The sequence below is a fragment of the Proteus genomosp. 6 genome, assembly GCF_040139785.1.
Lineage (GTDB): Bacteria > Pseudomonadota > Gammaproteobacteria > Enterobacterales > Enterobacteriaceae > Proteus.
In genome coordinates this window covers 1-57,671 of the sequence record NZ_JBEEVJ010000005.1, presented here as the reverse complement: position 1 = coordinate 57,671, position 57,671 = coordinate 1, and the positions used below count along the sequence as shown (strand labels likewise).

The 57,671-nt window shown below is 37.3% G+C and carries 48 protein-coding genes and 1 tRNA gene (1 of these 49 running past the window's edge); 22 read left to right on the top strand and 27 right to left on the bottom strand.

Annotated features, from left to right (window positions below; all coding sequences use genetic code 11):
* From oppB to nirB, 6 genes are all read right to left on the bottom strand, one after another.
* A protein-coding gene (gene oppB, locus ABN212_RS07875) for an oligopeptide ABC transporter permease OppB (protein ID WP_349443088.1) crosses the window boundary here: on the bottom strand, positions 1–106 show its 5' portion. It extends 815 nt beyond the left edge of the window; the window shows 106 of its 921 coding nt (coding positions 1–106); its start codon is at positions 104–106; the stop codon falls past the left edge of the window.
* 79 nt (positions 107–185) lie between these two features.
* Positions 186–1,823: an oligopeptide ABC transporter substrate-binding protein OppA gene (gene oppA, locus ABN212_RS07870; RefSeq protein ID WP_109372137.1), complete on the bottom strand. Its 1,638-nt coding sequence runs from the start codon at positions 1,821–1,823 to the stop codon at positions 186–188.
* 271 nt (positions 1,824–2,094) lie between these two features.
* Positions 2,095–3,732: an ABC transporter substrate-binding protein gene (locus ABN212_RS07865; protein WP_198632185.1), complete on the bottom strand. Its 1,638-nt coding sequence runs from the start codon at positions 3,730–3,732 to the stop codon at positions 2,095–2,097.
* A 651-nt stretch (positions 3,733–4,383) separates the two neighbouring features.
* Entirely contained in the window at positions 4,384–5,766 is a 1,383-nt protein-coding gene (gene cysG / locus ABN212_RS07860; protein WP_349443087.1) for a siroheme synthase CysG, read from the bottom strand.
* Between the two features lie 14 nt (positions 5,767–5,780).
* Positions 5,781–6,125, bottom strand: coding sequence for a nitrite reductase small subunit NirD (gene nirD / locus ABN212_RS07855; protein WP_349443086.1), 345 nt, complete (start codon positions 6,123–6,125; stop codon positions 5,781–5,783).
* The gene (nirB, locus tag ABN212_RS07850) at positions 6,122–8,668 is read right to left on the bottom strand and encodes a nitrite reductase large subunit NirB (RefSeq protein WP_198619933.1); all 2,547 of its coding nucleotides are present in this window, start codon (positions 8,666–8,668) and stop codon (positions 6,122–6,124) included. The genes nirD and nirB overlap by 4 nt, the downstream gene beginning before the upstream one ends.
* A 328-nt stretch (positions 8,669–8,996) precedes the next feature.
* Between nirB and ABN212_RS07845 the strand changes: the two genes are divergently transcribed.
* The 5 genes from ABN212_RS07845 to ABN212_RS07825 all read left to right on the top strand — a co-directional run bounded on the left by ABN212_RS07845 (position 8,997) and on the right by ABN212_RS07825 (position 14,044).
* Positions 8,997–10,562, top strand: a complete 1,566-nt coding sequence (locus ABN212_RS07845) for an ABC transporter substrate-binding protein (protein WP_349443085.1) — start codon at positions 8,997–8,999, stop codon at positions 10,560–10,562.
* A gap of 76 nt (positions 10,563–10,638) precedes the next feature.
* Positions 10,639–11,682 (top strand): ABC transporter permease, encoded by a 1,044-nt coding sequence (locus ABN212_RS07840; protein ID WP_196532557.1) that lies wholly within the window; start codon positions 10,639–10,641, stop codon positions 11,680–11,682.
* Positions 11,682–12,512: an ABC transporter permease gene (locus ABN212_RS07835; protein ID WP_100160281.1), complete on the top strand. Its 831-nt coding sequence runs from the start codon at positions 11,682–11,684 to the stop codon at positions 12,510–12,512. Before ABN212_RS07840 ends, ABN212_RS07835 begins: the two co-directional genes overlap by 1 nt.
* Positions 12,505–13,341: an ABC transporter ATP-binding protein gene (locus ABN212_RS07830; RefSeq protein ID WP_198619931.1), complete on the top strand. Its 837-nt coding sequence runs from the start codon at positions 12,505–12,507 to the stop codon at positions 13,339–13,341. The genes ABN212_RS07835 and ABN212_RS07830 overlap by 8 nt, the downstream gene beginning before the upstream one ends.
* Positions 13,328–14,044, top strand: coding sequence for an ABC transporter ATP-binding protein (locus ABN212_RS07825; protein WP_349443134.1), 717 nt, complete (start codon positions 13,328–13,330; stop codon positions 14,042–14,044). The genes ABN212_RS07830 and ABN212_RS07825 overlap by 14 nt, the downstream gene beginning before the upstream one ends.
* 84 nt (positions 14,045–14,128) lie before the next feature.
* Here ABN212_RS07825 and ABN212_RS07820 read toward each other — a convergent pair whose 3' ends face one another.
* A complete protein-coding gene (locus ABN212_RS07820; RefSeq protein WP_109372118.1) occupies positions 14,129–14,773 on the bottom strand; it encodes a YchE family NAAT transporter in 645 nt (214 codons plus the stop codon).
* Between the two features lie 514 nt (positions 14,774–15,287).
* On the opposite strand from ABN212_RS07820, the gene adhE reads away from it, so the two are divergent.
* A complete protein-coding gene (gene adhE, locus ABN212_RS07815) occupies positions 15,288–17,954 on the top strand; it encodes a bifunctional acetaldehyde-CoA/alcohol dehydrogenase (RefSeq protein ID WP_109372116.1) in 2,667 nt (888 codons plus the stop codon).
* A gap of 1,199 nt (positions 17,955–19,153) precedes the next feature.
* Here adhE and ABN212_RS07810 read toward each other — a convergent pair.
* Positions 19,154–19,750, bottom strand: a complete 597-nt coding sequence (locus ABN212_RS07810; RefSeq protein WP_023581977.1) for a thymidine kinase — start codon at positions 19,748–19,750, stop codon at positions 19,154–19,156.
* Positions 19,751–20,259: 509 nt separating this feature from the next.
* On the opposite strand from ABN212_RS07810, the gene hns reads away from it, so the two are divergent.
* Positions 20,260–20,664: a histone-like nucleoid-structuring protein H-NS gene (hns, locus tag ABN212_RS07805; RefSeq protein WP_088495367.1), complete on the top strand. Its 405-nt coding sequence runs from the start codon at positions 20,260–20,262 to the stop codon at positions 20,662–20,664.
* Positions 20,665–20,895: 231 nt separating this feature from the next.
* Here the strand turns inward: hns and ABN212_RS07800 are convergent, their stop codons facing one another.
* The 3 genes from ABN212_RS07800 to rssB form a co-directional block, all read right to left on the bottom strand.
* A complete protein-coding gene (locus ABN212_RS07800) occupies positions 20,896–21,903 on the bottom strand; it encodes an NAD-dependent epimerase (RefSeq protein ID WP_198619930.1) in 1,008 nt (335 codons plus the stop codon).
* A gap of 266 nt (positions 21,904–22,169) precedes the next feature.
* Positions 22,170–23,078 carry a UTP--glucose-1-phosphate uridylyltransferase GalU gene (galU, locus tag ABN212_RS07795; RefSeq protein ID WP_198619929.1) on the bottom strand — a complete coding sequence of 303 codons (909 nt, stop codon included), beginning with the start codon at positions 23,076–23,078 and terminating at the stop codon, positions 22,170–22,172.
* Positions 23,079–23,448: 370 nt separating this feature from the next.
* The gene (gene rssB, locus ABN212_RS07790; RefSeq protein WP_349443084.1) at positions 23,449–24,276 is read right to left on the bottom strand and encodes a two-component system response regulator RssB; all 828 of its coding nucleotides are present in this window, start codon (positions 24,274–24,276) and stop codon (positions 23,449–23,451) included.
* A gap of 149 nt (positions 24,277–24,425) precedes the next feature.
* On the opposite strand from rssB, the gene ABN212_RS07785 reads away from it, so the two are divergent.
* The 3 genes from ABN212_RS07785 (at position 24,426) to ABN212_RS07775 (ending at position 26,126) form a co-directional block, all read left to right on the top strand.
* Positions 24,426–24,899 carry a YchJ family protein gene (locus ABN212_RS07785; RefSeq protein WP_198619927.1) on the top strand — a complete coding sequence of 158 codons (474 nt, stop codon included), beginning with the start codon at positions 24,426–24,428 and terminating at the stop codon, positions 24,897–24,899.
* A gap of 38 nt (positions 24,900–24,937) precedes the next feature.
* The gene (purU, locus tag ABN212_RS07780; RefSeq protein ID WP_069368973.1) at positions 24,938–25,786 is read left to right on the top strand and encodes a formyltetrahydrofolate deformylase; all 849 of its coding nucleotides are present in this window, start codon (positions 24,938–24,940) and stop codon (positions 25,784–25,786) included.
* A 255-nt stretch (positions 25,787–26,041) separates the two neighbouring features.
* Positions 26,042–26,126: transfer RNA gene (locus tag ABN212_RS07775), tRNA-Tyr, on the top strand.
* 32 nt (positions 26,127–26,158) lie between these two features.
* On the opposite strand, the gene ABN212_RS07770 is transcribed toward ABN212_RS07775, so the two are convergent.
* The gene (locus ABN212_RS07770) at positions 26,159–27,022 is read right to left on the bottom strand and encodes a LysR family transcriptional regulator (protein WP_198619926.1); all 864 of its coding nucleotides are present in this window, start codon (positions 27,020–27,022) and stop codon (positions 26,159–26,161) included.
* A gap of 448 nt (positions 27,023–27,470) precedes the next feature.
* Here ABN212_RS07770 and xthA point away from each other — a divergent pair, with 448 nt between their 5' ends.
* Complete coding sequence (gene xthA / locus ABN212_RS07765) at positions 27,471–28,277, top strand: exodeoxyribonuclease III (protein WP_198632186.1); 807 nt, start codon at positions 27,471–27,473, stop codon at positions 28,275–28,277.
* A 68-nt stretch (positions 28,278–28,345) separates the two neighbouring features.
* Here xthA and ABN212_RS07760 read toward each other — a convergent pair whose 3' ends face one another.
* Genes ABN212_RS07760 through ABN212_RS07750 form a run of 3 tightly spaced genes read right to left on the bottom strand, consistent with a single transcriptional unit; the run spans position 28,346 to position 31,922 of the window.
* On the bottom strand, positions 28,346–30,307 hold the full coding sequence (locus ABN212_RS07760; protein WP_198619924.1) for a DNA topoisomerase III: 1,962 nt from the start codon (positions 30,305–30,307) through the stop codon (positions 28,346–28,348).
* Positions 30,308–30,311: 4 nt separating this feature from the next.
* Entirely contained in the window at positions 30,312–31,355 is a 1,044-nt protein-coding gene (gene selD / locus ABN212_RS07755) for a selenide, water dikinase SelD (protein ID WP_198619923.1), read from the bottom strand.
* Between the two features lie 15 nt (positions 31,356–31,370).
* Positions 31,371–31,922: an NAD(P)H nitroreductase gene (locus ABN212_RS07750; protein ID WP_023581966.1), complete on the bottom strand. Its 552-nt coding sequence runs from the start codon at positions 31,920–31,922 to the stop codon at positions 31,371–31,373.
* Positions 31,923–32,467: 545 nt separating this feature from the next.
* Here ABN212_RS07750 and sppA point away from each other — a divergent pair.
* The 3 genes from sppA to pncA all read left to right on the top strand — a co-directional run bounded on the left by sppA (position 32,468) and on the right by pncA (position 36,258).
* Positions 32,468–34,324 carry a signal peptide peptidase SppA gene (gene sppA, locus ABN212_RS07745; protein ID WP_349443083.1) on the top strand — a complete coding sequence of 619 codons (1,857 nt, stop codon included), beginning with the start codon at positions 32,468–32,470 and terminating at the stop codon, positions 34,322–34,324.
* A 244-nt stretch (positions 34,325–34,568) separates the two neighbouring features.
* Positions 34,569–35,591: an asparaginase gene (gene ansA / locus ABN212_RS07740; RefSeq protein WP_109372094.1), complete on the top strand. Its 1,023-nt coding sequence runs from the start codon at positions 34,569–34,571 to the stop codon at positions 35,589–35,591.
* A gap of 22 nt (positions 35,592–35,613) precedes the next feature.
* Entirely contained in the window at positions 35,614–36,258 is a 645-nt protein-coding gene (gene pncA, locus ABN212_RS07735) for a bifunctional nicotinamidase/pyrazinamidase (protein ID WP_198630157.1), read from the top strand.
* Between the two features lie 107 nt (positions 36,259–36,365).
* On the opposite strand, the gene ABN212_RS07730 is transcribed toward pncA, so the two are convergent.
* Together ABN212_RS07730 and msrB are read right to left on the bottom strand one after the other, a co-directional pair.
* The gene (locus ABN212_RS07730) at positions 36,366–36,647 is read right to left on the bottom strand and encodes a YeaC family protein (protein ID WP_100160296.1); all 282 of its coding nucleotides are present in this window, start codon (positions 36,645–36,647) and stop codon (positions 36,366–36,368) included.
* Positions 36,648–36,728: 81 nt separating this feature from the next.
* Entirely contained in the window at positions 36,729–37,166 is a 438-nt protein-coding gene (gene msrB, locus ABN212_RS07725; protein ID WP_196532548.1) for a peptide-methionine (R)-S-oxide reductase MsrB, read from the bottom strand.
* Between the two features lie 343 nt (positions 37,167–37,509).
* Here msrB and gapA point away from each other — a divergent pair, with 343 nt between their 5' ends.
* Positions 37,510–38,505, top strand: a complete 996-nt coding sequence (gene gapA, locus ABN212_RS07720) for a glyceraldehyde-3-phosphate dehydrogenase (RefSeq protein ID WP_109372088.1) — start codon at positions 37,510–37,512, stop codon at positions 38,503–38,505.
* A 114-nt stretch (positions 38,506–38,619) separates the two neighbouring features.
* On the top strand, positions 38,620–39,504 hold the full coding sequence (locus tag ABN212_RS07715; RefSeq protein WP_198632187.1) for a D-hexose-6-phosphate mutarotase: 885 nt from the start codon (positions 38,620–38,622) through the stop codon (positions 39,502–39,504).
* A 101-nt stretch (positions 39,505–39,605) separates the two neighbouring features.
* Here the strand turns inward: ABN212_RS07715 and ABN212_RS07710 are convergent, their stop codons facing one another.
* From ABN212_RS07710 to fadR, 5 genes are all read right to left on the bottom strand, one after another.
* Positions 39,606–40,358 (bottom strand): MipA/OmpV family protein, encoded by a 753-nt coding sequence (locus ABN212_RS07710; RefSeq protein WP_198619918.1) that lies wholly within the window; start codon positions 40,356–40,358, stop codon positions 39,606–39,608.
* Between the two features lie 101 nt (positions 40,359–40,459).
* The gene (hypF, locus tag ABN212_RS07705; protein ID WP_349443082.1) at positions 40,460–42,763 is read right to left on the bottom strand and encodes a carbamoyltransferase HypF; all 2,304 of its coding nucleotides are present in this window, start codon (positions 42,761–42,763) and stop codon (positions 40,460–40,462) included.
* A 49-nt stretch (positions 42,764–42,812) separates the two neighbouring features.
* A complete protein-coding gene (alr, locus tag ABN212_RS07700) occupies positions 42,813–43,925 on the bottom strand; it encodes an alanine racemase (protein WP_198619916.1) in 1,113 nt (370 codons plus the stop codon).
* Between the two features lie 13 nt (positions 43,926–43,938).
* The gene (locus ABN212_RS07695) at positions 43,939–45,243 is read right to left on the bottom strand and encodes a D-amino acid dehydrogenase (RefSeq protein ID WP_198632188.1); all 1,305 of its coding nucleotides are present in this window, start codon (positions 45,241–45,243) and stop codon (positions 43,939–43,941) included.
* Positions 45,244–45,717: 474 nt separating this feature from the next.
* Positions 45,718–46,437, bottom strand: a complete 720-nt coding sequence (gene fadR / locus ABN212_RS07690) for a fatty acid metabolism transcriptional regulator FadR (RefSeq protein WP_109373572.1) — start codon at positions 46,435–46,437, stop codon at positions 45,718–45,720.
* A gap of 233 nt (positions 46,438–46,670) precedes the next feature.
* Here fadR and nhaB point away from each other — a divergent pair, with 233 nt between their 5' ends.
* Together nhaB and dsbB are read left to right on the top strand one after the other, a co-directional pair.
* Positions 46,671–48,215 (top strand): sodium/proton antiporter NhaB, encoded by a 1,545-nt coding sequence (gene nhaB / locus ABN212_RS07685; RefSeq protein ID WP_349443081.1) that lies wholly within the window; start codon positions 46,671–46,673, stop codon positions 48,213–48,215.
* A 178-nt stretch (positions 48,216–48,393) separates the two neighbouring features.
* On the top strand, positions 48,394–48,918 hold the full coding sequence (gene dsbB, locus ABN212_RS07680) for a disulfide bond formation protein DsbB (protein ID WP_109373574.1): 525 nt from the start codon (positions 48,394–48,396) through the stop codon (positions 48,916–48,918).
* Positions 48,919–49,002: 84 nt separating this feature from the next.
* Here the strand turns inward: dsbB and ABN212_RS07675 are convergent, their stop codons facing one another.
* The 5 genes from ABN212_RS07675 to ABN212_RS07655 form a co-directional block, all read right to left on the bottom strand.
* On the bottom strand, positions 49,003–49,311 hold the full coding sequence (locus ABN212_RS07675) for a putative hemolysin (protein WP_198619915.1): 309 nt from the start codon (positions 49,309–49,311) through the stop codon (positions 49,003–49,005).
* Between the two features lie 33 nt (positions 49,312–49,344).
* Positions 49,345–49,677 (bottom strand): SMR family transporter, encoded by a 333-nt coding sequence (locus ABN212_RS07670; protein WP_023581949.1) that lies wholly within the window; start codon positions 49,675–49,677, stop codon positions 49,345–49,347.
* 134 nt (positions 49,678–49,811) lie between these two features.
* The gene (locus ABN212_RS07665) at positions 49,812–51,041 is read right to left on the bottom strand and encodes a sugar transporter (protein WP_349443080.1); all 1,230 of its coding nucleotides are present in this window, start codon (positions 51,039–51,041) and stop codon (positions 49,812–49,814) included.
* A gap of 465 nt (positions 51,042–51,506) precedes the next feature.
* Complete coding sequence (locus ABN212_RS07660) at positions 51,507–51,926, bottom strand: hypothetical protein (RefSeq protein WP_198619913.1); 420 nt, start codon at positions 51,924–51,926, stop codon at positions 51,507–51,509.
* Between the two features lie 226 nt (positions 51,927–52,152).
* The gene (locus ABN212_RS07655; protein WP_349443079.1) at positions 52,153–52,938 is read right to left on the bottom strand and encodes a class I SAM-dependent methyltransferase; all 786 of its coding nucleotides are present in this window, start codon (positions 52,936–52,938) and stop codon (positions 52,153–52,155) included.
* A 289-nt stretch (positions 52,939–53,227) separates the two neighbouring features.
* On the opposite strand from ABN212_RS07655, the gene copM reads away from it, so the two are divergent.
* From copM to ABN212_RS07635, 4 genes are all read left to right on the top strand, one after another.
* Positions 53,228–53,599 carry a CopM family metallochaperone gene (copM, locus tag ABN212_RS07650; RefSeq protein ID WP_109373579.1) on the top strand — a complete coding sequence of 124 codons (372 nt, stop codon included), beginning with the start codon at positions 53,228–53,230 and terminating at the stop codon, positions 53,597–53,599.
* Between the two features lie 167 nt (positions 53,600–53,766).
* A complete protein-coding gene (locus ABN212_RS07645; RefSeq protein ID WP_198619912.1) occupies positions 53,767–54,678 on the top strand; it encodes an AraC family transcriptional regulator in 912 nt (303 codons plus the stop codon).
* A gap of 228 nt (positions 54,679–54,906) precedes the next feature.
* Positions 54,907–56,076: an iron-containing alcohol dehydrogenase gene (locus ABN212_RS07640; protein ID WP_198619911.1), complete on the top strand. Its 1,170-nt coding sequence runs from the start codon at positions 54,907–54,909 to the stop codon at positions 56,074–56,076.
* Positions 56,077–56,371: 295 nt separating this feature from the next.
* Positions 56,372–57,403, top strand: a complete 1,032-nt coding sequence (locus tag ABN212_RS07635) for a glycosyltransferase family 9 protein (protein ID WP_198619910.1) — start codon at positions 56,372–56,374, stop codon at positions 57,401–57,403.
* Positions 57,404–57,671: the final 268 nt, after the last annotated feature.

The following is a 57,671-nucleotide window of genomic DNA, read 5'->3' as shown; positions in this document are numbered from 1 at the left end:
TAAAAGGGCTACCAGGTGCTAAGCGCATCATAAAAAACGAAATTGTTATTAGAATAAATAGAGTCGGTATCGCTTCTAAAAAGCGACGAAAAATAAATTTGAGCATTGCCCGTTCCTATAACACAAACCTATTCAGGCGTGACGATAAAAAGACCTTGCCTTAAAAAAGACAAGGTCTCGCCCGATTACTTAGCAATAATGTACAAGTCTTTAGTATGTAAATTATCTAATGGATCTTTACCTGAATAACCACCCACATAAGGTTTAACTAAACGGGTGTTTACATAGTAGTAAAGTGGAACAATGGCCGAATCTTTATCTAATACGCCTTCAGCTTTTTGATAAATAGCGGCACGTTCGTCATCAGATTTCACACGTAAAGATTCTTTGATCAATGCGTCAAACTCTGTGTTTTTATAGTGAACAGTATTATTACTGCTGTAAGACAGCATCATGTTCAGGAATGAAGAAGGTTCGTTATAATCTGCACACCAGCCCGCACGCGCAACATCATAAGTTCCTTGGTGACGTGTATCTAAGAACGTTTTCCACTCTTGGTTTTCAAGAGACACATCTGCACCTAAGTTTTTCTTCCAAATTGAAGAAGCAGCAATTGCCACTTTTTTATGAAGATCTGAAGTATTGTACAGAAGCTTAAATTTCAGTGGGTTTGCTTTGTTATAGCCCGCCTCTTCTAACAATTGACGTGCTTTCTCATTGCGCTGTTCTTGTGTCCAAGTCGCAAACCATTCTGGTTTACTCTCTTTAATTCCGTCTGTAAATGGCGGAGTAAAACCGTAAGCGGGAATATCACCTTGGTTTTTCACTTTATAAGTGATGATATCTCTGTCCATTGACAGTTTCAGCGCTTCACGAACACGAGGATCATTAAACGGTGCTTTCTCATTATTAATTTCATAATAATAAGTACATAAATATGGGCTTATACGCAATTCATCTGGGATCTCTTTTTTCAGTTTTTGGAAAAGTTCGATCGGTAAATTGCTATATGTCATGTCGATTTCACCCGCACGATAGCGGTTTACGTCAGTGACTTCTGATGAGATAGGTAAGAACGTAACTTTATCAATAACAGTATTTTTGTTATCCCAATAAGTTGGGCTACGTTCTAAAACAATACGTTCGTTGACGGTCCAGTCTTTTAAATTATAAGCGCCGTTGCCGACGAAGTTAGCAGGTTGTGTCCATTTTTCACCAAATTTTTCAATTACTTTTTGGTTAACTGGCGACATGGAGGAGTGAGCTAATAATTTTGGTAAATAAGGCACTGCTTCAGATAAAGTGATTTCTAATGTGTTGTTATCTAATGCCTTAACACCTAATTCTGTGGCTTTTTTCTTACCTGCAATAATATCGTCAATATTCACGATATGCGCATATTGCAGATAGCTTTCATAAGGAGATGCAGTATTAGGATCCGCTAAACGTTGCCAGCTATAAACGAAATCTTGTGCTGTAACAGGTTCACCATTTGACCATTTAGCGCCTTCACGAATTTTGAATGTCCAAACAGTAAAATCTTTATTTTCCCAGCTGGTTGCAGAGCCAGGTAAAATTTCCCCATTTGGACCAACAATAGTAACGCCTTCGAAAAGATCACGCGCTAATGCAGACTCAGGTACACCTTCGATTTTATGAGGATCAAGTGATTGTGGTTCAGAGCCATTATTACGTACGAGCACTTGTTTTTCAGCTAATTTTACCCCGTCTGGAACAACAGCGGCATTAGCCGTTAGCGCTGACAATCCAAAGATTGCGCTTATTGCAATCGCCAACGCACTCTTTTTAGTTAAATTACTCATCTTATAAAATACTCCCAGTTAGTGAGCTGGTTGTTAGACAACCATTCTGTGATGTTCAGTTGTGTTTTAGAACGGTTTACACAACTTATTGTTTTTACAAAAAAATAAATCAATCTTGCTTATTTGCTATCAGTGCTTAATTGCCTGATAGCATTATAATTTTTTATGCCGCTATCTTTTTTGTGTAGCTTTTTATTGGTTAACTACTTTTTAAGTCACTTTTAATAATTCAAATCACACATAACTATAGAATATCGATAATTTACCAGTTTTAGTTATCTGCCTTTATAAAATAGCGCTTTAAGTCCGTATAATCAAAGGGGTCTTTGCCTGTAAATCCACCTACTTTTGGACTAACTAATCTAACACTGACTCGATAATAGACAGGTACTATCGCGGAGTCCTTGTCTAGCAAGGCTTCAGCGCGCTGATAGAGTTGATGGCGAGCCCCTTTATCAACAGCAATTGAGGCATTATTTAATGCATCATCGTAATCATTATTTTCATAAAAAACGGTATTCAGGCTACTTGTGGAAAGAAACGAGTTTAAAAACGAGGTAGGTTCATTGTAATCTGCACACCATGTTGCTCTCGCGACTTGATAATTCCCTTGGTTACGGTTTTCTAATGCCGTTTTCCACTCTTGGTTTTGCAACGTCACATTGGCACCAATACTTTTTTTCCACATTGATGCGGCCGCTATTGCCTGCTGTTTATTTTGATCTGACGTATTGTAGAGCAAGGTAAAAGTCAGAGGATTTTGACCATCAAACCCCGCTTCTTTTAATAATTCACGCGCCCTTTCATTACGTTGCTGTTGTGTCCAATAAGCCCATTTAGGCGGTTTAAAATTACCATTGCCAATAAAAGAGGGAGTAAAAGAATAAGCCGGTATTTGTCCTTGTCCCATTATTTTTTCAGCAATGACTTCTCTATCAAGAGTCAATTTCACGGCTTCTCGAACACGAGGATCATCAAAAGGGGCTTTTTTATTATTTAATTCATAATAGAAAGTACATAAATATGGTGTGACATGTAAATTCTCTGGCTGCTCTTGCTTCATTTTTCTATAAAGAACAGGAGGAATAGCGCTATTAGTGATATCTATTTCACCGCTACGGTAGCGATTTATATCACTGGTTTCTGAACTAATTGGTAAAAATGTGGCTTGCTCAATAATGGTGTTTTTATTATCCCAATAAAGTGGATTTCGTTTTAAAGTCACCTTTTCATTCACCACCCAATTTTCAATAACATAAGCACCATTACCGACAAAGTTTTCAGGACGAGTCCAATTCACGCCATATTTTTCAACAATCTCTTTTTTAACTGGCTTTAACGGAGTGTGGCTGACCATATCGACTAAATAAGGGATTGGCTTGGTTAAATTGACTTGCAAAGTGTGAGCGTCTATCGCTTTCACACCTAATGTTTCAGGGGATTTTTTGCCACTAAGAATATCTGCAACATTTTCAACATAAGCATATTCGAGATAACTGGCATAAGGCGATCCTGTTTTAGGATCTACTACTCGACGCCAGCTATAAACAAAGTCTTCAGCTGTAACTGGTGTGCCATCACTCCACTTTGCGTCTTCTCGCAAATAGAATGTCCACACCTTGTTATCATTAGTTTCCCAGCGTTGTGCAACGCCAGGCATGCTTTCACCATTAGGTCCAACGTAGGTCAGCCCCTCTAATAAATTTAAAATAATATTAGTTTCTGGTGCGCCTTCTACTTTGTGCGGATCAAGTGATGAAACTTCAGTACCGTTATTAATCACAATATTCTGTTGTTTTGCCAGAATAGTACCTTCAGGAAGAGTGACGGCATGAGAAAAAAAGGAGGTTAATACAAGTGACATAATACTGAGTGGAAACACTGTTTTTAACGTAACTTTATTTTTCATGGGTACCTCTCCTAATAAACAATAATTTATAGCGGGGTCGCTCAATTAACGATATGTATCGTTGTTAAATTTTGATTGTAATATTTGTGGCTCTCAAACGTTTAAAGATATTAATAAGATAAAAATGATACCAACACTCTTCTTTTTTACACTTATCGTAAATTTTGTCAATTAATGCGGTATTCTTATCACTTAACTTTATTGAGCCCTCTAGAGTTCTATCCTGAGAAAATAAAAAATATATATCGAGAGAAGCAAAACAACAAATAAACATTAAATTAACATCATGCAAGTTTTATAGATAGAAAACCTACTTAGCTCACAAAATTAATATAATTAGGATGGGTTTTATCCGACTTGCAGAACTTTATGATGCTTTGTTTGTAAAGAGTTTCTCTTTGAAATTAATTAAAAATAACAATAAATTCATCTTTAGACTGAATAACGATTCTAGTCTAAACATATTTATAGATTATTAAATATTCAATTTTATTATTTGTTTTTAATTTTTAATCTAAATGTTTAATTGAAATGTAATTAAACAATTTTTCATTTATATTTCTATGTGTTAGATAAAAAAACCTCTTTAATATACATATCGAATATTAAAGAGGTTTTTAATTTTAAAATGATATCATCAATTCTTTTCAGCTATTTAGCCGATTTGGATTGAAACCATTGTAGCTTCTCATTCAGTGTGACAACCTCCCCCACAATAATCAGTGCAGGGCTTTCCATTGTTTCTGCCATCTCTGCCAGTTGGCGTAATTGACCAACAATCACTTTTTGTGTGGTTAAAGTGCCCTTTTCAATAATCGCAATCGGCATGGTTGCGCGCATATTTTGGCTAAGTAGCATTTGCTGAATATAACGGGCTTTACTTAATCCCATATAAAAGACTAACGTTTGGTTTTCTTGTGCAATACATTGCCATTCAGCCTCGTTTAATCCTTTGCCATGCCCAGTAATAAAGCGGACACTTTGTGCATAATCTCGATGCGTTAAAGGAATACCCGCATATGTTGTACAGCCTGAAGCCGCGGTAATACCGGGGATCACTGAAAAGGGAATATGATGTTCAATCAAGGCTTCTAGCTCTTCGCTACCTCGACCAAAAATAAAGGGATCACCTCCTTTTAATCTCACCACCCGTTTTCCTGCTACGGCTTCTTTGATTAAAATTTGATTGATTTCATCTTGAGGAACACAATGAAAACCCGCTTGCTTACCAACATAAATACGCTGTGCATCTCTGCGGACTAATGCCATTACCTCATCAGATACTAATCTATCGTAAACCACCACATCAGCTTGTTGACACTGCTGTAACCCTTTAATAGTCATTAGCCCAGCATCACCCGGCCCTGCTCCGACTAAAACAACACTGCCTTGAGGTTGCTGATTTTCAGATAATAGCGCGCTAATACGTTGCTCAATATCGCCGTCTCTTTGTGCTTCAATTTCAGCTTGTAATGATTTATCTGCAAAAAATTGCTCCCAGAAATAACGTCTTGCACTTATGGATGAAAAACGGTGTTTTACTTCTTCTCTTAATTTTCCCGCAAGTTTCGCTAATGCACCGAGATAATTTGGGAGTAGTTGCTCAATTTTTTCTCGCAAAATACGCGCTAGCACAGGGGCTTTTCCGCCCGATGAAATAGCCACCACAATAGGAGAACGATCGATAACAGAAGGCATAATAAAGCTGGCTTGTTCTGGTGAATCAACCACATTACAAAATATCTGTTTCTCTGTCGCGGATTGAAAAACCTGTTGATTCACTTGCTCACTATCTGTTGCCGCAATAACAAGCCACTTACTTGATAGATGATCCGCAGTAAATACACCAGTGATGCAGTTTAATTTTTGCTCAGAATGCCACTGTATAAACTGCTCTGTAAACGAAGGTGCGATAACAGAAATAATAGCACCCGCCTCCATAAGCAATCGGGCTTTACGTTCAGCAATCTCACCCCCTCCCACTAATAAACAAGGTTTATCTTTGAGCTGACAGAATATTGGAAAGTAATCCATATTCATTCCCCTATTTATTGAGATAATTCATTACGGCTACGTACGCTGACAGTATTGCCTTCAACCTTGACGTCAAAATGGGTGATCGAGAAACTCTCATCTTCAAGGCAAAAACCATCCGTTAAACGAAAATGCTGTTTTTTCAGCGGACTGACGATATACAACTCATTTTCATGTTCAGCGATCAGCCCTCGAGATAAAACACTCGAATGTGCAAAGGGATCTATATTGCTTAACGCATATAAACGTGCATCAGAATAAGGGCGAAATATGGCAACGTGATCTTGTTCCACCAGCGCACAAACACCTGTTCCTGGCGTAATGTCATCTAATTGGCAAACAGCTATCCATTGGCTCATGATTGCGCCTCCTCAGTGATCATTTTGATATCAATACGTTCATGTAAACGTGCGGGACGGTGTTGAAAACGTTCTTTTACCGTTTGTACAGTCGGATCAGGCATTGGATTATTAATAAAGTGGGCAAAACGTTTTAATGCTTTTGGAGAATCAACTGTTTCTTTCCATTCACAAGCGACACGTTCTTGTAAGGCTTTCAGTTCTTTTTCTAACTGTGCATTTAAGCCTAATTTGTCGTTAATAATGACATCACGTAAATATTCAATACCGCCTTCTAAATTATCTAGCCACACTGAAGTGCGTTGCAGTTTATCGGCGGTGCGAATATAAAACATCATAAAACGGTCGATATAATGTACTAAAGTTTCTTCATCGAGATCAGATGCAAAGAGATCACCATGGCGTGGTTTCATACCGCCATTTCCACCAAAATAGAGGTTCCAACCTTTATCTGTGGCGATAATCCCCACATCTTTTCCTTGCGCTTCAGAACATTCACGGGTGCAACCTGAGACACCAAATTTCATCTTATGAGGTGTTCTAATGCCTTTATAGCGATGCTCTAACGCAACCCCCAAACCGACACTATCACCGACGCCAAAACGACACCAACTGCTGCCCACACACGTTTTTACCATGCGCAGTGCTTTCGCATAGGCATGACCTGTTTCAAAACCCGCAGCAATCAGTTTTTCCCAAATAGCGGGTAAATCCTGTTTATGCGCACCGAACATCGCCATGCGTTGCGAGCCAGTAATTTTGGTATATAGATTATATTCTTGAGCAATTTGCCCAATAGCAATAATGCCTGCGGGTGTAATTTCACCACCTGGAGAGCGAGGAATAATGGAATAAGTCCCATCTTTTTGCATATTCGCAAGGAAGTTATCATTAGTATCTTGCAGAGCAACTAAATCATCACGCAAGATATAATCGTTCCAACATGAAGCAAGCAATGAACCCACTGTTGGTTTACATATTTCACAGCCATAACCTTGACCATGTTTTTTCAACAATTCATCAAAACTTTTCAGCCCTTCTACGCGAATAAGATGATAAAGCTCTTGGCGAGAATAGTGAAAATGCTCACAAAGATGGTGATTAACTTCGATACCTTGTTTTGCTAATTCTGCATTTAAAACTTGAGTCACCAATGGAATACAGCCACCACACCCTGTGCCCGCTTTGGTTTCTGCCTTAATAGCAGCGACTGTATGACATCCTCGTTCAATTGCTTGAATAATGTCGCCTTTTGTCACATCAAAACAAGAGCAGATTTGTGCAGTTTCAGGCAAGGAATCAACACCAATTGCTGGCTTACTTCCTGCATGTGCAGGCAAAATTAAGGAGTCTGGATGCTCTGGTAATTCAATAGTGTTCAGTGATAGTTGCAAAAGATTGCCATAATCTTCTGTATCGCCTACTAATACTGCGCCTAGTAGGTATTTGTTATCTTCACTGACAATCAGGCGTTTATAAATTTCTTTGCCTTCATCGAGATAAATATAACTACGACACCCTTCTTGACGACCGTGAGCATCACCGATACCGCCCACATCAACACCAAGAAGTTTTAATTTTGCGCTTAAATCGGCGCCTTGGAATACAGAGTGATGACCTAATAGATTATCAACCGCTACTTGCGCCATTTTGTAGCCCGGTGCAACTAAGCCGAACGTTTTATTTTGCCAAGATGCACATTCACCAATGGCGTAAATATCAGGATCGGTTGTTTGGCAATAATCATTAATAACAATACCGCCTCTTGGTGCGATATCTAAATCACATTGGCGAGCTAATTTATCTTTTGGGCGAATACCTGTGGAGAACACAATAAAGTCAACTTCAAGAGAAGTACCATCTGCAAATTGCAGTGTCTTACGTGCGCTTTCTCCCGTCGATAATATTTCTTGTGTATTTTTAGACGTATGCACTTTTACACCCATACGCTCTATTTTTCGCTTAAGTTGCTCACCACCTAATGCATCAAGCTGTTCTGCCATTAATGTTGGTGCAAACTCGATAACGTGAGTTTCAATACCCAAACTTTTTAGCGCACCAGCGGCTTCTAAACCTAAAAGTCCTCCACCAATCACCGCCCCTTTACGACTAATACGTGCGCAAGATTCGATTGCATTTAAATCTTCAATAGTCCGATAGACAAAGCAATCTGATGAGTTATTTCCCTTAATTGGAGGAACCCATGGATAAGAGCCCGTTGCCATCACTAACTTATCGTAACTAACACAACGCCCCGTATTAGTGTGTACCACTTTTTCGTCACGATTAATGGTAATAACACGCTCACCAATTAATACTTCTATTTGGTGTTTTTCGTAATAGCCTTGTTTAACTAAAGAGAGTTCTTCTGCGGTGTGATGGGAGAAATAAGAGGAGAGATGGACTCTATCATATGCAACGCGAGGTTCTTCACAAAAGACGACAATATTAAATTCTTCATTGCCACCTTTATCAATCAACTCTTCGATATAACGGTGCCCCACCATACCATTACCGATGATTGCGAGTGTTTTCTTGCTCATTTTTGCCTCAGATTTAAAGATTTCTAAGGCTAAAATACGAAACTACTCATAAGGGATATTGATGAATATCAAATACAGCTTAATCAATTCAGCTACTACAACTTAATAGTCAATGGGTTACTACTAAAGGAGTATTTCATCATCCTATTCTTGCGGTTAATTATTCTTCTACCATAATTAATTTTAGCCACTTATAACGAAGAGTTATATGTAAGCGTAATTAAAACTTTGCGCATTGGTCACGTTTTGCCTAAGTTAATTTCACAAAGTAATAACTAATAAGTTATTGACATAACGACTTTAGCTACACCGTTTCAGGGAGCGTCTCATGAAAGCAAAATTATTATCATTATTCGTTGTGGGTGCCCTTTCCGTACCGGCATTTGCAGCAACACCTGCTAATACATTAATTGTGGTACAAGGGCTTGATGATATTGTCAGCCTTGATCCTGCTGAAAGTAATGAGTTATCGAGTATTCAGACTGTACCGAGTTTATACCAACGTATTGTTCAACCTAATCGTGATAATCCAGAAATTAATGAACCCATTTTAGTTGAAAGTTGGCAAGCAAATCCTGAACAAAAAACAATCGTATTTAAAATTAAACCCAACGCAAAATTTGCATCGGGCAACGCTGTGCGTCCTGAAGATATTATCTTCTCTTATCAGCGTGCGATCACCATGAATAAATCACCTGCCTTTATTCTAAATGTCTTGGGTTGGAAAACAGATAACATCAATTCGTTGCTAAAAAAAATCAGTGATAACGAATTGGAAGTACGCTGGACTGCCGATGTCAGCCCTGATGTTGTGCTAAATATCCTTTCAACCCCGATTGCTTCTATTGTTGATGAAAAGCTGGTTTCTGCTCATGTTAAAAATAATGACTTTGGTAATAGCTGGCTAAAAATGAATTCAGCAGGAAGTGGTGCATACAAAATGCGCGCTTATCAACCGCGTCAAGCCATTGTGTTAGAAGCTAACCCACTTTCGCCAACTGGCGCGCCTAAAATGGCAAATATTATTATTAAAAACGTGCCTGATCCCGCATCTCGTCGCTTACTAATTGAAAAAGGCGATGCAGATATTGCACGCGAATTAGGCACAGACCAGACTGCTGCATTAGCAGGCAAAGCAGGGATCAAAATTTTAGATATCCCTTCTGCTGAACAAGTGTATATGGTGTTTAATACTGCCAGTGGAAATCCTGCACTGAGTAACCCTGCTTTTTGGGAAGCTTCGCGCTATTTAATTGACTACAAAGGTATTACTGAAGACTTAATGCGTGGTCAGTATTTTATTCACCAAAGTTTTTTACCTGTAGGTTTACCGGGCGCATTAAAAGATAATCCATTTACGTTTGATCCAGAAAAAGCCAAAGCAATTTTAGCTAAAGCAGGCATTACCAATGCACGCTTTACGTTAGATGTAGAAAATAAAGTCCCTTACATCACTGTGGCGCAATCCATTCAAGCAAGTTTTGCTCAAGCAGGTGTACAAGTTGATTTATTACCTGCTGCGGGTAGCCAAGTGTATAGTCGTGTGCGCGCTAAACAACATCAAGCAGCGATCCGCTTTTGGATCCCTGATTATTTTGATGCTCACTCAAATGCCAGTGCCTTTGCTTATAATGACGGACAATCCAACACTGTTGCTTGGTTAAATGGCTGGAAAATTCCTGAATTAAGTCAGCAAACATTGGCAGCACTTAATGAAGCGGACAAAACAAAACGTCAATCGCTCTATACTGAAATGCAAAAAGAGTTACAACGTAGCTCACCTTATGTGTTTATCGACCAAGGTAAAAACCAAATCGTCATGCGCGATAACGTCAAAGGTTATGCACAAGGTCTAAATGCAGATATGGTCTATTATGACAAAGTAACTAAGTAATATTTTTTCTGAAACCATCCACAGTCATGTTACTGTGGATGGTCTATTTTTTGTCATTTCACTAGGCTATTGCTGTATGAATACTGCTATGACGTTACCTTTTCGTCTAAAAGGTCAGTTAATTACCTTTGCTCAAGGAATATTGACACTGGTGCTGACTCTTTTAGGGCTTCTTGTCATCACTTTTACGCTTTCTGCACTTTCCCCCGTCGACCCTGTTTTACAAATTGTCGGTGATCACGCAAGCCTCGAAACCTACAACCAAGTAAAACATGAGTTAGGGCTGGATTTACCTATCTACATGCAGTTTTTTCACTATGTGGAAGCACTGCTGCAAGGACATTTAGGTACCGCGACATCAACAGGCCAGCCTGTTCTTGATGATTTGTTAGCGACTTTCCCCGCGACATTGGAATTAGCAACTGTTGCATTACTGATTGGTGCCAGTCTCGGAATTTTATTCGGCGTTTTATGTGCGCGATTTGTGGGAACTCCCCTCGATTTTATTTTGCGAATTCTGACGTTATTAGGTAGTTCAGTCCCTATTTTCTGGCTAGGTTTGATTTTGTTATTGATCTTCTACGCCACATTGCAATGGACTGCTGGTCCCGGACGATTAGACGATATCTATCAATTCACCATTGAACCCATAACGGGTTTTGCATTAATTGATACATTATTAGCTGGCGATAAAGATGCTTTTTTTAATGCGTTATCGCACCTTATTTTACCAGTTTCTCTATTAGCGTATTTTGCCTTAGCTTCTATCACTCGCTTAACTCGCTCAGCCTGCTTAAACGAGATGAATAAAGAGTATGTCACGTTAGCAAGAGCAAAAGGTATTGGCGAGTTGCGTATTCTTTTTTATCACGTACTGCCTAATATTCGTGGTGTTTTAATGACTATTATCGCCCTGTCTTACACTGGCATGTTAGAAGGTGCCGTATTGACAGAAACGGTCTTTTCTTGGCCAGGAATTGGGCGATATCTCACAACAGCGCTTTTTGCGGGTGATACCACAGCCATTATGGGCGGTACTTTAATTATCGGTTTATGCTTTGTCTTTATTAATAATATGACCGATATCGTTATTCGTTTGACTGATCCGAGGCTCCGCTAATGTCATCCTCATTTTTAAGAAAAATAGCGCGTTCGCCTTCCGCATTTATCGGTTTATCGTTGCTCATTTTACTGTTAATTATTGCGATTTTTGCACCTTGGCTAGCCCCTTATGATCCAAATTGGCAACATGCAGCCCAACGTTTATTAGCGCCCAATGCTGAACATTGGTTAGGCACAGATAATTATGGGCGCGATATTCTTTCTCGCCTTATCTATGGTACTCGCCCCATGCTAGGCTTAGTGGGACTGGTGGCGCTTATTACGTTACCTTTAGGATTATTGATTGGGATTTTATCTGGATATTACGGTGGTTGGACTGAACGTATTTTAATGCGCTTCACCGATATTGTGATGTCAATGCCTTCCCTTATTCTCGCTTTCGCTTTTGTCGCAATGTTAGGCCCTGGCCTACTCAATGGTGCATTAGCACTGGCTTTAACTGCATGGCCAGCTTATGCGCGACAATCGCGCAGTGAAATTCAACATTTACGCAATAGTGATTATCTTGCTGCAGCTGAAATGATGGGAATTAAGGGTATCCGACTGTTATGGGGACATATTTTACCCCTGTGTTTACCTTCAGCCATTGTTCGTTTAGCGCTGAACTTAGCGGTGATTATCCTCGCGGCAGCAGGATTGGGTTTTCTGGGATTAGGTGCTCGCCCACCGATGGCGGAATGGGGAGCAATGATCGCAGAAGGCATGCCTGTTATTTTTGATCAATGGTGGGTTGCCGCTATTCCGGGTACAGCAATTTTAATCAGCAGTCTGGCATTTAATTTATTGGGTGATGGATTACGCGATGTATTGGGAGATACCCATGAATAAAACACCATTAATTGAAGTAAATAACCTCTGTATTGATTTCCCAAAGGCAAGAGTGGTCAATAATGTCTCTTTCACTTTAGGGCAAGAGCGTTTGGCAGTTGTTGGCGAATCAGGCTCAGGCAAGTCAATGACCGCTCGTGCATTAATGGGATTAGTTCGTCAGCCGGGAAAAGTCAGCGCAGATAAACTAAGCTTGCAAGGAAGTAATCTATTGGATTTCTCGTCTCGCCAATGGAATAACATTCGAGGTAATACAATTTCAATGGTACTACAAGATCCTCGTTACGCCTTAAATCCTGTAAAAACCATTTATCAACAAGTAGAAGAAACCGTAAAACAGCATCAAAAACTTTCGCGCCAAGATAGACGCCAACTTATCATCGATACACTGCTGTCTGTTGGTTTACCTGAACAGAATATTTATCGCTATCCCGGTGAATTATCAGGTGGTATGGGGCAACGAGCAATGATAGCTATTGCGCTAATTAATAACCCTACTATTTTAATTGCCGATGAACCGACATCGGCACTTGATGCTCAGCTTCGCCATCAAATCCTTGAACTGATCACCACACAGTGTGAACAACGTAATATGGGCTTATTGCTAATTAGCCATGACTTGCCCCTTGTTGCCGAATATTGCGAACGTGTCATGGTGATGTACCAAGGCGAACAAGTCGATGAACTTAGTGCCAAAGACTTACCTACCGCCACGCATCCTTATACACGTACACTTTGGACATGTAGACCCAATGCAAGCACTTATGGCACTCAATTGCCCGTATTAGATAGAATGCTTAATTTCAAGGGAATACATCATGCTAATTGATATTCATGATTTACATGTTCAATTTGAGCAAGGTAAACAAGCCAAGCACGTTGTAAAAGGAATTAATTTACATGTTCAACAAGGTGAAACCTTTAGCTTAATAGGTCGTTCTGGCTGTGGAAAGTCGACTGTTTTACGTGTAATTGCTGGGTTATTGCCCCATTGGCAAGGTAATATATCGCTTTTAGGGCAAACTATTAAACCTCGACAACGTTTTCAAGGGACATTACGCCGTAATATACAAATGGTATTTCAAGATCCCTACGCCTCTTTACACCCTCAACACCGTATTGAACGGGCGTTTTCTGAGCCTTTAAAAATCCATCAAATTCCTTTTGACAAAGATACGATTGAGCAAGCATTAGCCCAAGTTGGTTTGCCTGCGGATGTAACAAGTCGTTATCCTCATCAACTTTCTGGTGGACAGCGCCAACGTGTCGCTATTGCGAGAGCCCTTTTATTACAACCTCAATTATTACTTTTAGACGAGCCAACTTCAGCACTAGATATGTCAGTACAAGCCGAGATCTTAAACCTGCTTAACACACTGAAAAAACAGCATCATATGACATATTTATTAGTAAGCCATGATGCCGATGTGATTGCTCATATGTCTGATAGAGCCGCACTCATGGAAAATGGTGAGTTAACACAACATTATGATCGAAAAGCTTTATCAAAAGGGATACATCGCCTTGATTGAAATAAAAGAAAAACAGATGTGAAGAAAGGAGCAGAGCAGTATTTGAGTGATTCATACTGCTCTTTTAATAGCACTGCGCTGTGTTTACACTAATAAGCCCGGGAAAATAGAACGTAATCCGGTCACAATAAATTCAATACCTAACGACATTAATAATAAGCCCATTATACGAGTAACGACGTTAATGCCTGTTTGCCCTAAATATTTCACTAATAATGTTGCACTACGGAAAAGTAACCAACAACAGAATGCAAAAAAGATACTGGTTGCGGCTAATCCTAAAAAGTTAGTAAAGCCTTCCCAGCGAGAGCTCCACACAATACAAGAACTGATTGCTCCAGGCCCTGCCATTAATGGTAATGCTAAAGGTACAACTGCAACACTATTACGTACTGCGGATTCGTTTCGTTCTTGATTGTTTTGTTTATCTTCCCCTAAACGCCCATTTATCATTGTCATTGCAATAGTAACAATCAGTATTCCCCCTGCTATACGAAACGAGTCGATAGAAATACCAAAAATACTCAGTATAGAATCACCGATTAACAGAGAAGAAACTAAAATAATTGCAACGGAGCCATTCGCAATTAAGTTTGTTTTGTTACGCCCTGCATCAGTTTGATAACTCGTCATACTGATAAAGACAGGCAAAATACCAATTGGGTTTACAATCGCAAAAAGACCGACAAAAAATTTAATATAACCGGATAAATCCAGCAGTGACCCCATGAAAAGCCCCTTCTTGGCTAATAAACATGCGAATTATTCTATAAAAGATAGAGTAACTCCAAAAAATGCGCGTTACTTTAAATCAATAAACCAGTTAATTCTATTAGTTAACAAGTTTTTACCTAAAATATTCTCTTGTAAACTGATCAAAACCTAGTGGTTTAATTTTATATCGAAATAGAGTATACGACAAAAAAATCGTTGAATATTTATTTCATATAAGAATCATTCTCATAAATAGCCTTGCTGAAAGGTGTCAGCTTGCTAATTTTGTGACATACATCACGTTAATTAATTAGAAAGATGGTAAGCTGTTACCATTCGAAGAAAGAGGGTTACTTCGAAAATATATTTACCTTTATTATTGTTTTTTTTAAGTTTTTTAAGCAAATTATGCCCTCTTATAATTATTACTGAAATAAGCACATTATCATCTATCTAAGCTATTCTTATTAGTTATGACGATAACGGCTAATTTGCTTAAAAAATTTAACATTTTATCAGGAGTCTCTTTATGTCCGTAACTAACGTTACTGAACTCAATGATTTGGTTGCTCGTGTAAAAAAAGCTCAACGTGAATTTGCTAACTTCTCTCAAGAACAAGTTGATGCTATTTTCCGTGCTGCTGCATTAGCTGCCGCTGATGCCCGTATTCCTCTTGCAAAATTGGCTGTTAAAGAGTCTGGTATGGGTATCGTTGAAGATAAAGTGATTAAAAACCACTTTGCTTCTGAGTACATCTACAATGCGTATAAAGACGAAAAAACCTGCGGTATCTTATCTGAAGATCTGACTTACGGCACAATAACCATTGCTGAACCTATTGGGATCATCTGTGGTATCGTACCAACAACTAACCCAACTTCTACTGCGATTTTTAAAGCATTAATTAGCTTAAAAACACGTAATGGTATTATCTTCTCTCCACACCCTCGTGCAAAAGAAGCGACAAACCGTGCAGCTGAAATCGTCTTAAATGCAGCTATCGCTGCTGGCGCACCAAAAGATATTATCGGTTGGATTGATGAGCCTTCTGTTGCCCTATCTAACGCGTTAATGCACCATGATGATATTAACCTGATCTTAGCGACAGGTGGTCCAGGCATGGTTAAAGCAGCGTATAGTTCTGGTAAACCAGCTATCGGTGTTGGTGCAGGTAATACACCAGTGGTTATTGATGATTCTGCTGATATCAAACGTGCAGTGGCTTCAATCTTAATGTCTAAAACTTTCGATAACGGCGTAATTTGTGCATCAGAGCAATCTGTTATCGTTGTTGACAGCATTTACAAACAAGTTCGTGAGCGTTTCTCAACTCATGGCGGTTACATGCTGACAGGTAAAGAATTAAAAGCTGTTCAAGACATCATCTTAAAAGACGGTAACTTAAACGCAGCTATCGTGGGTCAACCTGCAACAAAAATTGCTGAAATGGCTGGCATTGAAGTACCTGTAAATACCAAAATTTTAATTGGTGAAGTCAAAGAAACAACAGAAGCAGAACCATTTGCTCACGAGAAATTATCTCCACTATTAGCCATGTATCATGCTCAATCGTTTGAAGATGCGGTGCTAAAAGCTGAAAAATTAGTTGAGATGGGTGGTATCGGTCACACTTCTTGCTTATATACAGACCAAGATAACTGTCCTGAACATGTTGCCTACTTCGGCGACAAAATGAAAACATCTCGTATTTTAATCAATACTCCAGCATCTCAAGGTGGTATTGGTGACTTATACAACTTTAAGCTTGCTCCTTCTCTAACATTAGGTTGCGGTTCATGGGGTGGTAACTCCATTTCTGAAAACGTAGGGCCAAAACACCTTATCAACACTAAAACCGTGGCGAAAAGAGCAGAAAATATGTTGTGGCATAAACTTCCAAAATCTATTTACTTCCGCCGTGGCTGTTTACCTATCGCTCTTGAAGAGATTGCGACTGACGGTAAAAAACGTGCCTTTATCGTGACCGACAGTTTCTTATTCAACAATGGTTATGTTGATGAAGTCACTCGCGTACTGAAAAAATTTGGCGTTGAAACAGAAGTCTTCTTTGAAGTTGAAGCCGATCCTACATTAAGTATTGTGCGTAAAGGCGCAGAACAAATGAACAGCTTTAAACCTGATGTGATCATCGCATTAGGTGGTGGTTCACCAATGGATGCGGCGAAAATCATGTGGGTTATGTATGAACACCCTGAAACTCATTTCGAAGAATTAGCATTACGCTTTATGGATATCCGTAAACGTATTTACAAATTCCCGAAAATGGGTGTGAAAGCACAAATGGTTGCTATCACAACAACATCAGGTACTGGCTCTGAAGTAACACCATTTGCGGTAGTAACTGATGACGAAACAGGCCAAAAATATCCATTAGCAGACTATGCATTAACCCCAGATATGGCTATCGTTGATGCAAACCTTGTTATGAATATGCCTAAATCTCTGTGTGCATTTGGTGGTTTAGACGCTGTAACTCACGCATTAGAAGCCTATGTTTCTGTATTAGCGAACGAATATTCTGATGGGCAAGCACTGCAAGCATTAAAATTACTGAAAGAATATCTGCCTGCAAGTTATCATGAAGGCGCAAAAAACCCTGTTGCTCGTGAGCGTGTTCATAATGCGGCAACTATTGCAGGTATTGCTTTTGCTAACGCATTCTTGGGTGTTTGTCACTCAATGGCGCATAAATTAGGCTCTGAGTTCCATATTCCTCACGGTTTAGCTAATGCGTTATTAATTTCAAACGTTATTCGTTATAACGCTAATGACAACCCAACAAAACAAACTGCATTTAGCCAATACGACCGTCCTCAAGCACGTCGTCGTTATGCAGAAATTGCTGATCACTTAGAACTTTCAGCACCAGGTGACCGTACTGCTGCTAAAATTGAAAAATTGTTAGCTTGGTTAGAAGAAATGAAATCTTCATTAGGCATTCCATCTTCTATTCGTGAAGCTGGTGTTCAAGAAAGTGATTTCTTAGCAAGAGTTGATAAATTATCTGAAGATGCGTTTGATGATCAATGTACTGGTGCTAACCCACGTTACCCACTGATCTCTGAACTGAAACAACTGTTATTAGATTCTTACTACGGTCGTGAATTTAATGAGCATCCCGTTGTTGAAGTAAAAGAAGAAGCAAAACCAGCTAAAAAAAGCAGTAAAAAATAATCGAAACACACTGTGTTAATGTGATCCTCGATATTTCGGTTATTTGTTCTTAAATAGAAACCCAGTCCTATGGCTGGGTTTTTTTATGGCTGATCATTTGTTTATATGCATTTTGCTACTGATTTCTGAGATTGAGGAATAAGGCGGGATAAGTCACTATTCAGTCATAAATTATAGGTATTTACACCTAGTTAAAAAGTTTGGTTTTTACTATAAAAATAGTGTCTTCCTTTATGCGTTCATAATTAGCTCTAAAAAAGACGCTGAACAACTTATCATTCAAGTCATACCATCGCATTACCATATTATAAAAAATGCCTTAGAGATGATTACAAGGCGCATCAAACTCTTTTCCTCTTTCATTAGTTGGTATAATTATTTCATTCTTACCTTATTTTCTTCATAAAATGACTATAACGATATGTGAAGCTATTGTGTTCGCTTTACGATTTACAATCGTGCTTTTCTTCTTATCCGATAAAAATAAATAGACTTCATCATTTTGATTATTAATTAGTGATCAAAATATAGAAATATAAATATTTTATATCCCTAGCTACATTGGATTTATAAAAAACATAATTTCAATAAAATATTATCGAAATGAGGCTTGCTAGCTGGCGAACGTAATAAAGGTCGCTATTTGTGCTTTCCACATAGAAATTACTCCTTTAGGAGTATAAAAGGAGCCTGTTTATCCGTATTGACAGGCATAAAGTGAAGTGCTTTATTTATTCAATAACAAATTAAGCATCCTATAATCAGCATCTATAAGACCCGATATAAATGTTTCATTATACAAACCATAGATAAAAGAAATATTTTTTCAGTATTTCATGACTATCTTTATTCAATTTTATTAAACTATGAATAATATAAATGCATCAAATGTCTATCTCTCTTATCATTTGTAAAAAACAATATCGACATCACAAAACAAACACCTTACGTATATTTGATTATGTCTTTTTTGATTAATGATAATGAAATAAATAAATTTCCCCATCAAAAAATAACATCTCGTCACAGACGAAAATCAAACTCACCGCAATTTGATATAAAAAAAGCCAATAAATTGGCTAAAAATTAAAAATATATAAGTATTTTTTAGTATTACGTAATATAACACTTTATTTGAATTCTTATTTCATCCCCCTCTTTCACTCTGACAAATTAGTAAAAGAGGGAAATTGAAAAGGTTACTCTTGTTCAATACACCCTTTTAGCGTTGCCTGCGTATAATGCTTACGGCAGACTGAAACATATTTTTCATTTCCACCTATTTCAACTTGAGCACCATCACTCAGTACATTTCCTTTATCATCTAAACGTAATACTTTATTTGCCTTTCTACCGCAGTAACATACTGTTTTAAGTTCTACCAGTTTATCAGCCCATGCTAATAAATAAGCACTACCTGTAAATAACTCACCTCTAAAATCCGTTCTTAATCCATAAGTGAGAACGGGAATATCATAGGTATCCGTTATTTCGCAAAGTTGTTCGACATGTGCCTTACTTAAAAATTGGCATTCATCAATCAATACACAGTGAATAGGCTGTTTGTTATGCTCAGCAACAATAACGTCGCGAATATTCATATCATCACTAAAGAGTAATGCATCCGCACTTAATCCTATTCTTGAGCTAATCTTCCCCTTTGCAAAGCGTGTATCAATAGCCGCAGTGAAAATCAATGTACGCATTCCTCGTTCATTATAGTTATAAGAGGATTGCAATAAAGATGTTGATTTTCCAGCATTCATGGCTGAATAATAAAAATAAAGTTGAGCCATCAGCTCACTCCTTAAATAGTGTTTATTTTCACGAGCGACAGTCTAACATAAACATTCTACAAGTTATCCATAACAAGTATTTATTACCTTTATTTCTATTCTAGATATACTACCGAAAGATGAACTTCGTTGTTAATGCTAATTTTTGCTTAAAAAATAAATAGCTTTAATAAGTACTTAACATATTAAAACACACCTTGATATACCTTTATTAAAGTATGAAAGTTAGTCCGATTCCATTTTTAGAAAAAAGTCCGTTATTATAAAAAAATGAACAAAGCTTTCTATTCTTTAGCATTAGCGCTATCATCAGTTAAAAGATGCATTTCCTTACTAATATTTCCTTTATTGACTAAAGATGCCTCAACTTTTATTATTTTTTTCGTTGAGATATTAGTTTAAAAAAAAGAAATTTTACGTAAGGTTTGTATTTAGGTATTGCAGAAATTTAAATAGCAATCTATTATTAGTATTACATCAGCCAACAACATTTATTTGAGACCAGGAAAATGAGCGAATCTTTAAAAATATTAAATAACATCCGTACTCTCCGTGCACAAGCAAGAGAAACTTCTTTAGAAACTTTAGAAGAAATGCTGGAGAAACTCGAAGTTGTCGTTAATGAGCGTCGTGAAGAATTCTCATTAGAAAAAGCAGCTGAAGAAGAACGTGTTCAAAAATTACAAAAATACCGTGAAATGTTAGAAGAAGCCGGTATTGATCCAACAGACTTACTTGAAGCAAGTGCTGTTAATAAAACAGGCCGTGCTAAACGTGCAGCTCGCCCTGCTAAATACTCTTACGTTGATGAAAATGGTGAAACTAAAACTTGGACAGGCCAAGGTCGTACACCAGCAGTAATCAAACGTGCTATTGATGAAGAAGGCAAATCATTAGACGATTTCCTGCTGTAATTTAAGTCAATACTCTATTTGAAATACCCTTTTAAATAATTAAAAGGGTATTTTCTTGTTTACCTCATTTAATTAAACAAGCGTTTAATTTTAATATGTGCTGATGTTGTTTGTATTAAATGTGGGTAAGCGAAAATAAAAAATGTAATAACTGCGTTATTTATTTTTATTTATAATGAAAAAGGAGCTTTTATAGCTCCTTTTTTCTTTGATCCAATTAAACTAATATTATTAATTTTTATAATAACTTAAATACCAATCAACAAACTGTTTTACGCCATATTCTACTTCGGTATTCGGCGAAAAACCTATTGTCTCAAACAAGTCTTGGCAATCAGCACAAGTAGAAAGCACATCACCATCTTGCATTGGCATTAAATTCAATTTAGCTTTAATATTTAGTGACTTTTCTATCGCTTCAATGAATGCCATCAATTTGGTTGGCTGCCCATTACCCACATTATAGATTTTATAAGGAGCAGAACTTGAAGACGTTTCACCTTTCTCTACTGTCCAGTTTTCATCTGCTTCTGGTACAACATTAACTAATCGAACAACAGATCCCACAATATCATCGACATAAGTGAAATCACGCGTCATATTTCCACTGTTATAAACATCAATAGGTTCGCCAGCTAGCATTGCCTTCGTAAATTTAAATAATGCCATATCAGGACGTCCCCAAGGACCATATACCGTAAAGAAACGTAATCCTGTTGTCGGTAATTGATATAAATGTGAATAGCTATGAGACATTAACTCATTGGCTTTCTTTGTTGCCGCATATAATGAAACTGGGTGATCAACACTATCTTCTGTTGAGAAAGGCTGTTTCTGATTTAAACCATAAACCGAGCTTGAAGAGGAATAGATAAGATGTCCGACTTTATTATGGCGACATCCTTCTAATATATTAATATGCCCAACAATATTCGCATCAATATATGCCATTGGGTTTTCAATTGAATAGCGAACACCTGGTTGAGCAGCTAAATGAATAACTCGGTCAAATTGGTGTGATGCAAATAATTGAGCCACTTTTGCTGAGTCAACGATATCAAGTTTCTCAAAATGGAATTTTTCTAGCTGTTGTAATTTAGCTAATCGAGCTTCTTTTAAACGCACATCATAATAATCATTCATGTTATCTATTCCGACAACATGATAACCCATTTCGATTAAACGCTGGCTCATATGATAGCCAATAAAACCCGCAGCACCTGTTACCAATATTTTCATATTATTACTCAATAACCCAATAATTTATTTTTCATGTCAACGCTATCATGCTTAATATCACCTAGATTAAACATCATAACGCTTAACATCGTCATACATTACAGAAATCAACATGGCTCAATACTAAATGCATTGAGCCATACCTTAATCTCTTACAATCACTTTATCTAGCTTTTCTCATAAAATATCAGCTTATTATGCATCATTCATTTATAAGAATTATACAATGAGATTAACCATATAAATGATTATTAATGGGCTTTATTTCACTGTATCTTTAATGATTTTAGCCATTGTGCAAAGTCTTCACCGAACTCTTCGTGCTGTATTCCGTACTCTACGAAGGCTTTCATATACCCTAATTTATTACCACAATCGTGGCTTTTCCCTTGCAGGTGATAAGCTTCAACAGCTTCTTTTTCAATCAGCATTGCAATCGCATCCGTTAACTGAATTTCATCTCCGGCACCAGGTGCTGTTCTCGCTAATAGTGGCCAAATACTTTCAGATAACACATAACGCCCTACGATAGATAAATTCGAAGGTGCTTCTTCTTTCTTAGGTTTTTCAACAACACGAGTAATTGGTTTGCTATCACCTGGGAATAAGTTTTCACCCATGCAATCAACAATACCATAATTAGAGACTTCATCTTCAGGAACAGGCTCAACAAGGATTTGACTTGCGCCTGAACGCTCAAAATGAGAAAGCATCTCTTTTAAGTTAACTTTCGTTAAATCAGCACTGTATCTGTCTAAAATAACATCAGGCAGGATAACAGCGAAAGGTTCATCACCAATTAATGGCTTAGCACATAAAATGGCATGGCCTAATCCTTTCGCTATTCCCTGACGAGTTTGCATAATAGTGACATGGCTTGGGCAAATGCCTTGTACTTCTTCTAATAACTGGCGTTTTACTCGTTTTTCTAAAATTGCTTCTAATTCAAAACTTGTATCAAAATGGTTTTCAATTGAATTTTTAGATGAATGTGTAACAAGTACAATTTCATTAATACCTGCGGCAATACATTCATTCACCACATATTGAATAAGAGGCTTATCAACCACTGGCAACATTTCTTTTGGAATTGCCTTGGTTGCAGGTAGCATTCGTGTTCCTAATCCAGCAACAGGGATCACCGCTTTTCTAACTTTACGCACTGCTGATGACATTATACTTCTCCTGCAATTCGTACCGTTCTACTTTCAGATGTGAATGGGTACAATTAAAAATAATCGCCAGAGTATACCAGCTAATATCTAAGGATAAACAGAGTCCTACCCGTTAATTGAGATAGTTCTTCATTTATGTTTAATATATGCACGATATTCTGTTTTTATTTAATCTAAATTTAACTTTTATAGATAGGGGAAAACATTAATTTAATCTGGTTTGTGTTATCCCAAATTTTACATTGCCAATTTGTTCCCTCACATTTTACTTGATTAATATATAAAAGTTGCAATGTACCTAAGGGAACACCGCTATTTAATTCAAATTTTTTACTTTCTGTTTTTATTTCAGCTTTTAAACCTGCTGAGGCTAATAATATATTTTTTTCTGCGTATGATAATATCCTAGTGTTATAGGAAATTGTCCTTTTACCCCAATCTCATTAAGCATTTTATTTAGTTTATTCAACATATTATACATACTTGGTAAAGATCGTATTTTTTCTGATGACTTTAATACATCATTAAAAACAACCCGTAAGAGTAAAGCGACCAAAAGCCCATTTTCATCATCTCTCGATATATCGACACAATAGAAGATAATTTGATCTTCGGATAAAGCCGCAATATCAAATAATAAACCCATTTTAGCAATATCATTTAATTGACGATAATTAACACAATATCCCGCAACAATCTGCTTAACCTGTGGTTGCATCTGTTTTATGAACGATTGAATATAATGGGTATCTTTTCGTAAGCTATTCCAAAGTGGTTCTAAATGTATACCTTCTATTAATACTGATTCAAAAAAGCCAGGGCATAATACTTCAATGACTTTTTGTTTTAATTTCTCAAGATGTGTTATTGGCTTAAGAAAAATCTCTTGTGCCCCTAAACGCAACATATCATCTACTTCAGCCATATTATCTGTACATGAAATAGCAATAACAGGAATAGCCAATTTACGTTGTTCAAGATGACATAAAAAAGTGGGACCATTCATTACTGGCATACGGATATCACATAAAATAAGATCAGGAAGCAATCCCCCTTCTAATAAAGATAATGCTTGGCTACCGTTATCTGTTGTATAAACGCAAGCCTTCTCATGTGAGAAATATTCCGTCAACATGGTGCGAAAAACGACCTCATCATCAATTATTAAGATTTTTTTACCCACTAAGGCTTTATTCATTGGTGACTCCGGTAACTATCGTTTCACATGCTGATTAATTAGCGCTACATTATTAGTTTAGTTCAACATTGACGTTAATTATTCCCAATCATTACTTTTTTCAATCTATGGGAAATCGTCATACTGATAACGTGAGTTAGGACATTATTTTGTCAAGTTTATGCCCCTGTAATAGCCAATTATTCTACTCGAATTGCTGTGAGCCTTACCATTTAGGTCAAAAGAACGCCCCAACAGCAGAAGCATTGATGCGTTCGCGTTATAGCGCGTTCGTTAAACATAATGCTGATTACTTAATCAAGACGTGGCATCCCTCTTGTCGTGTTGTCTCCTTGCATGATGAATTAGTTTCTGGCTTTCCAAATACACAATGGCTTGGACTCAATGTTATCTCATCGCAAGTAAGCACAAATAAAAATGAGGCATATGTTGAATTCTCGGCTTGCTTTATTGAAAGAAATGCCGATGATAAACAGTACTTACATGAACGCTCTCGTTTTCTAAAAATAGATGACTGTTGGTTTTATATTGACGGTGTGAAACCGAAAGTGGGGCGAAACGATCCCTGCCCTTGTGGTTCAGGACGTAAATACAAAAAATGTTGTGAAAATAACATCAAATAACTGCAAACACAGAAGTAAAAGAAAGGATTTATCCATACATGCAACACCAAAATACTCAAAAAAAAATACTGCGTACTATTTGCCCTGATGCAAAAGGACTTATCGCTAAAATCACGAATATTTGCTACAAACATCAATTAAATATTGTTCAAAATAGTGAGTTTGTTGATCATCGTACAGGTCGCTTTTTTATGCGCACCGAGCTTGAAGGTATCTTTAATGATGAAACCTTTCTTGCAGATTTAGATGATGCCTTACCACAAGGCTCAAAACGTGAATTAAATACCGCAGGTCGTCGTCGCATTGTCATTATGGTGACAAAAGAAGCACACTGCTTGGGTGACTTATTAATGAAAAGTGCATTTGGTGATTTGGATGTAGAAATTGCCGCCGTCATTGGTAATCACGATACGTTAAAACATCTAGTAGAACAATTTGGTATTCCTTTCCATCTTGTTAGCCATGAAGGCTTAACCCGTGATCAGCATGATGAAAAGTTAATTGCACAAATTAATCAATACAAACCTGATTATGTTGTACTCGCAAAATACATGCGTGTATTAACACCTGCATTTGTACAAAACTTCCCGAATCAAATTATCAATATTCACCACTCTTTCTTACCTGCCTTTATTGGTGCACGCCCTTACCATCAGGCTTATGAGCGCGGTGTGAAAATCATTGGTGCAACAGCACACTACGTAAATGATAATTTAGATGAAGGCCCAATCATCACTCAAAATGTGATTAATGTTGACCATACGTTTTCTGCTGAAGATATGATGAGAGCCGGTCGAGATGTTGAAAAGAATGTTCTTAGCCATGCTTTATATTGGGTACTTTCACAACGTGTCTTCGTTTACGGTAACAGAACAATCATTTTATAAGTTTTCTGTCACTAATAACGCAAACAGTGTGACTATCTAAATGTAAACCGCGATATAAAACATATCGCGGTTTATTTTTTATCTCTTACTAATAGAGATGATATTGCTTAAAATCAATACGATAGCGCATAAAGCTCGAACGATACGCACAATTTTACAGCAGTCAGTCTGTTTTTAGTAAAATAGCGCTTTACAGATCTCAGGTATTTGGTATTATTGCGCCCGCTGTCACGGACAGCAAAACAATTTAATGTTGGTGGGATACCCAAGCGGCCAAAGGGAGCAGACTGTAAATCTGCCGTCACAGACTTCGAAGGTTCGAATCCTTCTCCCACCACCATCTCCTCTTAGCTTTACCCCAAAAAATTCTTTTTATTTCATTTTATTAATTAAATCCAAAAATCGATTCAATACACTTGAATGATACTTAGATTTATAGATATAACAGCTATACTGAATTTCAGGCTGAATTAATGGTATAAAGCATAAATCTGCTTCATACTCACTTTTCAATGGGTTTTCATCTGTTAATAAAAGAGAATGATGCGTTTGAATAAAACGTAAACAGCAATTAAGATCATCCATTATTCTGACACACACTGTCTTTCCTCTATCCCCAATTTCACTCTCTAATTTTTTTATCTTAGCTGTTTTGTATAATGCCGGATCACATAACCAAATATTTTCACTTAAAAGCCTATCAATATTATTATTCACACTATTCACGAGTGTTTTTTGACAACAAATACCCAAGTGTTTATTTTCTATTTTATGAAGAAGACTAAATTTTTCACTAATAATTTTCTCAGAACTTAATATTAATGTATTACCATCATAGTCGGGTATTTCTTCAAAGTTTTCTCTTGAAAATCGCATTATATTTATATGGGAATAATTTTTATTTGCTGCTTGATAAAACTGAGTTAAATACTGACTTTTTCCCCAATCATAATAAACATGAATGCTATTATTTATAATCCCCGAGATATGTTTTTTAGTTATCTCTTTTTCCTGAAGATAGAGCGATTTCAAATCATTATAAAGCTCAAGACCCTCTTGGGTTAAACTCATACCAAACTTCTCTCGCTTAAATAAACGCTTTCCTAACACGGCTTCAAAGTCTTTGATAGATTTAGCGACGGGAGGCGTCGTGCGATTCATCACCCGCGCCGCTTTACTTAACGAGCCGTTTTCGACTACAGCCATAAAGGCTTCTAACTTACGAGAAAAAAACATAATTCACCATTCCTTTGCTGTGTAGAATAAAATAATTTCATTGATTCATTTAATGTAAATAAAATAGTGATTAATTAATTTAAAAATTAATTTTATATAAAAGCAGTCTTATATAAATATTCTTTTACCTCCTTTTAATGAATACAATTTATAACTACAATATTATTTTTATTATGTCATCATTCTTCACATATAAAGAATAATAATACTTATATTCTTCTATCAAAGATTAGTTTATGTTTCTAGTTTGTTTAATTAATATTTTTTGTTATACAATTAATTATTTTTATTAAATTAGCGCGCTTTATTTAATGGCCTTTATTTTTTATCTCATTTTATCTTTCTCTTGATAAGCTGTGCCATCATTTCAGTGATTTGCTTACATTCATTTTATGATCCTGCTAGTATAAGACATCCTATTATTCAATATATAAATGGTTACAGTCACATGAAATTTGTCTCTTTCAATATTAATGGTTTACGCGCTCGTCCTCACCAACTTGAAGCTATCATAGAAAAACATCAGCCAGATGTTATTGGGCTTCAAGAAACGAAAGTTCATGATGATATGTTTCCATTAGATACGGTGGGTGCCTTGGGTTATCATGTTTTCTATCATGGTCAAAAAGGGCATTATGGAGTTGCCTTACTCACAAAAGAAAAACCTGTCGCAGTACGTAAAGGCTTTCCTGGCGATGAGGATGAAGCTCAACGTCGAATGATCATGGCAGATATCGAAACACCAGCGGGTTTATTAACAGTTATGAACGGCTATTTTCCTCAAGGCGAAAGCCGTGATCATGAAACTAAATTTCCAGCAAAAGAAAAATTCTATGCTGACCTGCAAAATTACCTAACCACCAGCTTAAAACCAACCTCTCCAGTACTTATTATGGGTGATTTAAATATTAGCCCAACAGATAAAGATATTGGTATTGGCGAAAATAATATGAAACGTTGGTTAAAAACAGGTAAATGTTCTTTCCTACCAGAAGAGCGGGAATGGCTGGCAACCTTAATGGGTTGGGGGTTAACAGATACATTCCGCCAACAACATCCTGAAGCTGATGATAAATTCTCGTGGTTTGACTATCGTTCTAAAGGGTTTGATGATAACCGAGGCTTACGCATTGACTTACTTCTAGCAAGTCGCTGCTTAGCGGATAATTGTATTTCAACAGGAATTGATTACGAGATCCGTGGAATGGAAAAACCATCTGATCACGCACCAGTTTGGGCTGAATTTAAAATCTAATCAGATAAAATCTTGATTCAGTAAAAGCACTTCCCTAAATAATAAAGGAAGTGCTTTTTTATTTGTGCTTAATTATCAGTAGTTGTTTCTTTACTCTGCGCTTTATTTTTCGCGGGGCTTGCTTTGTTACTTCCTTTAGTTGCTGTCTTGCGCTTTTTATTATGCGCGGGTGCGGGAAGATTTCTGAAAGCTTGAATATTTGGACGACGCTTCGCTTGAGTAATCAACTCTATCAAGGTGTTATTTAATGGCATCATAAAATCTTGATATTTAAATTGTTTCTCACTAATTTGCGTGAGTATCGATTCCCAATGTGCAGTCATATCCGGTAAAGTTGCCATATCTGGCAATACATGAATTAATGCTCTACCCGCTGGGGTTGAATTAATGGCTCGCCCTTTCTTTTGCAAAAAACCACGCTTAAATAACAGCTCAATAATTCCCGCTCTTGTCGCCTCAGTGCCTAATCCATCCGTTGCTCTTAGGATTTTCTTAAGTTCTTTATCTTGAACAAAGCGCGCAATTCCAGTCATAGCAGAAAGCAATGTTGCATCAGTAAAAGGTCTTGGAGGCTGCGTTTGCTTTTCAACAATCTCTCCCTTTTCACACAGCAGTTCATCACCCTTAGCCACTATTGGCAATGCAGAGCCGTCATTTTCAGCATCTTGCTCTTTCGCACCTAATAAAACTCGCCATCCTGCTTGCGCTAAAAAACGCGCTTTAGCGATAAATTTGCCATTCTCAATATCAAGTTCAATAACGCATTTACGATAGACAGCATCAGGCATAAATTGCATTAGATATTGGCGAGCCACGAGATAATAAATATTTTTCTCATTTTCACTTAATGAGATATTGCCCGTTTTTGCCGTTGGAATAATTGCATGGTGAGCATCAACTTTTTTATCATCCCAGCAACGATTCTTTTTATCAATATCTAGAGTATCTTGCGGTAATAAGCTTGCGTCATGTGTGCTGATCGCATTAATAACGGCATGGCGGCCAGCAAAATGTTCATCAGGAAGATAACGGCTATCAGAACGCGGATAAGTAATTAATTTATGCGTTTCATATAATCGCTGGCAGGTATCTAAGACTTGTTGTGCGCTTAAACCAAAACGTTTTGCCGCTTCAATTTGTAACGCTGAAAGCGAAAAGGGTAATGGGGCAATTTCAGACTCTTGTTTATCTTGGTAATCTGTAACATTCGCTGGCTTGCCTTGAATTCTCTCAACAACATGCTCTGCAAGCTTACGATTTAATAATCGCCCTTCTTCATCTTGCCAAGGTTCACAATGTTCACTTGGTTGCCAAATCGCGGTAAAGCGTTCATCGGCAGGTGTTACAACATGTGCTTTAACTTCAAAAAAATCTTTAGGAACGAAGTTTTCAATTTCTTCATCACGCCGAACCACTAAGCCTAATACTGGCGTTTGTACTCGCCCTACTGACAATACACCTTGATAACCATTACGCTGACCTAATAGCGTATACGCTCGAGTCATGTTAATACCATAAAGCCAATCTGCTCTTGCTCGCGCTAAAGCAGATACGCACAATGGTACAAACTCATGGTTATAACGTAGCTTATCAATAGCTCGCGTCACTGCCGCTGGGTTTAAGTCATTAATTAAGCAACGACGCGCCTGTTTTCTTTGCTCTTCACTGATATTTAAATAGTTAAGTACTTCATCGACTAAGAGCTGACCTTCACGATCGGGGTCCCCCGCGTGGATCACTTCTTTTGCCTGCTTAAGTAGTGTTTTGATGGTTTCTAGCTGCTTTTTAACATCAGCTCGGGGCTTGAGTTGCCATTTTTCAGGAATAATGGGCAAATCATCTAACGACCAGCGGGCGTACCGCGGGTCGTATGCATCCGGCTCAGCTTGTTCAAGTAAGTGACCAACACACCACGTCACATACTGGTTATCACCACAAAGAATAAAGCCATCGCCCCGTTTATGGGGCTTTGGCAATACATCAGCAATAGCGCGAGCAAGGCTGGGTTTTTCTGCAATAAATAATCTCATTACGTTAGTTAGTCACTTCAATCAACGCTTTTCCTGCCACTGGCTCAGTTAACTCACCGATAGAGGTTAGTTCAATATCAAAACGAGCAGCGACCTCTTTAACCTGTTCCACGGCTTCAGGTAATACAGCTAATAATAAGCCACCTGATGTTTGCGGATCACAGAGTAATTTACGTTGCATTTCAGTGATCTCACCAATTAAATGACCATAACTTTCAAAGTTACGACCTGTACCACCAGGAACACAGCCTTGTTCAATATAAGACTCTACTTCTGGCAATCTTGGGACTCGTGAGAAATGAATGGTGGCTTGTACACCAGAGCCATCACAGATTTCGCTTAAATGCCCTAATAAACCGAATCCTGTAACGTCTGTCATTGCAGTGACGCCTTCGATATCAGAAAAATCAGAACCGGCTTTATTCATACGGCACATAATTTCTGTTGCTAAACCTTGGTGCTCTGGTTTTAACAAACCTTTTTTCTCAGCCGTTGTTAATACACCAATACCCAAAGGTTTAGTTAAAAAGAGCTGACATCCTGCTTTAGCTTCACTGTTTTTCTTCACTTTGCTCACAGGCACGACACCTGTAACGGCAAGGCCAAAAATAGGTTCTGGCGCATCAATTGAGTGACCACCAGCCAGTGAAATGCCTGCTTCTTGGCAAGCAGCTCGCCCCCCCTCAATCACTTCACGCGCAATTTCAGGTGCCAGTTTACTAATAGGCCAGCCTAGAATTGCGATTGCCATAATAGGTTTTCCGCCCATTGCAAAAATATCACTGATTGCATTCGTTGCAGCGATACGCCCAAAATCATAAGGATTATCAACGATTGGCATAAAGAAATCAGTAGTACTGATAATACCTGTGCCATTTCCTAAATCATAAACAGCAGCATCATCTTTGGTTTCATTACCTACAAGTAAGTGAGGATCATGAAACTTAGCTTGTTCGCTATGTAAAATGGTTTCTAAAACTTTTGGCGAGATCTTACAACCACAACCTGCACCATGACTGTATTGTGTTAAACGAATTGCTTCAGACATAACATGCCATCCTTTTTAAAAATAAGTCACAAAATCAGTTAAGTCAGCAGGAGAAACCGTCATTGGCGCTTTCAGGGCTGGCGTGCCTAAATAAAGGAAACCAATAATCTGGTCATGTTCACCACAGCCAAGTCCTTCTCTTACAACTGCATCATGAGTCCAAGAGCCTGAACGCCAAATCCCCCCAAATCCTTGAGCAACAGCGGCCATTTGCATTGCTTGTACACTACAACCGGCTGCAACAACTTGCTCCCATTCAGGAACTTTAGGATGATCTTTCACTTTCGCAATGACCGTGATGATCAATGGGGCACGAAAAGGTGCATTTTTTGCTTTTTCTTCAACTTCTGGCCCTAAATTACCCACAACCGCGGCTTTATGTAGTAATTGGCTAAAACGTTCAATGCCTTCATTTTGCATCACAACGAAATGCCACGGCTTAAGTGCACCATGATCAGGCGCGCGCATACCGGCTTGTAAAATAGTATTGAGGGCTTCACTATCGGGGGCTGGAGTAGTCAGTCGGGAAGCTGAACGGCGGTTCAAAAGCAGTGTTAATGCATCCATTTTTATTCTCCTGTCAGCATTTTATTTTAGCAAGATCCCATTCTTATGGGGATGGACAGTTCTTATCAATTCGCAGTATAACAAACTGTTATATTACCACCATCCGCAGATTTAGGCGGGAATTTTTCTAAAAATCAGGTATGTGGTCATTTAATCGTAATTTATTGTTCATAAAATGATTAATCTTAGCTTACTAAGTTAATTTAAGCTGATTTTGATCCTATTTTTCTTTTTAATTTGACGATTTTCTATATTACTTTGATGCCTTTTTGTGTGAATTTATTTAACTATTTTTACGTAAGATAAATGTTTGCTTAATAACATCTTAAGTAAAAAGTTATCATTAGTGTTTTCCTAAAAATCAATGACAGACATTCAATAAGAGCTATATTAGAATATTCCTTTATTGTTATTACTATTCTCTCTATTGATAACAACATTTTTTGTTTTAATAGTATGAGATTATGTAGATGTAGCCTGCTTACCAATAATTCTAGCATGACTGTTTAGGATTAAATTTTAGCTTTACATGATGTGGAGATAATATGAATAAAATTATGGAGTTAATCGGCGCAATATTAAAATTCAGTTGGCAAGCCATTAACTTTATCAGAAAATTAATCTTAAACGTTATTTTCTTTTTCCTTCTCTTTGTGGTCATTGGTATTTTCTTAATTAGCAAAGAAGCACAAAAACCAATGGATTATGAAGGCGCCCTTCTTGTTGATCTTAAAGGTGTGATTGTTGACCAAACTGCAACCCAAAATCCTTTAGGGGAAGTTGGGCGTGAGCTTTTAGGCGTTTCGGGTAGCCAGCTCCAAGAAAATTCATTATTTGAAGTCGTCGATACACTACGCCTAGCCTCTCAAGATCCGAAAATTAAAGGTATGGTGCTTAAACTTGATGAATTTGTCGGCGCAGATCAGCCTTCGCTAAATTATATTGGTAAGGCACTTACTGAATTTAAAAAAACAGGCAAACCGATTTTTGCAGTGAGTGGCTATTACAATCAGCCGCAATATTATCTCGCTTCTTATGCAGATAAAATTTATCTCACACCTCAAGGTGCAGTGGGTGTTTATGGTTTTGGCTTTCAAAATCTCTATTACAAAACACTGTTAGAAAATTTAAAAGTAAGTACTCATATTTTCCGCGTAGGAACGTATAAATCTGCGGTTGAACCGTTAATGCGCAATGATATGTCTGCGGAATCTCGAGAAGCTTCATTACGTTTAGTTAATGCGCTGTGGTCTACTTATTTAACCCAAGTGGCAGAAAACCGTAGCATTACCACAGAAGATGTTTTCCCAGGTGCAAAAGAGATGATTGCACAGCTACGCAATGCAGATGGGGATAACGCAACTTATGCGCTAAATCGTAAATTAGTGGATTCTGTCAGCTCATACGCTCAATTTGAAGCTGATATGACAGAAACCTTTCAGTGGGATAAAGAGAACAAGCAATTTAACAATATCAGTATTTATGATTATGCCGATACGTTAACTTCATCATTACCTGCAAATGATGAAGGTAATATTGCCGTAGTCGTTGTTCAAGGCGCCATTATTGACGGCGAAAGCATTCCGGGCTCCGCAGGCGGTTCCACCATTGCAAATCAAATTCGCCAAGCCCGTTTAGATCCTAATATTCGAGCACTTGTATTACGTGTAAATAGCCCAGGTGGTAGTGTTTCAGCATCAGAACAAATTCGCAGTGAAGTTGAAGCCTTTAAACAACAGAAAAAACATGTGGTTGTTTCAATGGGAGGATTAGCAGCATCAGGAGGATATTGGATCTCCACACCTGCAAATAAGATTATTGCTAGTCCTTCAACATTAACGGGTTCTATTGGTATTTTCGGTGTTATTAATACCTTTGAAAACAGCCTAGAGTCTATTGGTGTTTATACCGATGGTGTCACAACATCACCTTTAGCAGGATTATCTGTCACCAATAAGTTGCCTGAAGAATTTGCCGAGTTGTTACAACTGAATATCGAAAGTGGTTATAAAACATTTCTTAATTTAGTGGCTGAATCTCGTAAAAAAACGCCAGCTCAAATTGATCGTATTGCTCAAGGTCGAGTGTGGGTAGGAATAGATGCAAAAAATGTGGGCTTAGTCGATGAGTTTGGTGATTTTGATGATGCCATTGATGCCGTTGCTAAAATGGCAAAAATTAAAGAGCCTGTTATTGATTGGATGAAGCCAGAATTAAGTCTCTCTGAACAGATAATCATGAGCTTATCAAATAATGCAAAAGCTATTATCCCTGATCCATTACAAGCTTATTTACCAGCCCCTGTTTTAAGAGAAGTAAAATCACAAACGGAGTTTTATCGCAATATGAATGATCCGCTTAACCGCTATGCGTATTGCTTATCTTGTGGTGATATTCAATAGCCGTTTTTGTCTCAACACCTGCTCTTTCAGAGCAGGTGTTTTTCTCTTTTTTTCCTGACTTTGTTTAGCATAATATACTGACGATTATTTTTTGCCCGTTTTTATCAATAGTATTTTTAACACAATGATTTAAAGTAGATATTCATTAATCTCTATTTTCTTTTTTTAGCATCCTTTCTTTTTTTATTCTGTAAACTCCCTATAATCAGGTATTTCTCACAGCCTAATAAGAGTGTTTTGTCTGATGCAAAAGAAATCAATCTACGTTGTATACACGGGTGGTACTATTGGTATGCAACATTCTGAACACGGCTATATTCCTGTATCAGGACATTTACAACGCCAATTAGCCAAAATGCCAGAGTTCCATCGCGAAGAAATGCCTGATTTCACAATCAAAGAGCATCTTCCGCTGATCGACTCTTCAAATATTACCCCTGAAGATTGGCAATCTATTGCTGATGATATTAGTGAAAATTATCACAACTATGATGGATTCGTTATTCTTCATGGTACTGATACAATGGCATTTACTGCTTCTGCACTCTCTTTTATGTTTGAGAATCTTAGCAAGCCTATTATTGTTACTGGCTCTCAAATTCCTTTAGAAGCCTTACGGTCTGATGGGCAAACAAACCTATTAAATGCGCTTTATCTCGCTGCTCATCATCCAATTAATGAAGTGGCTCTATTTTTCAATAACACGCTGTATCGCGGAAACCGCACCGTAAAAGCACATGCCGACGGCTTTAATGCCTTTGCATCGCCAAATAGCGCACCACTGTTAGAAGCGGGCATTAATATTAAACAATTTAAAATTAATTCCTTTCCTAAAGGAAATGGTGAATTTACTGCACATAATATTACGCCTCAACCTATCGGTGTTGTCACAATTTATCCGGGTCTTTCCGATGAAGTCGTTAAAAACATCCTGATGCAACCTGTGAAAGCCTTAATATTGCGCTCTTATGGTGTCGGTAATGCACCATCACACCCAGCTTTACTTTCTACCCTACGTGAAGCAACAGAGCGTGGTATTGTTGTTATCAACCTTACACAATGTATTTCTGGCCGAGTGAATATGGAAGGTTATGCAACAGGTCAAGCATTAGCGGAAGTTGGGGTGATCAGTGGCTTTGATATGACATTTGAAGCAACATTAACTAAACTGCATTATCTTCTTAGCCAACAATATAATTACACTGAAATCTGCCGACTAATGCAACAAAACCTACGCGGTGAAATGACATTAGACGATAACGACTAAGTTTAATCTAAAGGTAAAAGTGGTGAAAAATTCTGCACTGTTATTGGTTGATATACAAAATGATTTTTGTACAGGTGGTGCATTAGCTGTTAATGAAAGCGACATAGTTATACAAACAGCCAATCAACTTATTCATAGTTTCAAGCAATCTAAAAATCCTATTATCGCCAGTTTAGACTGGCATCCAGCCGATCATCTTAGCTTTGCTGAAAATTCAGGCACAGTTGTGGGAGAGGTAGGTACTCTTAATGGATTACCACAAGTTTGGTGGCCAATACATTGCGTACAAAATTCTTATGGCGCTGCATTTCATCCTGAATTAAACCAAGCACTGATTAATCATATTATTTACAAAGGGCAAAATCACCTTATTGATAGTTATAGTGCTTTTTTTGATAACGACCATGAATACCAAACAGGTTTGCATACACTTTTGCAGACATTAAATATAAAACATCTTTATATTTTAGGAATTGCTACGGATTACTGTGTCAAATTTACAGTGCTAGATGCGTTGTTATTAGGATATCAGGTTTCAGTTGTTACAGACGGTTGTCGCGGTGTCAATATTCAAGATGACGATAGCGAAAAAGCACTAGAAGAGATGAGAGCAAAAGGCGCAGCATTAATTGATTCAGCACATTGGCTTAATCGTAACAATCAATAAGTTCGTTATTTTCTTTATCTTCATAAAATGAAAAAGGGGCTAATTTTAACCAGTTCGGTTAATAAATAGCCTCTTTTTATATTTATTCTATCCATTCAACACAGGTTTTATTCATCATCCATTGGCGTTAACGTCGCTAAGCGTTCAGATTGAAACTGAGCTTTTAATTCTTGTTTGCTCTTCATGGTAATTTGTCCATTAGTGCCTACCGTCATATGCTCAGGTGTGTGGTTATTTTTCGCCTGCCATAATAAAACAATCTGCATGCAATGTTCTTTTTGCTCATCGGTCAATGCAACACCATCAGGCCATTTACCTAGTTCAACTGCGGTTGAAATACGCTGATAAATTTCAGGGGTTACCATCGAAATAAGTTCATTAACTTCCATTGATTGCTCCATAAGCTAAATAATCATTTGAAATGGCTGAATCGTTTTTTCAATTGTTATTATTTTGTTAACTTAATTGAGTTAACCGACTTGTTTTTCGCCTGTTTCACTATTCGTAAATGAAAGAGATGCTGAATTAACACAATAACGCTCCCCTGTTGGGGCTGGGCCATCATTAAAAACATGACCTAAATGTGCATCACATTGCTGACAACGGATTTCAGTTCTTTTCATATTATGAGAAAAATCATCAATATAGCGAATTGCATTATCACTAACAGGTTGATAAAAGCTTGGCCAACCACATCCCGCATCAAATTTTGTATCTGAATAAAACAGAGGAGCAGAACAACATAAACAGTGATAAATTCCTGTTTGACGGTTGTGTAATAATTTACCACTAAATGGCGGTTCTGTGCCTTGCTGTTGCGTTACATAACGTTGCATTTCGTTGAGTGTTGATAAATCAAGGTGATTGTTATTACTTGAAATATTCACTTTCTTTTCATTATCTGCCATATCGACCTCTTGCCCAGAAAAATGCTTTTTAAAACAACAGTGAATAATAACAAAGATTTAACAACAAATCTGGAAAATATGGTCTAAAATCATCAAGAGTAATCTTTAGTTTTTGAAATGTGATGAATTTCACATAACGGAGCAAAGGTAACTTCATTTATCGGCGTTGATCCCGATAATACACAGCGTAACATTTGGCTAAAACGACCAATCTTTAAGCGAAAAGTGTTTTTTTAATTGATTTTTTGCAATTATTGACACGATTCCGCTTGACGATTGGCGCGGTTTTGGTAACTTTAGAAGCAACTTTTTAATTCACTAAATTAAAGCTGGTGGAATACATATGACTATCAAAGTAGGTATTAATGGTTTTGGTCGTATCGGCCGCATCGTTTTCCGTGCTGCTCAAGAACGTTCAGATATCGAAATCGTAGGTATTAACGATCTGTTAGACGCAGACTACATGGCATACATGCTGAAATACGATTCAACTCATGGCCGTTTCAACGGTACTGTTGAAGTAAAAGATGGCCACCTCGTTGTTAATGGTAAAACCATCCGCGTAACTTCAGAAAGAGATCCAGCAAATCTGAAATGGAACGAAGTCGGTGCTGACGTTGTTGCAGAAGCAACTGGTCTGTTCTTAACTGATGAAACCGCTCGTAAACACATCCAAGCTGGTGCGAAAAAAGTTGTTCTGACTGGTCCTTCAAAAGACAACACACCAATGTTCGTAATGGGCGTAAACCATAAATCATACGCAGGCCAAGATATCGTTTCTAACGCATCTTGTACTACTAACTGCTTAGCGCCTTTAGCTAAAGTTATCAACGATAACTTCGGTATCGTTGAAGGTCTGATGACTACTGTTCACGCAACAACTGCAACTCAACGTACTGTTGATGGTCCATCTGCAAAAGACTGGCGTGGTGGTCGTGGTGCTTCTCAAAACATCATCCCATCATCAACTGGTGCTGCTAAAGCGGTAGGTAAAGTTATCCCTGAACTGAACGGCAAACTGACTGGTATGTCTTTCCGTGTTCCTACTCCTAACGTTTCTGTTGTTGACCTGACTGCACGTCTGGAAAAACCAGCAACTTACGCTCAAATCTGTGACGCTATCAAAGCAGCAGCTGAAGGCGAACTGAAAGGCGTTCTGGGCTACACTGAAGATGCAGTTGTTTCAACTGACTTCAACGGTGAAGTTCTGACTTCAGTATTTGATGCTAAAGCAGGTATCGCACTGAACGACAACTTTGTTAAATTAGTTGCTTGGTACGATAACGAAGTTGGTTATTCAAACAAAGTTCTGGATCTGATTTCTCATATCTCTAAATAATTAGAGTTTAGAAAGTCACGATTTCTTTTAGAGCCACCTTTTCGGTGGCTCTTTTATTTTCTAGCCAGTCAGTTTATTGTATTGAAATAGTCAGTGACATAAGGTCATAAAATAATGAATGAGAAAATTTTTTCTTTGCCGATTATTGAACAAATATCACCTTACTTAAGTCGTCGGCAATTAGGCGAACTTCCTATCCTTGTTATTTCACATCCTAAAGTACGCGCAGCTATCAGTCTTCAAGGCGCACATTTAATTGCTTGGCAACCCGCACAAGAGCATCCTGTATTTTGGGTAAGCGAAGCCTCTCTCTTCACTCCCGGTGTTGCCATTCGTGGTGGTATTCCTATTTGCTGGCCTTGGTTTGCTTCAGCAGGTACACCAAGCCATGGATTTGCACGAATTCTTCCTTGGGAATTTAGTGCTCACACAGAGCAAGAGGATGGCGTACTCATTACCATGACACTAAAAGAGAGCCAGCAGACGCAGAAATATTGGCCTCATGAGTTTACGGTTATTGCTCGCTTTAAATTAGGCGCAACCTGTGAGGTTGAATTAGAATCTTACGGTGATTATGAAGCGACAGCCGCCCTTCACTCTTATTTTAATGTGAGTGACATTGATAATGTCTCTGTAACTGGCTTAGGAGGCCACTACATTGACACCGTGGCAGATAAAGAGGTTTACACTGATGAAACCTCATTACACTTCAATGGACGCACTGACAGGCTTTATACAGAGCCTGACGATTTTAATCTTATTCATGATGATGGCTGGGATCGCACAATTGAGGTTCATCATTACCATCATAGTGATGTGGTATGTTGGAACCCCGGTGCAGAACTCGCAAGTTCAATGAAAGATATGAGCACAGGTGGCTATCGTAAAATGGCTTGCGTAGAAACCGCTCGTATCCACCAACCATTAAAACCAGATAACGTTCATCCTGGTCGCTTATCTCTGGTAGTTCGTGTTCGTAAAAATATTGCCGAAAAATAAAGTATTACTGATATCTTGCCACCATAAAAAAGCTTCGAGTTTGAATCGAAGCTTTTTTTATTATAGCTAATCTTACTAAATTCTAGTTAGATTTTCGCTAATTAGAATGCGTAAGTCACACCTGTCCACACAATCGCTGTAACAGATTTATTTACCATTGGGCTGTCTTTCACTTCACTTGGCAAATGGTCAACACGTCCCATCGCAAAGAAATTCCAGTTTTCAGCAAACTTATAGTTCGCCGATAGCTCTACATACGGTCTCCAGCTATCATTTGGCGTATATTCTGCTAAACCACTACGTTGAGATTCTGCGTGAGTAATACCATAAGCGTAACGGTTTTGCTTTTTGTTTTCCCAAACAACACCTGCACCTGGTTGTAAAGACCAGTTACCAAATTCGAAAGGATATAAATAAGCGGCGTCAGCGATAATACCGTTACTTTTGCCTAGCATATCACCAGAAACGATCGCTCTTAAGCTACCCCATGATTCGTGGTGTTTATAAGTAAAGCCACCCATCATAGTGTCACGGCGACGATTCAGTTTTTTCATTTGCTCATCGTCACTATCGCTTGGTTTAAAGGCTTGAGGATAGTAGTGTAAATCAACAGAAAGTTGATCTTTCGGTGTATTCCATAGGTAATATCCCGCCGCTAACGTTGCGAAATAGAAATTCTCTGATTGGTAATTAACTTGCGGTACTGGTAATAAATAATCTTTTGATTTAGCCCCTTTATAAGGAGTGACTTGTGCTAAAACTGAACCACCAATTGACCATTCTCCAGCAAATGCTGCTGGCGTGCTTAATCCTGCAATAACGGCCAAAGAAACGATAATCTTCTTATTACTCACGATGATTTTCCATATTGTCATTAATCATTAATAAAGTAGCAACCAAAAACCTATTTCAGTCACAACTAACTAAAACTGGCATTATTTTACCTATAATTATTTTATTTTTGCATTAAATGTGTAGCAATCAATGCTTGCCCTAATGCAATACCGCCATCACCAGCAGGTAACATCATAGGTGTTAATACTTTTTTATTGTTTAATTTTTTCTTAAACAGGTGTTTGAGTAGCATGTTATTTAACACACCCCCCGTAAGTACAATGGTATCAATCTGATGTTCATCCGCACATTGCAATGCAATTTCGCTTAAACTTTCAGCTAATAAATAATGAAATAACCACGCTTTTTCACTGACATTAAGATCAACATCTTCCCATTGTGTCCAAAAAACAGATAGATCAAGCAAGTTGTTTTTTACAGGCATCAAATGCCCATATTGCTTAATAATTTCTGTTTGTTTGTCTTGATGACACTGTGATGCCGCCGTTTGTAAGTAACATGCAGCTTCACCTTCCCAACTTATTTCTTTAGGCGCTAATCCTAATGATGCTGAAACTGCATCAAAAAACCGACCACAAGAAGAGGCTATAGGCGAATTTAAACCACGTTCTACTGCCTTACTTAATATTTGCAAATCATTACTAGGTATCATTTTGGCGATAACACTACCTTGCCAATCTTTAGAAAAAGTAGCTAAATGTGCGAACCAGTTTCGCCAAGGTTGAACGGAGGCAAGATTGCCTCCTGGCATAGCAACCGCAGGAAGCCCACCAATCCGTTCTGATTTTTGATAATCCACCAGCAAACATTCTCCGCCCCATAAAGTCCCGTCTTGTCCAAAACCTAATCCATCAAGAGCAATACCAATAACAGCACCTTGTTGATGTGTATGACCATGTTCAGCAAGACAAGAAACAATATGTGCATGATGATGAGAGACTTCAATAACAGGAATATTTTGCTCTTGAGCAAACTGCTTACCCAACCGATGACTGATGTAGTTAGGATGCGCATCTATTGCAATTGCTTTAGGGGTGAAGCGATAAATTTGTTGGAAAAGAGCCAACGATTTTACCAACTGTTGTCGCACGCTTAAATCATCAAGATCCCCTAAATGAGGCCCCATAATGGCTTGATGCTGACGTAATAAGCAAAATACATTTTTGAGATCGCCCCCCATTGCAAGCACTGACGGTTGCGCCTCAAAATCTTCAGGTAATGAAATCGCATCAGGTACATATCCGCGAGAACGTCGGATCATGACGCTCTGTTTACCCTCAATACGAACTAATGAATCATCCGCCCTTTGTATAATTTCTCTATTATGCATTAAGAATAAATCTGCAATATCTTTCAATTGCATTAAGGCATCTTCATTACTTAATGCTGGTGTATGGCCTGATGCATTTCCTGATGTCATAACAAGAGGAATGTTCGTACCACGCGCTAATAGATGTTGCAGTGGATTGGCTGGCAACATAACACCAATTTCAGTTAATCCCGGCGCAATAAGCTCCGCAAGTTTAGGTGTAACAGTTTTAGGGACTAATACAATTGGGGCTGCGGTGCTTTGCAATGTTTGGATAGCTGTAGGAAGAAAATCGAGATCTTGCTTATCTGCTTTAATTTGATCAATTCCTGTGATCATCACAGCTAATGGCTTTGCGGGTCGGTACTTGCGTTCGCGTAATAATGCAACGCTCTCATTATTACGTGCATCACACACTAAATGAAAACCACCAATACCTTTAACTGCAACAATTTTTCCAGCAAGTAATGCTTCACAAGCTTGGGTTAATGCAAGCTCTTTCGTTGCTAACTCTTTACCCTGATTATCTGCAAGCCAGATATGAGGCCCACATACAGGGCATGCATTAGGCTGAGCATGAAACCGTCTATCTGCGGGATCTTCATATTCATGTTTACATTCAGGGCAGAATGGAAATTCAGACATAGAAGTAAAAGGCCTGTCATAAGGCATTTTTTTTATAATAGTAAAACGAGGGCCACAATGTGTGCAGTTAATAAAAGGATAATGATAACGACGATTTTGTGGGTCAAACAATTCATCAATGCAAGCTTGGCAAGTTGTTGCATCAGGAACAACTTGTGTATCCATTTCGCCACCACCACTTTTTACAATAATAAAATCAGTAGGTAGCTGTTCCCATTGATAAGGTGATTCTTCTATACGTTCAATACGTGCTAATGGTGGGCATTCTGCTTTTAATGCCTCTATAAAGAGTGCATTTTTAGGTGAAGGCGTTAAATGTATCAATACCCCCAAACTATCATTGCTCACTTGCCCTAATAAACCAAAACGATGAGCTAATTGCCAAACAAATGGGCGAAATCCAACGCCTTGAACCTTTCCTTTCACACGCAATGCAATGCCGTTACTCATAGGATCACCAAATCAAAATAAATTTAATCTTATTCTAGTTTAGTGATTATCAACAACTTTCATTTAGATCAGAAAAAGTGGAATTAGGTAAATTTATCATCACTTCAACAATAACTCTTGGTGCTATTGCACACAGTAATTCGTAACCAATAGTGCCACATGCCATTGCAACATCATCAACAGGAAGTTCTTTCCCCCATAATTCAACTGGACTACCGTAATTGACATCAGGAAAATCCGTAACATCAATGGTTAGCATATCCATAGAGATGCGCCCTACCAATTGTGTTTTATGTCCATTAACAATAACAGGTGTACCGTCTGGTGCGTGTCTTGGATAACCATCAGCATAACCACAGGCAACAACACCGATCCGCATATCACGCTCAGCGGTATATCGGCTACCATAACCTATCTGCTCACCTTTTTTGACTTGTTGAATGGCTAATATTTCACTATTAAATGTCATTACGGGTTGTAAATCGAAATTAGCAATATCTTGCCAAACACCCGAAGGCGAAACACCATATAAAATAATACCTGGGCGTACCCAATCTTGATAAGTTTCAGGATCAAATAACGTTGCAGCTGAATTTGCCAAACACCGAGGTAATTCATTTACCATTGCCTGATTAATGGCGGCCTTTTGTGCATTCATGTTCAATCCAGTATCTGCATTAGCAAAATGCGACATTTGGATAATTGAACCAATATTTTTGATACTTTTCGCACGATCAATCGCTTGTTGATAAGCATCAGGACGATAACCTAAACGGTTCATTCCACTATTAAGCTTAAGATAAATATTGATAGGTCTTTCTAATTGTGCTTTTTCTATGGCATCAAATTGCCAATCTGAATGCACTGCGGTGGTAAGTGAATAGCGCTCGAGTAAATAGACATCTTCTGGTTTAAAAAAACCTTCGAGTAAAAGGATGGGACCAACCCATCCTTGCTCTCTTAACATGATAGCTTTGTCTAACTCAATTAATGCAAAACCATCAGTATGACTTAATGCCGGCCAAACACAGGATAATCCATGTCCATAAGCATCTGCTTTTACAACAGACCACACTTTGCTGCCTCTGACTCTCTCTTTAATAACAGATAGATTATGGCTTAATGCATCGAGGTTAATGGTTACTTTTGTGGGTCTGGACATGTTTTTTCCTCAATTAATAAGCTGCATCAAGTTTTTGCCCCGGTAAGAGCAATTTAGTATTAAAGCCATCGATATACCGAAACACAGATAAATCATCAGCGGCAATAGCAGGTTTATTCCCTGAAATTAAATCAGCCAATAATTGTCCAGAGCCACATGCCATTGTCCAACCTAATGTGCCGTGCCCTGTATTTAATGATAAATTGCGATAAGCCGTAGGTCCTACAATTGGTGTACCATCAGGTGTCATAGGTCTTAAACCTGTCCAAAAAGTGGCTTTCTCAATATCACCACCACCTTGATAGAGATCTTGTACAACCATTTTTAATGTTTCACAGCGCGATTTTAAAATATCCAGATTAAAACCAACGACTTCTGCCATTCCGCCAACACGAATTCGCTCATCAAAACGAGTTACTGCGATTTTATAAGTTTCATCTAAAATAGTGGATGTTGGTGCTCTTGAAGCATCAATAATCGGCATCGTAAGTGAATAACCTTTAAGAGGGTAAACTGGAATGGCGACTTTATTTTTCAAAAACTCTGTTGAATAAGAGCCCATGGCAACAACATAGTGATCGGCTGTTAATAATCCATCATGACATTGAACACCCGCTACTTTATCACCATCAAATAACAAATGTTTGATTTCTTTGTTAAACAAGAAAGTAACACCTGCATCTTCTGCCATTTTAGCGAGTCTTTTCGTGAAAGTTTGGCAATCACCCGTTTCATCATTTGGTAAACGTAAACCACCTGTCAATTTGTGACTAACATGCTCAAGTGCAGGTTCGGCTAATTTTAGTTGATCCGCAGTTAACAATTCATAAGCAACGCCCTCTTGCTTTAATACAGCAATATCATTGGCTACATTATCAAATTGCTTTTGATCACGGAAAAGTTGCAGAGTGCCGCCTTGGCGACCTTCATATTCAATGCCAGTGTCTTGGCGTAACTGACGAATGCAATCACGGCTATATTCGGCAATACGCACCATGCGGCTTTTATTCATAGTGTAATGTGACGCATCACAATTACGTAACATTTGCCACATCCAACGTAATTGGAAAAGTGAGCCATCGGGTTTAATCGCTAATGGTGCGTGCTTTTGAAACATCCATTTAACTGCTTTTAATGGAATACCTGGCGCGCCCCAAGGCGTTGCATACCCTGGAGATATTTGGCCTGCATTACCTGCACTCGTCTCTTCAGCTGCACTATTTTGTCTATCAACAACAATGACTTCATGGCCTTGTTGCACAAGATACCACGCACTCGTTACACCAATAACGCCGCCACCTAAGATGATCACTTTCATGGCAAGACTCCAATAATTTACATTGATATAACATAAGAATAATATTCCATACACAAAAAGCCAATATAGAATAATCATCTAAGCCAATAAAAAGATAGATTTTAGAGTTAAGTCACATTTGATTGTTATTCGACAGATGATTTTCAAAAAAAAACATTTAATTAACCAGTAAAATCAATGATATATTATTTTTACTGTAAATTATAAAAATATTGATTAGTAAATTATTTTAAATTGAAGGGATTTTAAGGTGTAGGAAAAGAAAATTGGAACTTTATTAAAATCTAAAAATTAGCTTATTTTAAGATGATAACGCCTAAATTAACTCACTTTGGTTACTCTTTTTACTAAAAATAACCTATTTAAAGCATTGCCTAAAAAATGACACATTGGCTTTTTAAAAAGCATAAAAAAACCAGTATCACAAATTATATGCATACTGGTTTTTCTATTGTGATAAAGCAGCAAACGTAATTAGCGTTTTACTTCTTCTAGGTCACTTGGTAATGGTGACTGTAAACTTTGCCAGATAACACCACTGTCTTTACCATATTGACGGACACATTCCATGACATGCTCGACATCTTTTTGCTCACATAATGCAGCCAGTTTTTTATAGAATGCTAATGCGAGTTCTTTGGCTTGAATATTTGAGAAATAATAACGACCTACGCGCGTATAAAGCCCTTTTAAGCCGTTTAAGATAAGACCATAAATTGGGTTACCTGATGCAAACGCCAATCCACGGAAAATGTTGTAATCCAGTTCACTAAACTCATCAGCGCTATTTTCAGTAGTAAGCTCATGGTTTAAAATTTCAATACATTTTTCAGGGCTATTTCTAAATGCTGTACGTATAAAAATAGCTGAGATATTGGTTCTGACGGCCAATAAGTTATCTATTAACTGTGGTACTCGATCATGATCGAGACGAGCGACTGTTTCAAGGATATTAAGGCCTGATGTTTCCCAGAAATTGTTTACCTTCGTTGGCTTTCCGTGTTGAATTGTTAACCAACCATCACGAGCAAGGCGTTGTAACACTTCTCTTAATGTGGTTCTTGTAACACCGATTAATTCAGAGAGCTCACGTTCCGCTGGAAGAATAGATCCAGGAGGAAAACGATTATTCCAGATGCTTTCAACAATATACTCTTCCGCAAAACCTGCGGGGCTTTGAGCCTTAATAACCATATTTTTATTTCTTCCGAAGCGATTTTTCTGCTAATAATGGAAAAGATAATATCAGAATGCGTAATTTTGATATAGCTCAACCATCATTAAATAGTGAATGGCATCATAAAACTTGATGTAGCTTTATCAATTTATTATTACTGAGGCGCTTAATTTCACAGCGATTAGCGCGTACTATGGTTAAATTGCGCATCATTGCGCTTAAAATCTCTATTTGGAGGATGAGAAACCTAATGGATATGAGTATAAGACAAGCACTACTAAAGAACTTTATGGGGAATTCCCCAGATTGGTATAAGCTTGCTATTCTTACTTTTTTAATTATCAACCCACTGATTTTTTTCTTTGTTGACCCTTTTGTCGCCGGTTGGCTATTAGTTGTAGAATTTATTTTTACACTGGCTATGGCGCTAAAGTGTTACCCGTTACAACCCGGAGGATTACTTGCTATTGAGGCCGTCATCATTGGTATGACTAGCCCAAAACAGATTGGTCATGAAATTGCCAACAACCTTGAAGTGATTTTGCTTCTTGTCTTTATGGTTGCAGGTATCTATTTTATGAAGCAATTATTACTGTTTGCTTTTACTAAACTGCTGTTATCCATTCGCTCTAAACGAATGTTGTCTATTGCCTTTTGCTTCGCAAGTGCATTTTTATCTGCCTTTTTAGATGCTTTAACCGTTATCGCGGTTGTAATCAGTGTCTCTCTCGGTTTCTATTCTATTTATCATAATTTCGCTTCTAACCAATCAGGTGCAGAATTAAATAATGATGGATTTATTGATACCGCAGAAAAAAAACAAACTTTAGAACAATTCCGTGCTTTTTTACGTAGCTTAATGATGCATGCGGGTGTTGGTACTGCATTAGGTGGCGTAATGACCATGGTTGGTGAACCACAAAACCTTATTATTGCAAAACATTTAGAGTGGGATTTTGTGACCTTCTTTATCAGAATGTCACCTGTCACTATTCCTGTTTTCTTTGCTGGCCTTGCAGTGTGCTACCTTGTAGAACGCTTTAAGCTCTTTGGTTATGGTGCTGAATTACCTGATTTAGTTCGTAAAGTTCTCACTGAATACGATAAGAAAAACAGTGAAAAACGCACTTCTCAAGAAAAAGCACAACTGATGATCCAAGCATTAATTGGTATTTGGTTGATTGTTGCTTTAGCGCTCCATTTAGCAGAAGTCGGTATTATCGGTTTATCTGTTATTATTCTTGCCACTGCATTTTGTGGGATCACAGAAGAACACGCTCTTGGTAAAGCATTTGAAGAAGCCTTACCTTTCACTGCGTTATTGACTGTTTTCTTCTCTATTGTTGCTGTTATTATTGATCAACAATTATTTGGCCCTATTATTCAGTTTGTTCTTCAAGCTTCAGAATCCTCACAACTGTCTCTTTTTTACCTCTTTAATGGTCTACTATCTGCTATTTCAGATAACGTGTTTGTGGGTACGGTTTATATCAGTGAAGCTTTAACAGCATTGCAAAATGGATTAATTAGCCAATCACAATATGAACATATTGGTGTTGCTATTAATACAGGTACAAACTTACCTTCTGTTGCGACGCCAAATGGTCAAGCCGCATTCCTGTTCTTATTAACATCAGCATTATCACCACTTATCCGTTTATCATATGGCCGTATGGTGATAATGGCACTGCCATATACAATTGTAATGACATGGCTTGGTTTACTGGCTGTTGAATTTTGGCTTGTTCCTGCAACACACTGGTTTTATGAAATTGGTTTAGTTGCTATTCCATAACAATAGATCCACAGTTACACCACATAAATAGGACTTTTATTTGATAAAAGTCCTATTTTTTTCATTAAAATAAGCTTGAATGTAAATATTTGTGAAATAACAGGTTTTAACTTTTTTTGCGCTTGATTTTTGGGCAGAATAGGCACTTATTTTATTTAATATTTAAATGGATATTATTATGCTGACTTCTCTTCGTCACTGGTCACAAAGCCGTTTTTCATGGCTGTTGCTTGCATTAACAGCAATAGGTCTTGAAGGTGCTGCATTGTATTTTCAGTACGGAATGGAATTAATGCCTTGCGTAATGTGCGTCTATCAACGTATCGCAGTATTAGGGATCTTAGTTGCTGCATTGATTGGGGCATCTGCACCTAAAATGGCTCTTATGCGTATGGCGGGTAGTTTCTTATGGATTTATTCTGCATACCGAGGAATTGAACTAGCTTGGGAGCATACACAACTTATTCTGAATCCATCACCTTTTGCAACCTGTGATTTCTTTGTCACTTTACCTTCTTGGTTTGCCCTGCAAGATTGGTTCCCTTCTGTATTCCAAGCAACCGGTGATTGCTCTGTCAGCCAATGGCAATTCTTAACTTTAGAAATGCCACAATGGATGCTTATTATTTTCTCTGCTTATTTTGTTGTAGGTTTATTAGTATTAATGAGCCAAATAACAAGTTCTTTTAAGACAAAAGAATAAAAAAGAAAATAGCCTTTAGCGATAAACTAAAGGCTATTTTTATAATAGAGAAATGGTGACTCAGCATTCAACCCCAAATAAGCTTTAACCTGGAATGCAAGCCCCTTCAATTAAAGCTTGTTCACTACAACGCTTACCATTAGCAAATTGACACACTGGCGTCTGACCGCCATGCAATTCATAGTTTAAAGAAGGCACACCACCTGAAAAGACACAGGTTGCCTTGGCTGATTCTTCTAAGGGAATATCAAGGCTGGTTGTCGGTATCGTTCGACTTTTACTAACCATTTGTGTAGATGAATATTGTGTCTGCGCTGAATTACTGCATCCTGCAATAAAAGCAAAGCTAGTCAACATAATAAGATAACAAGCTGTTTTAAATTTCTTTTGCATCAAAGACACCCTAATTTATTCCAGTTATTCCTATTAGTGTGAAGCACTTTTTGAAAGTAGATTTATAACTAAAACACCAGCAATAATTAAAGTCATACCAACAATGGCAGGTAAATCGAGTTTTTGTTGATAAAGAAATACTGCTGCAACAGAGACTAAAACTATCCCTAATCCACTCCATATTGCATAAGCAATACCTAATGGCATAACTCTTACCACTTGAGAAAGTGCCCAAAAAGAAAGACAGTAACCAATGACGACTACAATAGATGGATATAATCGGCTAAAACCATCAGAAGCTTTCAGCATTGTTGTCGCAATGACTTCAGATATAATTGCCAACATTAAGTAAGTTAATCCATTCATTTTTTCGCCTTAATCCTATACAAAGTCAATTTTGTGAATTCTATCACAAGCGAGATTACGGATATTCATCTACAACAAATAAAAAAGGCACCCTTCCTATTGAATAAGTGCCTTTATATCGTAGAAATACTTATTTAGTGTTGATGAAGTTGATTCCTTTGGCGGGGTTCCCCGCCCATAGCAACACGATAACGATTAAAGATAAAACCACACCAAACCGCTGCAATAATACTTAATATTGTTCCTGCATAGCCAATGTTTGTCATACCAGCATGTAAAATAACCTGATTACCAATCAATGCTCCAGCACCAATACCGATATTAAAAATACCAGAATAAATAGACATAGCGATATCTGTTGCATCAGGTGCTAAATCAATCACTTTCACCTGCATTCCTAGCCCAATACACATAAATCCAATACCCCAAAATATAATCAGCACAATAAATGCGGTTAGATTCTGGCTACTGATCATTAATAAGCTTAAACAAATAGTAAGCAATATTAAGGCTGAAAATAAGAATGATGTTGGCATTTTGGTGCTATAACGACTAAATAACACGCTACCAATGATACCGGCTCCACCAAAAATCAATAACACCAACGTAGCAAAATTCTGATCCAGATTTGCAATATCAACCACAAAAGGCTCGATATAACTATACGCTGTAAAATGCGCCGTTACGGCAATAACCGTTAATAGAAAGATCCCCATGAGTGGGCCGCGCTTTAATAACATAGGCACACTTTTTAGTGATCCTGAATGCTCACTTGGTAATAAAGGTAAATAACGCATTAATGCAAACATAGTAATTAAGGCTAATATCCCAATGCCCATAAATGTTGCACGCCATCCTAACCACTGTCCAACAACACGACCAATAGGTAAACCTAATACTGTTGCAAGTGCTGTTCCTGTTGCTAATAAACCTAATGCCTGAGCGCGTTTACCAGCAGGTGCTACTCTAATAGCTAGTGATGCAGTAATAGACCAAAATACTGCATGAGAAAAAGCGACACCAATACGCCCTGCTATCAGTGATTTAAAATCCCATGCCACACCAGATAAAATATGACTTAAAATAAAGAGTATAAATAAAATAATAAGTAACTTACGTCGCTCAACTTTACTTGTCATTATCATTAAAGGCAGAGACATTAAAGCAACAACCCAAGCATATATCGTGATCATTAAACCTGTTTGAGCTGGGAGCATACCAAAGCTTTCAGAAATATCACTTAACAATGCAACAGGAACAAATTCTGTTGTATTAAAAACGAAAGCCGCGAATGATAATATTATTACCCTGATCCACGCTGTTTGTCGGCTAACTTCATTTACGTTTGATGCTGCGATATTCATAATTGATTGATATTTTCTTAAATTATATTGATATATATGCCATGCTTTTGATAGAAGCTTTTGTCTGATTTGCTTTTCTTACTTGCGCTAAAATTGATTTGATTTATTAGATTGAAAATAAAAAATAGTATTAAAAATAAAAACACATTTCGTTAGAAACAAAAAATAAACCAAATTATCACCAAATCTCACTGCTAAAGCGAATCAGCTATCAATTTTAGCATATTCGTATCGCGATTTTAAATCCCCTTGGCAACTTCTTTTTAACGTTAACATAATCTTTTAATAGTAAGATTGTAGATATAAATGCCCTATTGCTACTTTATGGTAAAGAATAAAAATATACTCTTTTCAAGAAAAATATATCGCATATTCATTGAATTAAGTTAAGAGATACTAATTTAATAACCGAAAATAATCTTACTGTTGGATAAAAGATAAATAAAAATAGAAAGGATATTAAGATTACTGACTCAAGTCAGTAATAACTTGAATTGCTTGCTCGCAAGCAATATTTTTCGTAGGTGATGTCGAACCATCAAAAGCATTTTTGATAGTTGAAATTTGTTCTTTTGCTGGTCGTGATAGCGTTAAATTTCCATTAGAAAGTGCTTTTTCAACATCATTTAGCTTTTCAGCTAACTGCTGACAACTTCCATTATTATCTTTAGATTGATAAATAGCCATAAGCGTATCGCGTTTTGCTTCTACGGTAGAAAGCGTTTTACGTACTGTTGATGACGAATTTTCAATCAATTCACGGCTTTCACTCCAAAACTCAGTGGTATTTTCTTTAATGACAGATACTATGATAATAGCGACAAGAATAGCCAACATAATAGTCAGCGATAATATCCCTCCTGCAATAATAAGTATCTGTTTCATATTAAACTCCACATATCAATCATATCTGTTTTAATATTTATTTTTTAATGCTTATTTTTAATATATATAGTTAAAATAAATCAGGTTCAATCTGGATTACGATTCTTTTTATTTTTTACATTTTATTACGGAGGTATACAGTTCTATTTATTCTTATTAATAGAAAAACAAGCACCTAGTTTTACCTAGGTGCCATTAAATGATATATAAGCTTTTCTTGATGGAATTATTTTTTAGAGCAACACGCAATATAATTTAAAATATGCCGATTTTCTCTAAAAAAACGAAACATTGATAAGAAGCGTGGCCTATTTTGCTTATTTGCCAATCCATTTTTAATTATCTTAGCTGTTCTAAATAAACCTTCATCACGAATTAAACCAATAGGTGACATTAAACTCATGTTGCCAGATTTTATTTTTACTTCTGAGAAACCAATATTAATAAATAAATCATGCCACTCTTGCTTAAACATTGGTGCTACATTTGATTTCACTACATCGATTAATTTATCTCTATTAACATCATCATTTTTCTTCATAATATCATGAGTTAATAATAAACCACCGGGTTTTAAAACACGGTAATACTCTTTTACTAACTTTGTTTTGGCTTTATCTGCATACATTGTCAACATTGCTTCATTTATAACAATATCAAACGTATTATCAGGAAAAGGCAAAGATAAGGCATTGGCTTTGGTTAATTGAATCAAATGTGATAATTGTGCTTTATCAACATTATTCTGTGCATGAGCTAAAGCATTATCATCCATATCGACAGCAATAATATGGCAACCATATTCCTTAGCAATTTCAATTGAAGTTGTCGCCATATTACAAGCAATCTCAAGAACATGGCTTGATGATGTAAAATGTGCGTTATTAATCAACCAATCAGATGCCTCTACACCGCCGGGTCTTAAACGTGTTTTCCCTAAACTTGCTAAAAAGGTATGTCCTGCTTTTGAGTGCTCTTGAGACATAGACTGCGTTGTAGTTTGATTATCCATATAGCTCGCCTTAAAGTTGCATTAATAATGCAACTTTATAATAAAATATATTAAATGGGAATAGTTATCATTACTTTTCTATCTTTTATAAAGAAATTCTGAGTGTATAAAGAGATATGAAATTGAATTTAGAGATATAACCAATTGAAATAAAATGGGTTAAAAAGGCTATTTTGTAATTACGTCATTAAAGGTAAAGAACATTAAACTTTGAATAACAACATTGACCTTCCCCTAGGGGGAATCTTTAGAGTAATAACAATTACACGATAAATTAAAGGAAACTGTTATGAAAAAGATTTTACCTACTGCTGTTATTTTAATGAGTGCTATCTCTTTTGGTGCAATGGCAAACAATACACACATGAACATGAATATGGATACACCTCATAACAGTTCGCCAATGCAAAAAGAACTCAATGATTCCATGAATAAGATGCATGCCGATATGGCAAAAGGGATGAATACCGATAATGCAGATGTCGCTTTTGCTGATGGCATGATTGCCCACCATTTAGGCGCTATTGATATGGCTAAGATCGAGTTGAAATATGGTACTGATCCTGAAATGCGTAAACTAGCTCAGGCTATTATTGATGCGCAAGGCCCTGAAATAGAACAAATGCAAAAATGGTTAGAAAAAAATAAAACCAATAAATAATATATTCATAAGGCTGTGATTTATTAGGCACAGCCTATCTTATTTTTGATGTTTACTTTCCAGATTTCTTATTAAATATACGTCAAATAATTTTCTAATATTCATCTCATACATTATAATTTTGCGACGACGACAATATTAATCGCTTTATCCCGTATGGAGTCCATATGAATAAATTAGAAAACATGGCGTTATTAACTCAAAAACTAGCCATGCAGATTGAAAAATGGACTCATGATACTAATCAATTTGAAACTCAAATTCCGGGATTAACGCTGACACACTGGACTTCTCCTACACCAATTACCAGCCATACTCACAAATCAGGAATATGTTTAATTGCCCAAGGTGAAAAGAGAGTGATCTTAGGAGAAGAAAGCTTTATTTATGATGCCAACCATTTTTTAATTTCTTCAATAGAACTCCCAGTTATGGCGAATATTATGAAAGCCAGCAACGAGAAACCTTTTTTAGGGCTAGTTATGGAGTTAGATCTGCAAGAAATATCGCAACTCATCGTTGATAGTGAATTAACATTTAACTCAGATTTAAATGCTCAAAAAGGAATTGCTGTTGGCAAATTATCAGAACCTTTAGTCAATGCCTTTATTCGCTTGCTCACTCTTCTTGATGAGCCTGATAGTATTAAAATTCTTGCTCCAGGTATAAAGCGTGAGATTTTTTATCGTCTACTTATTACAGAGCAAGGTGAACGATTGAATCAAATCGTCACAGCAGGTAGTCATAGTCATCAAATAGCTAAAGCGATTGATTGGTTAAAAAGTAATTATATAAAACCATTAAATATCAGTGAATTGGCTTCATGTTCTGGAATGAGCAAATCTGCTTTTTATACTCATTTTAAAACAATGACATCAATGACTCCGCTTCAATTCCAAAAAAAATTACGACTCAGTGAAGCCCGTCGATTAATGTTAACTGAAAATTTAGGTGCAACGACAACCACTTTCCGAGTTGGTTATGAAAGCCCTTCTCAATTTAGTCGTGAATATAGTCGATTATTCGGAGCTCCACCAGCAACAGACATTAAGTTGCTTAAAGAAACGGATCATATTTAACCGTTATAAATGCTCTTGTTCTTTCTCTAAGCTGATTTATATTATTCACAATCATCATTTTAGTTTTTTGGAAAAATAGGCAAGAGACTAAGAAGATCAGACATTCATTTCTAAATGCGAAAGCGATAGCATTTTCCTCAACAATTAATCTGTCTCTATCTTATTTGAAGTTAAAAAATACATTAGGCTTTAATTAGATAGTCTTTAATCTGGCAAAAGGATATCAAAATGCAACTCGATTTCTCTTACTATAATCCAACCACCATTCATTTTGGTAAGAATTCTCTTGCTAAATTAAATGATGAATTATCACATTATGGCGAAACAGTTATGCTGATGTATGGCCGTAACGCGATTAAATCAAATGGGCTCTATGATGAGGTTATAACCATACTCCGTCATGCAGGTAAAAACATTGTTGAGTTATCAGGCGTTATGCCAAACCCAACTTATAAAAAAATGATGGAAGGTGCTCAGTTAGTTCGCGAACACAATGTCAGTTTGATATTAGCGGTCGGTGGTGGCTCCGTTATCGATTGTGCGAAAGGCATTTCCATTTCGGCTTATTGTGAAAATGAAGATCCTTTCCAAAAATACTGGGTTGAATACCAAGATGTGACAAATAAAATTGTTCCTGTCGCATCAATTCTTACCATGGTAGGCACAGGCTCTGAAATGAATGGTGGTTCAGTTATTACCCATGAAGAGACTAAATATAAAATTGGACGTGCATTTCCTGCAAATGTATTTCCTAAGTTCTCGATTTTAAACCCAGAATATACTTTTTCTGTTTCTCAGTATCAGATGGTAAGTGGTGTTTTTGACACTATGTCGCATTTGATGGAGCAATATTTTTCTGATGAAGGTGCAAATACAACCGATTATTTAATTGAAAGTTTATTAAAATCTTCGATTGATAATTTACGTATCGCACTAAAAAATCCAACAGATTACGAAGCCAGAAGTAATCTTATGTGGAATGCAACACTTGCATTAAATACCCTCACAGGATTATCAAAAACACAAGATTGGCAAGTTCATATGATTGAACATCAATTAGGGGCTTATACAGACTGTGCACATGGAATGGGACTCGCAGCGATTTCTCTACCTTATTATCGTTTTATCTATAAGTTTGGTATTGAAAAATTTGTACGATTTGCAACTCAAGTATGGGGAATTTCCGCAGAAGGAAAAACGCAAGATCAAATTGCACTTGAAGGTATTGATGCACTAGAACGTTTCACAAAGGAATGTGGCATTATTACATCATTAGAAGCCTTAGGTGCAACAAGAGAAATGCTTCCTGAGATTGCACAATCAACCACAATTATTGGTAGAGGCTATCAAAAGCTAACCTCTAAAGATGTACTCGATATTTTGGAAGCGTGTTTTTAATTACCCGTAAATGGCATTATAAACATAGTCTTAGTTACTAAAGATAAATTTTATATTAAGACATATAACAAATACGATGATTATCTAAAAAATAGTCATCGTATTATCAATAGTACAGCCTTTGAGCTTATCTTCTTCTCATTCCCTATCCCTATCCCAAAAGCAGATTAATTCCCTGATAAAGATGCCTCTACATATCGAATCGCTTATAATCATAAATATACAATATGATTACTGCTGAAGTCATACTCATCAGCAATGAATTTCTCTCATTCGAATATACATAAATCTAATTATGCCTAAAATATTAATAATACAAAGAGATAACATTGGTGATTTAATACTTACAACACCATTAATTGACTCTCTTGCCCATGAATATAATACAAAAATAGATCTGCTCGTAAACTCTTACAATCAAGCCATCCTAGAAGGCAACCCTTCTGTTGGAAATGTACATATTTACAGTAAGTTACATCATAAAAAATCAGGACAATCATCCCTAAAACTTATTCTAAGTCGCTTGAAAATTATTTTTGATATGCGTCGTCAGCATTATGATATCGCAATTGTTGCTCGTGACCATTGGGCCAAAAGAGCATTACAATGGGCAAAATTATCAGGTGCTAAGCGTATTATCGCTATTGGCAATGACGCGCCTTCAGCAGTGACAGATCCTATTCCAACGCCGTCTAACAAAGGCCATATCGCTGAGTTGTTCTGTCAACTAGCCCATCCTCTTGGAATAGAGAAAAAAGCTGGCCCTTTAAAATTGTATGTCAAAGATGAAGAGATCTCTGCAATTCGTCAACGCATTAAAATAACTGAAAATGTTCCTATTTACGGCTTACAAATCAGTTCACGTAAACCACAACAACGTTGGCAAGCAGAAAAATTTATCGAGTTAGCACACCAATTAACACAACGTGAAAAATGCCACATTCTTCTCTTTTGGTCGCCAGGAAGCAACGACAATAAACAGCACCCCGGTGATGATGAAAAAGCACAGTTTATCCTTGAACAGTGCAAAGATATCCCTATTACGCCAGTACCTACGCAAAATATTAGAGAATTAATGGCTGGTATGTCTTTATGTGATCAGATGCTAACCAGCGATGGTGGTGCATTACATATTTCAGTGGGTGTTGGTGTGCCGACAGTAGCGATGTTTGGTAATAGTGATGCTGATTTTTGGGGTCCATGGCATATTGCCAGTGAAGTACTGAAGGCGCCTGAAGATAATGTAGGGCTTCTTACGGTAGACGATGTATTGACTCGTTTTATTACACTAAGAGATCGAGTCATTGCTTTAAATACAAAGAGTTAATTGCCAAACACTAATACAAAAAACATTAAATATAAATCACCTTATTGCTACACCTGATAAGGTGATTTTTTATTTTATACCCATCGAGTTGATAAAATCATATTTAAGTAGCAATAAAATAATATATTCAATTTGATTTTTACTTTTTATGATCAAAAAAAAACGGACCTTATTAAGGTCCGCTTTTTTATATGGTGCCCAGGGCGGGACTTGAACCCGCACAGCCTTACAGCCGAGGGATTTTAAATCCCTTGTGTCTACCGATTTC

Coding starts and splice junctions, on each gene's coding strand:
- oppA (WP_109372137.1), bottom strand. CDS start 1,823: ATGAGTAATTTAACTAAAAAGAGTGCGTTGGCGATTGCAATAAGCGCA.
- ABN212_RS07865 (WP_198632185.1), bottom strand. CDS start 3,732: ATGAAAAATAAAGTTACGTTAAAAACAGTGTTTCCACTCAGTATTATG.
- cysG (WP_349443087.1), bottom strand. CDS start 5,766: ATGGATTACTTTCCAATATTCTGTCAGCTCAAAGATAAACCTTGTTTA.
- nirD (WP_349443086.1), bottom strand. CDS start 6,125: ATGAGCCAATGGATAGCTGTTTGCCAATTAGATGACATTACGCCAGGA.
- nirB (WP_198619933.1), bottom strand. CDS start 8,668: ATGAGCAAGAAAACACTCGCAATCATCGGTAATGGTATGGTGGGGCAC.
- ABN212_RS07845 (WP_349443085.1), top strand. CDS start 8,997: ATGAAAGCAAAATTATTATCATTATTCGTTGTGGGTGCCCTTTCCGTA.
- ABN212_RS07840 (WP_196532557.1), top strand. CDS start 10,639: ATGAATACTGCTATGACGTTACCTTTTCGTCTAAAAGGTCAGTTAATT.
- ABN212_RS07835 (WP_100160281.1), top strand. CDS start 11,682: ATGTCATCCTCATTTTTAAGAAAAATAGCGCGTTCGCCTTCCGCATTT.
- ABN212_RS07830 (WP_198619931.1), top strand. CDS start 12,505: ATGAATAAAACACCATTAATTGAAGTAAATAACCTCTGTATTGATTTC.
- ABN212_RS07820 (WP_109372118.1), bottom strand. CDS start 14,773: ATGGGGTCACTGCTGGATTTATCCGGTTATATTAAATTTTTTGTCGGT.
- adhE (WP_109372116.1), top strand. CDS start 15,288: ATGTCCGTAACTAACGTTACTGAACTCAATGATTTGGTTGCTCGTGTA.
- ABN212_RS07810 (WP_023581977.1), bottom strand. CDS start 19,750: ATGGCTCAACTTTATTTTTATTATTCAGCCATGAATGCTGGAAAATCA.
- hns (WP_088495367.1), top strand. CDS start 20,260: ATGAGCGAATCTTTAAAAATATTAAATAACATCCGTACTCTCCGTGCA.
- ABN212_RS07800 (WP_198619930.1), bottom strand. CDS start 21,903: ATGAAAATATTGGTAACAGGTGCTGCGGGTTTTATTGGCTATCATATG.
- galU (WP_198619929.1), bottom strand. CDS start 23,078: ATGTCATCAGCAGTGCGTAAAGTTAGAAAAGCGGTGATCCCTGTTGCT.
- rssB (WP_349443084.1), bottom strand. CDS start 24,276: ATGAATAAAGCCTTAGTGGGTAAAAAAATCTTAATAATTGATGATGAG.
- purU (WP_069368973.1), top strand. CDS start 24,938: ATGCAACACCAAAATACTCAAAAAAAAATACTGCGTACTATTTGCCCT.
- ABN212_RS07770 (WP_198619926.1), bottom strand. CDS start 27,022: ATGTTTTTTTCTCGTAAGTTAGAAGCCTTTATGGCTGTAGTCGAAAAC.
- xthA (WP_198632186.1), top strand. CDS start 27,471: ATGAAATTTGTCTCTTTCAATATTAATGGTTTACGCGCTCGTCCTCAC.
- ABN212_RS07760 (WP_198619924.1), bottom strand. CDS start 30,307: ATGAGATTATTTATTGCAGAAAAACCCAGCCTTGCTCGCGCTATTGCT.
- selD (WP_198619923.1), bottom strand. CDS start 31,355: ATGTCTGAAGCAATTCGTTTAACACAATACAGTCATGGTGCAGGTTGT.
- ABN212_RS07750 (WP_023581966.1), bottom strand. CDS start 31,922: ATGGATGCATTAACACTGCTTTTGAACCGCCGTTCAGCTTCCCGACTG.
- sppA (WP_349443083.1), top strand. CDS start 32,468: ATGAATAAAATTATGGAGTTAATCGGCGCAATATTAAAATTCAGTTGG.
- ansA (WP_109372094.1), top strand. CDS start 34,569: ATGCAAAAGAAATCAATCTACGTTGTATACACGGGTGGTACTATTGGT.
- ABN212_RS07730 (WP_100160296.1), bottom strand. CDS start 36,647: ATGGAAGTTAATGAACTTATTTCGATGGTAACCCCTGAAATTTATCAG.
- msrB (WP_196532548.1), bottom strand. CDS start 37,166: ATGGCAGATAATGAAAAGAAAGTGAATATTTCAAGTAATAACAATCAC.
- gapA (WP_109372088.1), top strand. CDS start 37,510: ATGACTATCAAAGTAGGTATTAATGGTTTTGGTCGTATCGGCCGCATC.
- ABN212_RS07715 (WP_198632187.1), top strand. CDS start 38,620: ATGAATGAGAAAATTTTTTCTTTGCCGATTATTGAACAAATATCACCT.
- hypF (WP_349443082.1), bottom strand. CDS start 42,763: ATGAGTAACGGCATTGCATTGCGTGTGAAAGGAAAGGTTCAAGGCGTT.
- alr (WP_198619916.1), bottom strand. CDS start 43,925: ATGTCCAGACCCACAAAAGTAACCATTAACCTCGATGCATTAAGCCAT.
- ABN212_RS07695 (WP_198632188.1), bottom strand. CDS start 45,243: ATGAAAGTGATCATCTTAGGTGGCGGCGTTATTGGTGTAACGAGTGCG.
- fadR (WP_109373572.1), bottom strand. CDS start 46,437: ATGGTTATTAAGGCTCAAAGCCCCGCAGGTTTTGCGGAAGAGTATATT.
- nhaB (WP_349443081.1), top strand. CDS start 46,671: ATGGATATGAGTATAAGACAAGCACTACTAAAGAACTTTATGGGGAAT.
- dsbB (WP_109373574.1), top strand. CDS start 48,394: ATGCTGACTTCTCTTCGTCACTGGTCACAAAGCCGTTTTTCATGGCTG.
- ABN212_RS07675 (WP_198619915.1), bottom strand. CDS start 49,311: ATGCAAAAGAAATTTAAAACAGCTTGTTATCTTATTATGTTGACTAGC.
- ABN212_RS07670 (WP_023581949.1), bottom strand. CDS start 49,677: ATGAATGGATTAACTTACTTAATGTTGGCAATTATATCTGAAGTCATT.
- ABN212_RS07665 (WP_349443080.1), bottom strand. CDS start 51,041: ATGAATATCGCAGCATCAAACGTAAATGAAGTTAGCCGACAAACAGCG.
- ABN212_RS07660 (WP_198619913.1), bottom strand. CDS start 51,926: ATGAAACAGATACTTATTATTGCAGGAGGGATATTATCGCTGACTATT.
- ABN212_RS07655 (WP_349443079.1), bottom strand. CDS start 52,938: ATGGATAATCAAACTACAACGCAGTCTATGTCTCAAGAGCACTCAAAA.
- copM (WP_109373579.1), top strand. CDS start 53,228: ATGAAAAAGATTTTACCTACTGCTGTTATTTTAATGAGTGCTATCTCT.
- ABN212_RS07645 (WP_198619912.1), top strand. CDS start 53,767: ATGAATAAATTAGAAAACATGGCGTTATTAACTCAAAAACTAGCCATG.
- ABN212_RS07640 (WP_198619911.1), top strand. CDS start 54,907: ATGCAACTCGATTTCTCTTACTATAATCCAACCACCATTCATTTTGGT.
- ABN212_RS07635 (WP_198619910.1), top strand. CDS start 56,372: ATGCCTAAAATATTAATAATACAAAGAGATAACATTGGTGATTTAATA.